Below are 51129 nucleotides of genomic sequence, written 5' to 3'. Positions count from 1 at the left end.
CCCCACGCCTGCGGCCACGGCCTGTGCGGCACCTGCAAGGTCGAGGTGCTGGAAGGCGAGGTCGATCACGGCGGCGCCTCCCCCTTCGCCCTGATGGATTTCGAGCGCGACGACGGCAAGACCCTGGCCTGCAGCGCCATGCTGTTGGCCGACACGGTCATCGAGGCCGACGTCGACGAAGACGAAGACGCCCGCCGCATCACCGTCGACGACTATGTCGGTCAGGTCGAGCATCGCGAGATGATCACCCCGGACATCATGGCCCTGTGGCTGCGTCTCGACGGCGCGGGGCTGGACTTTCAGGCGGGGCAGTACGTCAACCTGCGCCTGCCGGGCATAGAGGGCGCCCGCGCCTTCTCCATCGCCAGCAGCCCGGCCGAGCCGAACCTGATCGAACTGCACATCCGCCGCGTGCCCGGCGGCGCCGGCACCGCCTGGCTGCACGACGAGTTGAAGGCCGGCGACCAGCTGGAGTTCACCGGGCCGATGGGTCGCTTCTACGTCCGTCGCTCGGCCGAGAAGCCGCTGATCTTTCTGGCGGGCGGATCGGGTCTGTCCAGTCCCAAGGGCATGATCCTTGACCTGCTGGAACAAGGCTATTCCGAGCCGATCACCCTGCTGCACGGCGGGCGGCGCCCGTGCGACCTGCACTTCGGCGACCTGTTCCGTCGGCTGGAGGCCGAACACGACAACTTCCGCTATGTCCCCGCCGTGTCCCAGCCCGAGGCCGACGACGCCTGGGACGGCGAGACAGGATACGTCCACGAAGCGGCCGAACGGCTGTTCGAAGGACGGTTCAGCGGTTGTCAGGCCTATCTGTGCGGGCCGCCGCCGATGATCGAGGCGGGCGTCATCGCCCTGATGAAGGGCCGCCTGTTCGAGCGGGACATCTTCATGGAGCGGTTCCTGACGGCCGGCGACGCCGAGGCAACGGCGCGCTCGCCCCTGTTCCGCAAGATCTGACGCCGAAACGCCGCGTCTGAGGGGGCGCGGCGCAATCCAAACCGGGCGGGTTCCGACCGGCGCACCCGCGCCGGACGGCGGCCTGCACCCAAAAACCAAGGGAGGGAAACGACAATGAAGACACTGAAAAACACGACCGCCTTGATGGCCGCCGCTCTGGCCATCGGCATCACGGGCGCCGCCCATGCTGGCGAAACGCGCGGCACGGCCTATGCCGACGGCGCGGAATCCATCGGCGTGGCGCAACTGCCGCCGCCGGGAACCTATCTGCTGACCTACACCAACTACTACACCGCCGACCGCCTGAACGACGGCGACGGCGACAATCTTGTCCCCGACTTCTCGCTCAACGCCTTCGCCAACATCGCCCGCGTGGTCCACGTCAGCGACAAGACCTTCCTGGGCGCCACGGTCGCCGCCCACGCCCTGATCCCGGTCGTCAATCTGGACGTGAAGGCGGGCGGTCAGAGCCAGGGCAATTTCGGCCTCGGCGACATCATCGTCAGCCCCCTGGTGCTGGGCTGGAAGAAGGGCGACTGGAACCTGGTCGCCACCGTCGACACCTTCATCCCCACCGGCGACTACAAGGCGGGCGACCTGGCCAACATCGGGCGCAACTACTGGACGTTCGAGCCGGTCTTCGCCGCCACCTACGCTCAGCCGGGCGGCGGCTGGGAGGTTTCGGCCAAGGTGATGTACGACTTCAACACCACCAACGACGACACCGACTACAAGTCGGGCCAGAGCCTGCACACCGACGCGGCGGTGGCCTACACCACGGGCAAGCTGACGCTGGGCCTGATCGGCTACTATTACCGCCAGACGACCGACGACAAGATCGCCGGCGCCCGCGTCGGCCCCGACGGGATGCGCGGCGAGGCCTTCGCCCTCGGCCCCCTGGTCCGCTACGTCGTCGGCAACGTCCCCATCACGGCCCAATGGCAGCACGAGTTTCACGCCGAGAACCGCCCGCAGGGCGACAAGCTCTGGGTAAAGGCGGCATTCCGCTTCTGATAGGCGCGTCAGCGCTCCAGGCAGGCAACAGCCCCCCCCTGGACCGTCCACAACCCGCTGAAATGCAAGGAAGATGGTAGGCGGCGACGGGTTCGAACCGCCGACCCTCTCGGTGTAAACGAAAGCGCTTGTTACCTAAAGACCTGTATTTAAACGGTTTGTGGTTCTAAACTTTCCGGGTTTGTTCACGGTGTTCCGAGGGGTTTCTGGCAAGTAACTGGAAAGCATCCTCGCGCCTTAAACGAAGAAAGGCCCGCCCGGCGAACCGGAGCGGGCCTCGATAGCGGAGCCTGAGGCTCGACGCTTGTTCGGGATTTTCATTCCCCCGGATTATTCGGGGGATTAGCCTGGCCTGAGGCGAGCCCACCACGGCCGCCCTATTCGCTCGACGGCCTGAGCATCCCGCGCCTCACAAGCGCGCACGATCCCGATTACATCCGCCGTCCGGCCGTTGGCAGTCCTAAGGGCGCCGGTCTGCGCCACGCCGAACGCCATCCAGTCCCGCTCGTCGGAGGGCTCCAGCGGAAGGGCTGCGGACGGGACAGGCTCAGTCCACCCGGCCGGGATCAGCGCGGAACACGGCGCACTGTGGGTCACGGTAATCGGAGAGCTGGCACACCCTGCGGCGAGCAGCATCAGCGGCAGCATTGCGATCAGGCGCATGGCGGATTTCCTTTTCAGCCTGGGTGACGATGGAGGCGGTGGACTGGTCGCGGGCGTCGGCGCGGTCGCGAATGGCGCTGGCGTCCTGCGCAGCGGCCGTGCGGCCCTCGGCTAGGGTCTTGCCCACATCGGCCTGACGAAGCCGGTCAGCGGCCTTCTGGCGGCCATCGACGGAGCACATGGTCAGCAGGATCAGGGCGAGGGCGAGACAGGCGACGGCGAGCCAGCCGGTGGCGGTCAAAGTGCGGATCACAGGATCAGTTCCTTGGCCTGCGCCGTGCGGCGGCGGCGATCCTCCAGCCCGTTCGTCCCGCCATTTATCGCCTTGGTCAGGCCCAGCAGGTCGTCAGCATCAGCCTTGGCGTTCAGCTTCCGGTCGTTCCAGTAGACGCAGCCGACCAGCAGTCCGATCGACGGATGCGAGACGATGTCCGGGTGGCGCTCAAGATCGATCCCGATCTGCCGGCCGACGCGACGATAATTGCCTCGGCCCGTTAGCTGGATCGGACCGCGGCCTTTGAACCGACGCCCGTCGCCCGGCTGAGTGTTGCCGAGATCCGCGCGGCCCTCATAGGCGGCCCCGCTGGCGATCTCCTCCATGTAGCGGAAGCCGCCGCTCTCATGGCTGCACTGGCCCATGAAGTGCGCCAGGCGCAGGCCGCTATCGAGAATGCCGTAGGTGCGGAAGTGGACGTTGGCCGCGAGGCCCAGCTCCTCCGCTATCGGCTTCTGCGCTCCCATCCGCGCGAACAGCGCCGTCAGGGTTCCCGCGCCGATGATGCCGTCAACGGGCACGCCGAGGCGCCCTTGCAATCGACGTGCGTCGAGCATGGTGTCTCCAGTTCAAAATGTGGGGGGAGATGGCGCGGGCTCACGCTGCCGTAAGCAGCACGGCCACGATGATGAGGATGACGAGACCAGCCCCGGCCATCATGCACAGGCGCACGCAGCGGCACGGCTCCCGCTCGCTTGCTGACCGCCCGTGGGGTTCGGGCGGCAGGGCGAAGGCCATTTCTGCAACCACCTGATCGGAGACGCCCCGACGGACAGCAAAGCCCAGTAGGCGTTCCGTCCACGGCGGCGGCGCCCGGTCCCGCATCACCCATTCCAGCAGGACCAGCGACAGGCCGAGCACGACGAAGGCCGATGCGGGCACCAGGGCGCTCATGTGCTGGACCGCAAAGGCCCGGCCGGGGAAGACGAACGACAGGCCCCGCGCCACCAGAATGAGCGTCGAGGCGAAGAAGAAGCCCCGCACCGCCCAATGGGCCGTGATCTTGGTGTGATAGGTCGGCCCGAGCAGGCGGAATACCTGGCTCAGCACCGCCCCGGCCGACAGGAAAACTAGCCCCGTCGCCAGAACCATCCAGTCGTGAGCGGTCATCGCTGTGTCTCCTTCAGAACCGCGTGAAGCGCCGCGTAGACCAGGCGCTTGGTGAAGCCGAAGAAGCCGCGAGGGTCGTTCGCCGCGATCCAGCCCAAGGTCATCGCCACCCCGCGCATATCGAGCGCGGGAACGACGGCGATCAGGCTGGGCGTGAACGCTTCGGCCAGAATGGGACCGGCGACGACGCCGAGCCCCAGATGCAGCCACGCCTTGCGCTGAGCCAGCGGATTGCCGGCCTTGGCGGAATAGGCGGTGACCAGACCGACGGCGCCGAAAAGCACGCCGCCGCACAGGCCCCAGAACGCGGGGAAGTCCCTCGGGTCGAGCATCCGCCCCTCCAAGAATGTCGGCCATAGGTGAGAGGCAGCCGACGCTCAGGGCGCGGGCTTGGGGGGACGAACCGGGTTCGTCAGGCTTCCGGCTCGGCCGGAGCTTCGGGCTCGGGCGTTGGGGCGTTGGCCGTCACCAGCGACCGCAGTTTGTGATCCAGCCGCTCGACCACAGGCAGGATCGTGAAGGCATAGGTGGGAAAGCCCGGATCGACCGCCGCCAGGCTGGTCGCGTTCGCGCGGATCGCCGCGACCATATCCCCGAGCGAACAGGTCAGCGGTTCGGTCCCGCCCAGACCGATGGAGGTCAGCGGGGCCAGGAGCGCCCGGTTTGCGGCCTTGGCGGCTTCCTGCTGGGCGGCGTCATAGGCGGCCAGTTGCTCGCGCATGGCGCGGGCCTCTTCTTCCGTCAACGGTGTTGTCATCTTTGGTCTCCGCAGAGGTGGGAACGTATTGCCGCCACGCCATTGAGGTCGCTGGCGGCCGAGATGGTTTGACGGCTATTCACGCTGATCGCTCTCGATGGGCGCACCGCCGCCGCCCGATCCGGGCTGACCGCTGCCGCCGCGAGTTCTGGACCTCGTCAGAAAAACGAAGATGACGGCTGCCACGATCAGAGCGGCCACGATGGTGATTTCCATTTTAATCTCCTGATTTCAGAGCGGCGGGGTGATGGTGACGGACGCATTGATGACCGCGCCCTGCACGTAGGATGAGCCGCTGGAGCGGCTGTATTCGGCGCGATAGGTCACGTTCCCGGAGAACTGCCCCATTACGGTCCCGAAGGCGGCGGGCTCCTCCTGGATGCCCCAGGACCCGTTCGGGTTCTGAAGCCCGTTCGGCACCGTGACCACGCCTTGGGTGAACAGCAGACGGCTATTCCCGCCGCTGACCTCGTAGAGCCTGACGCTCCCGTTCGAGTTCGAGTTGGTGGAAAGCGACCCGCCGTTGACGCCGATATGGACGCTGATCTGAGAGCCCGCCTGGACGCCGTTGATCGTCGTCTCGACCGATGATCCTCCGGCTCCAGAAGAAAAGACTCTGACGCCCGAGGTCTTTCCGCCACCGGCCAACTCAGCATTGCCGTAGTAGACTTTTCCATCCGTCCCGAGGGCGAAGTAGCCGTTCGTGCGGCTCATGGAGACGGTGGCCGTCGTGCTGGGGCCGAACCACATCACCAAGCCGTTGGAGACGCCGAAGCCGGGGCCGATGGTCAGGCGGCGGCCGCTGATGGTGGTGCTGACCGGAGCGCCGAAATAGGCTTCTCCGTCAATCAGCTTCAGCGCCTCGACGGCGGATCCACCAAGGATGTTGCGCAGAACGATCGCGGTCGCGGACAACATCGCGACAGAGCCGTCCGGCCCAGCCCGCAGCATAAGTTCAAATGGATCACCGCCCGCGCCGCCGGTGACGCTGAGCCGCGCGGAACCCAATCGGTCTGCCGCATCGGCCGCGACGGCTGCTGTGATGTTCAGCTGCCCTTGAATCACGGTCGCCGAATAGTCGTCCGAGAAATCCGCTGCGACCGACCCGAAGTTGACCTTGATGGCCCAGACTGGAAGCACGCCGCCCGTCGGTGCGACCACGATCACGCGGAAGCCCGTCGTCCCCGCAGGCGCCGTCGATGGCGCCGATGATCGACGACGCAAATCGTAACCTTCGGGACCAATCGGAACGACCAGGGCGTCCACCGGACCACCCGGAGTCATGTACTGGATTTTCAGGTGACCACCGTCGCCCAAAGGAGACGCCATGAAGCCTAGGCTGTGCTGATCGCCGGGCGCCGCAGGATAGACCTGCGAGACCATGTAGCCGTAGACCACGAAAATCCGGCCAGCGAGGCGGTCGTCATCGACGTAGGACGCCGGGCTGCCCTCCTTGATCCAGCTCCGGAAGTCGGCCGCGCCACTTGGATTGTCGATCAGGTTGGCCCGCTCACCTCGCCTGACCTGGGTCGCCAAATCCGCGCTGATCTTCGCCGCCGCAGCGCTGGCGCTGGCGCTGGCGGTCTGTTCGACCGAAGTGGCCGCCGCCGTGCGCGCATCATCGCGCGCCTCCTCGGCCAGTTGACGGTCTGATGCGGCCTGCCCCGCAGAAGTCCCCGACGAAATGCTCGCCGCGACAGCCCCATCGCGCGCATCGACCGTCTGGTTGAGATAGGTCAGACCCTGCGCCGCCTGCGCCTCCGCCCGCACGGCTGACCCTTCGGACGCCCGCGCCCAATAGCCCGCATCGCCCGCGAACGCCTCGGCCTGAGCCGCTGCCAGCACCGAAGCCTGGGCCTTTTGGTCTGCCGCGTCGCGCGCCGCCTCGGCCGCCAGCTTCTGGGCGTTCGCTGCCTGTGCGTTGGCGCCCGCCTCGTCGGCCTTGGTGCTGGCGATCCCGGCCGCGATGTTGGAGGCTTGAGCTGCGGCCTGGGACTGGTCCCGATACTGAGACGACAGGTTGGACGCCGCCGACGCCGTGGCCGCATATCCTTCCGCGCCGTCACGCGCAGCGACCGCGCCGGTCTCGGCCGCCTGAGCGCCCCCGCGCGCCGCCTGGGCGAGCAACATCGCCTCATTGGCCGCCGCCGCCTTCTGCTCGGAGGCAGTTTGGCTGGCCGCTGCGCTGGAGGCCGAGACCGCCGAGGCGGTGGCGCTGCTTTCGGCGGCCAGTTGCGCCGTCACGTTGCGGATCGACAGGAACTTGAGACGCGACTGACGATCCGCCGCCGCGCCGTAGTTGAACAGGGCGCCGAAACGGACGAAGGCCGCGTCCGCGCTGGCCGTGATCCCGATCGTCGCCGCGCCGCTGGACGCAGGTGGCGACACGTCCAGGCCGAAACGGATCACCCGTCGCGTGGTCTGGCCGACAGCGGTGCTGGCGAAGCTCATGAACTCATACGGCGTTGCCGCAGAGTCGACGCCGTAGTCGCTCTTGAGCCGCACGGCATAGGGCGTAGCGGTGGGGGCCGTCGAACCAGCAAGACCCTCTACATCAATCGTGATCTCGTAGATTTCGCCGGACTTCCACGGCACCACCGCCTTGAAGAGGGCGACCGTATTGGCGCCGACCAGCGAGGTGAAGACGCCGCCTGAGACCTGCGCGGAGGGGAGGTCAGGGCTGGTAGCAGGCGCTCCCCCCGGCGAGACGGTCAGCAGGTTAGCCGCGATCACGTCCGGCATGGCGGCTACAGCCGCCGCCACCGCTGCTTCCTTCGCCGTCGTCGCCGTGACGGAAGAATCAGCCGAAGCAGCCGCGCTGACCCCCGCAGCATCGGCAAAGGACGCGGACTGGTTTCTCGCATCCACAGATGCCGAGGAAGCCGCTTCGGCGCCGCTGCGGGCCTGCGTCGCCAGTTGACGCTCCTGCTTCGATATCGCAGCGGCCGCGTTGGAATCTGTCGCGGCCTCAACGCTTTCATTCCGAGCCGATACAGCGCCAGCCCGCGCCGCCTGGGCTTCCAGCTTCGCGGCGTCCGCAGCCGATGCGCGCTGATCAGACGCCGCCGCCGCAAGAACAGCCTCAGCCTTGGCCTGGATGGTCGCCGCTTCGCTGGCCGCCGCCGCCGCCGCGCTCTCCGCCGCCGAAACCGTGTCGCCATAGACCTCCTCAAGCTCTTCCACGGCACGACGGTTCTGATCGGTCAGCGCCGCCGTGTCCCTCAGCCTGTCGAGGATGTCCTGAACCGGCTCGCCCTTCAGGTGGGTGGTGTCGCCCGCGATCAGGTCGCCGACCACGATCCCGCATTTGATGTCCGGATCGCTCTTGGCGCCGTTTTTCGCGACGTACTGGAGCGAGACGCAATAGGTCTGCCCTGGCGTCAGCCCTGCGACCTCATACCGGCCATCAGCGCGCGGCGAGCCCTCATAGCCGTCGGTCCAGGGACCTGAGGCGCTGGGGCCATGCTTGATGATGACGGCCACGATGTCCGTCGTTTCGACCGGCGCCTCGATCACGAAGATCGGCTGCGACACGCCGCCGTCGCCCGGCGGCTTCGGCAGGACGGTCCAGTCTTCCGCAGCGGGCGGCGGCACGTACTTGGGATCGACAGCCGACAGGCTGGGCGACGGCGCCGGTTGCGCAGCCTGGCCCAGCGCCCATGCGTGCTTGCCGTCACTCTCCGAGCGCAGCTCCAGCGTCACGCTCGCCGCCTGATGGTTCGTCGTGGCGCGGCGGACGATGAACTTCTGTCCGGCCAGCGCCAGCTCCGGCACGTCCACGGTGATGCAGGCGCCCGGATGGACGTGCATCAGGTGGACCTTGGACGGCAGGGTCGCCGTCAGGCCCTCGCGCAGGTTCGCCAAGTCATAGGCGGCCAGTTGCCCGGCCTGCTTGGCGTTGCGGACGTGCGTGTACTCGATCTCCAGCGACCGCGGCTCGCCCCGGTCTTCGTCGCGGTAGACGGAAGACGTGACCTCGCCGGCAGGGACGTACTGCCAGCCGTTCGCCTCCGACTTGTAACGCGGGATGATGGTGTTCTTGCGCTCGCGGCGCGGCGTCAGCGGCCGGATCTCGGCCTGCCCGATGAGGTCGTCGCGGGTGTAGGTGTAGGTCGAGACGCGCGGGGTGTTGACCAGGACACTGATCTGCGCGCCCCGGCTGATCGGCTCCCCGCCGCCCGCCTGCAGCATGGCCAGCAGCGTCTGGAACTTGCCGTCGCCAGTCGACCACTCGCCCGAGATCATCCAGCCGTTCGCGTCGGCAATGTTGGCGCCTTCCACGAAGGCGGGAATGTCGATGGCGCTGTCCGGCGCCCCGATGCCCGCGATCCGCTTGGTGCGGTCGATCGTTCCGTCGACGTTCAGCTTGTAGTGACCGCGCACCCAAGCGAGGGCGTGGTCGTAGGGGTTCTCCGACCAGCCCCAGGTGCGCCAATCGTCCCGACGCTGGGGACCGCTGCCGCCCGGATAGGTGCTGTCGTAGCGAGGCTGCCAGACCTTCATCCAGCGACCGATCCAGCGCGGATCGGGGACGCCGTTGGTGAAGACGTCCCTGTCCTCCGGGTTCTTCGCCAGCACCATCGTCCAGAAGCTGAACGCGGTCTGAGGAGCCGCGTGCTGCGTGCCCCAACCCGTCAGGCCGGGGTTGCCGTACTTCAGGCCGGTCGGCGGCAACAGCGCCGCATCGCCGGGCAGGCCCAGCGTCGTCCTCTGCCACATGTCGGCCGCGTAGAAGCCGGTCGCCTCGTTCTGCTGGCCGGTGAAGCTGACGGTCGCGCCGTCCGCCTCGAAGCGCGGAACCTGATCGATCGGGCCGAGCGACAGCGCCACGCCCAGCGACATGGCCACCTTCTTGTAACCCCAAGTCGCCTGAAAGACCTTGTTGCCGCCCAGCGCCGTGTAGCCCATCGCGCCGCGGACTGGTGCCTTGGGGTCGGGCTTGAAGTCTAGCGACGTGCCGGACGACGGGATGTTCGGGCGCATCAGGGCGGCCGAGGCCGCGGCCAGCCCGCCGAACACGACAGCCTTGGTCGCGAAGTTGGCGACAGCCAGTTGGGCGCTGAACGACAGACCCGGCAGTGCTGCGCCAGCGGCCGCCACCATAGCCGTGTTCACGACCGTGACTGCCGAGGTCCAGGCGGTAACGGCCCATGCAGCAGCAGCGCCAGCCAGTTGAGGCATTACACGACCCTCCAGGCGGCCACGTACTCAGAAATGACGACTTCGCCGCAGACGCCATTCAGGAAGGCCAAGGCGTTCTCGCGATGCAGACGGATCGCCATGGCGTCGCCCATGCCGTCATCGGATGGCCCGCAGAGCACATCGCCCGTCCGCGCTTCGGCCGGTGCGATGCGCGGGAAATGCTGGTCCATGATCTCGGAGAGCGAGGAAACGCCCATCGCCTTCAGCGCGCGGCGGGCGCCCACTGGCGTAGAATACGACCCCGCTTTCAGCAGCGAAGCCTTGAAACCCAGCTGCTTCAGGTGGAAGGCCACCATGCGGGCGCAGTCCGTCTTCCCCAGGACCAAAAGCTGCCCATGGAACCGGCCGAAGGTGGCTTCAGTCGCAGCCACGCGCACTTCCAGTTCTGTCATTTGACAGCCTGCTCGAAACCAGAGCCCGGCCCGCCGCCGATAGAGCCGTTGCCGCCGCCGTATGACCCGCCCGAACCCGAGGACGGGCCGTTGTAGCCCCAGAACAGCTTCTCGCCGGCATTGGTGACGTGCTGGAAGGCGCGGGCGTTCGACCCGTAAAGGTAGGTCCAGAAGGCGTCGTTCCAGCGGTGGCCCTCGTTGTCATCGAACAGTCGCTCCCAGATCGTCGCCAGCTCCAGTTCCAACAGCGACGAGTTCTGGGCGTGGTTGAACCCAGCGTCGTCCAGCTCACCGACGAAGCGCACGTCAGGCTCGCCGATGACCTGCCCGGTCTGCCGATCGATGGCGGCGGCGTAGATGGTGACGGGCGAGCCCTGGGCGCTGGGCGCAGTCAGGGCGGCGATGGCCGCGTTGCCGGTCGGCAGCAGTTGCACCGTCTGGCGAGGAGCCTCGGTGCCCTCAGCCTCGGTGAACTCGCCAAAGCCCGCGATCTTACCGAAGTCGGCATCCTCGGCCGTGTACGACTCCCCGCCCCACAGCACGAAGCCGGAGCCGTCCACCAGCCGGATCGTCTTGCCGGGCAGTTCAATCTTCAGCAGGTGGACCAGCAGGGGATTACGGGCCTGGAGCGCGGCCAGCATGGCCGGAGACATGGACATCATGCGCGCTCCTTGATGGTGAAGCGGAACGGCAGGTACTTGGACCGGCTGGTGTTCCAGCCTTGCTCATTGCCCTGCACGAAGCCCTCGATCTTGGGCGCGAAATCCAGGGCGGTTCCGGCCGGGGGCTGGCGCCGCAGCATCGGCTCTATCTGCAGGGTCGCCGTGCCGCCGCTGCCGACGACCACATCCGCGACCGCGACCTGATAGAGGTAGGACTGGCCGCCGATGACGAGGCTGAAGAACTTGCCCTCACGGATCACGTCGCCGGGGATCAGGCCGCTGACAGGCAGCGACGTACCCGCCGAACCAGCCGAGGCGACGACCGGCGCCCCATAGGACCGGGGCTTCACCCCCGGCTCTGGAAAAGCCAGCCGAACAGTCTCCTTCAGGCCGCGCACCAGCCGAGACAGGTACTTCATCCCGTGCTCGCCGTACTCGGCCGGATAGGTCTCGACATCGATGGCCCAGCGGTCGCCCATGCGCAGCACCTTCGACTGAGGGCCGCCGAGGATCGGGTCCTGGTCGACGCCGAAGCTGACGTAGCGAGGGACCGCCTCCTTGATCGGAGGGCAGGCAGGAAGTTCGATCATCCGACAAGGCTCTGTCTGCGGCGCATATTGGCCGTACGCTGTTGGTCCTGAACGGTGGCGACGCCCTGCACGGTCGTCTGGACGCTGATCGGGCCAGACACCTCGGCGACGCGGGCGGAGAACATCGCGCCCTCGTCCACCACCAGTTTCACGACGGCAGGCTGGGCCGCCGGCATCGCGCGCAACTGCGCCTGGCTTGTCAGCGCGCCCATCGCGCGGACGGCGTGCGCCGGGATGACCGATGTGCCTTTTGGCAGGTTGGCCAGCACCTCGCCCTTGTGGACGTAGGACAAGCCGCCGGGCGCGCTGCGGGTACCCGCCGAGAAGCCGGGGATCAGGTTCCTGAGCGCCGAACCGATCATCGACCCGATCGAGTTTCCGCCGCCCTGGCCGCCGGTGATACCGGAAAACAGGGTGGTCAACAGGTCTTCAAGGTTGTCGAAAGCGGCGTCGCGGAACTTGCGGCCGGCAGCCTCGGCCCAGTTATCGGACGCCAGAACGTCCACGAAGTCCCGCGCCATGTTGCGGGCCTGATAGTTGCGTTCGCCGTCGCGGGTGGCGGCGTCCAATCCACCGCGCTCTTGCTCAGCAATCCCGCGCGCTGCATCGCGGGTGAGGCCTGGACGGAGAGACAGAAGTGCGTTGATCCGCTCTTCAATCCAAAGCTCACGTTCTTTGGCCTGAATGGCGACGGGATCGCCCCGAAGACGGGCTAATTCGGCCTCATAGCCGAGGCGATCGAGGAGTTGATCGTTCGAGCGCTGGTTAGCAGCCTCAAGGTCATCCAGGGCCTTCTGGTTGCCTTCCCAAAGGATTGCCAAGCCCCTCGCCGCGTCCTCTGCGGCTGCAACCGCTCCGACGTGCGCCTTTGCAGCCTCCTGGGCGTTTGAGACGCCTGCATCGGTCAGCTGCTTCGTCAGGTTGAGAACATCGAGCTCGCGCTGTTTGGCTCGCGCAGCGTCCTCATTCCCCTGCGCTCGGAGCAATTCGATCTGGCCCTGGAGCGATAGCAGTTCGCGTTGGCGGGCAAGATCTTCAGGTGAAGGTCCGGATGCCTTCGAGCCCTTCTTCCCTTTGCCGTCCGAAACGCCTCCGCCCCCGCCAGCGGGCACAAATTGCTCCAAGGGCGTTTTGAGCATCCTGTTCAGGTTCTCAGTCAACGCACGCACGGTCGCCGTCTGGCCGGTTAGGTTTCTGAACTCATCAGAACTCACTGTCCGTTGGGCGGCCGTAAGCGCTGCCTCGCCCGTGGGCCGGCCATAAGCGTCGACATAGGCGCTAGCAGGAGCGGCAGCCCGCCCCTGATCGTTGCGCCGGCGCCGCGTGTAGGCTTCCTGCGTTTTGCTGAGGGTTTGATTGGCCTCCTCCAAACGCAGGCGGGCAGTTTCAATGGCCTGAGCTTTCGCGCCAGCCGCGGCACGGAAGTGGGCGTCTGCCAGCTTGTGAACCTCTCCGGTAAGACTGGCGGCCCATGATTGGGTTGCTGTTATCTCGCCCTTGAGGCTCGCCGTCTGTTCGGCGGCCAGTCCGGCTTCCCGTGCTTGGCGAGCAACCTCGTCCGCCAGCTCCTTAGCTTCGCGGGCGGCCCGGCCTGAGTTGACGGCAAGCAGAGCGACGCCTGCAGCGAGACCGGTGATCGCGAGGCCAATGGGGCCGCCGAAAAAGGCCATCGCGGCGGAAAGCCCCCGCATCGAGGCGGATCCGGCAGCGCCAGCGACCGAGAGCCGCGTGATGCCGCCAGCCGCCACTCCAGATTGCAGCGCCGTCGCCATCAACTGGACGTTCGTCAAGGCAATCTGCGCTCGCAAAGCTGTAAAGCTGACGATCCCGGCTCCGATGGCCCGTGACGCGAGCGTTGTGCCAATGACTGTTGCCGCGACAGTCACGGCGTCCCGCACCGTGTCCAGATTGCGGGCCAGGACGAGGATCGCCTGCGCCATCCTCTCGGTGATAGAGAGACTCGCATCGGTCTGTCCCACGAACCGGCCAAGCTCGTTGTTCAGGGTCTGCAGGGCCGCGCTGACCGTGACCGTCGCGGAACCCGCTTGCGTCTCGACGGCTTTCAGGCCGACCAATGCTGCGTTGAAGAACTCACGCGAGCTGACCTTCCCGTCCTTCACGGCCTTGGTCAGGTTGTTGATCGAACCCCCGAAGCGGTCAGAGCCGTTCGCCACCGCCTGAAGCAGCACCGGCATCTGATCGATCAAGGAGTTGTATTCCTGGGCCTGGACATTGGTGCCGCCCAGAAGCTGGCCTAGCTGCAGCAGAGCGCCGCTCGCTTCGGTGGCCGACGTTCCCTGGACCTTCAGGGCCGCGGAGGTGCCGGATACTAGGTCGAGAAGCTGCTGCTCGCTTGCGCCCAGATTGTCCCTCGCCATAGTAGCGCGCTGATACAGCTCTGCAGTCGCGGCCACGGCGATGCCGTTGCGGTTGGCCGTTTCGTACAGGCTATCCTCGACCCGCTTGAGCGCCTCGCCTGCGAGGCCTGTGGCTTTCAGGCGGTTCTGGAGAGAGGTGTAGGCGTCGGCATACTTGATGACCTGCTGGGTGGTGAAGGCCGCAGCCAGACCAGAAGCAAGCCCCGCCATCTCGCGCTTGAAGCTGTCGCCGATGGGTTTGAACATCTGCGGCGCGGCGGCTGCCGTTTCACTTTTGATCTTTTTCAGCGCCTGCTGAGTCGCGTACTGCGAACCGTACAGCGCCTTGTTGATCTTCTTCATCTGCGCTTCGAACTGAGCCGCATTGGCTTCAACTCGGACAAGCAGGCGGTCAATTTCTTCGGCCACTGGCGCCTCCGATAAACGCTGCTACTTTGCGCGGCCTTGGCAGGAGGATGCGCTGTGGAATTTATTTGGATCGGGATCGGGGCGGTTGTGCTTGCAGGAGTGATCGGCGCGATGGTCGCCGGCTCCCAGATCGGAAGCCTTCAGCAAAAGTTCGCGGCGCTGGGCGATCTTTCCGGACGGTCCCGTGCTGACATCATCAGCGCCGTGGGCGCGCCTCAATCGGTCAGCGCTGTAGGGGACGGAAAGACGCTACTGCAATGGCAGATGGTCAACCAGGCGGGCGGTTATCACATCGCCCTCCTGTTTGACGAAAATGACCGGTGCGAGGGCGTCACACATGAGTCTGCCCAGTAGCGCCACGGCCTATACCCCAGCCTTTACCGCAGCCTCGAACTCAGCGTCAGACGGTGCAGCACCTTTGTCATCGCTGCCGTTGGCCTTCCGCCAGCCGCGATAGGCGGCCATCAGCTGCCAGATGGAGCAGCGGCCGACTTCCTGCGGCGTGAAGCCGAGGGCGCCCCCGATTTCGTAGAAGTTTGCGAACCGGAGCTTTCGTCGGGGGAGCGGTCGCTCTCCCCCTCCGTCTCCCCCGACGCATCGTCCTCGTCCGGCGCACCAAGCATAGCCGCCGCCAGGATCGCGGAGACCAGCGTCTTGTGTGAGGCCAGCGCACCGGCGGCGGCATAGCGATCAATCATCGCGCGAGCGCGCAAAGGCTCCATACCGCCGCCCTTCAGGCCAAGTCGGAGCGTCTCGCGGATATCGGCCACCCGCCACCGGCCCTCGGTGACGCGCAGAAAGACCTCTTCCGGACCGGCGTCGGTCAGTTCCTGCAGCTCTTCCAGCTCCGCGATATTGAGTTGGAAGTCATGTTTGCCGTCGCCGAAGGCGCCGGTGAAGCGGGCGGCCCGGCTCATTACGGAACGTCCGCGCTGATGGTCGGGGCATCGGCCTGAACCAGCGTCACCGAGGCCGTGGCGTATTCACGCGCCTGGCCGGTGATGTTGAATTCGGTCAGGATGTACTCGCCCGCAACCCTCCAGACACCCGCCTGACGCACGCGGATATTCAGCACCGTCCCGATACGGTTCAGCCAGGTCAGCGTGGACGACGAATGCAGCTTGCCCTCGCCTGAAATGGTGCTGTCGGTGTTGTCGACGCGACGAACCGTTTTGTCCGGCTTCGACGGATCCGTGCAGTTCGGCACGGTCTGTTCCGTCACGTTCGCCGTCATGTTCAGAGCGCGCGATCCATTGATCAGGCAGTCATGGGCGAAGACTTCGGGATCGGCGCCATCGCCGATCTGCACGAGGATCGACTCGCCGGAGACGACCTCGACGTAGTTGTCCGGCATGGCGGACCCTCCTTGTCGTGAAGCCCGCTAGGGGCGGTTGGCCGGCGGATGCCGGGTTTGTGTCAGGCCGTGGCCTGAAGGTCGTAGCGCAGGCGAATGATCGCCCGGCTGGTCAGCCCGTCTGCTTCGCGCTGATAGATCACGCGCTCGACGCGGCGCATGACGATGCGGAAGCCTGTGACGGTAAGGTCGGCGTCCAGCGCCTTCGCAGCCGCAGCGCCTAGTCGCTTCACCTCGGGATAGCCGACGGCCACAGACCAGCAGTCTACGTCCATGAAGCAGGTGACGAGGCTGTGGCAGGCGTCGCTATCGTCGACAGACTGCGAGGCGCCCAGAGTGATGTAGCTTGGCCCCGGTTCCGCCGGTGCGCGATCAAAGACTCGACCGGCGATGATGGCCGAAACAGAGGGATCAGATTTCAGGACGGCCACGGTCGCGGCCTGGAGGGGAAGCTGGGCGTCGATCATAGGCCCGCCTCCTTCTTGATCGCACGGCGCATCGCTGCGGTGATCCGGCGCTTCACTCGTTTCTGGCTGGACCGAACGACAGGATAGAACGAAGGCGAGGGAGGCACATGGCGACCGTTGCTGGCCTTGTGCCCAAGTTCGACGCGGGGAGCCTTCGGACGGCCCTTGCTGTCTTTCGCGTCGCTGATGACGACATAACTGACGTCACCCAGGCGGCCTTCTTCCACGTGGATATGATCGCGCACCTTCTCGCCGTCGTTCGGTTCATCCGCGCGCGGGGCGATCGATCTCATCTGCGCGGCCATCTCTTCGGCCTGCATGAATACTTCCTGCCCTGCCGCCTTGCGAACGGCCGGCGTCATGCGGGCCAGCTTGCGAGCCAGACGCTCGACGCCTTCAAGGCCACCTTTAGCCATCGACCACCCCGGACCTCATCTGGATCAGAAGCCAGGCGCGGTCCCCGTCCATGTCGCCGATAAAGACGATGTTGAAGGTCCGACCGGCATCACGTGTATCGACCGCGCGGTCGCCAGTTCGCAGAGAGCGCGTACCGCTGTCATTGCGGACCCAGCAATCCCATGAAGCCGTGCCGGAGACGCGCCCGGCCTGAACGGTTTCGCCGCCCCGTGTCGGGGTCAGGCTGCAGGCGCGCGAAATGTCCAGATCGACCCAGCCCTGAATCGGATTGCCGTACCCGTCATCCCCCTCAGAGCGCCGCTGGAACTTGACCCGATGGCGAAGGTCGCCGGCACCCTTAGGCTTCGGCACTGGTCTTCTTCACCTTCGGCAGCGACCCGCCCTTGCGGCCGTCGCGGTCGTGGTCGAGCGGGTCGGGGGCGGCCTCTACAGCCTTGCCGGCAGCGATAGCCGCTTCACCGCACTCGCAGCGGACCGTGTACGCCCCGTCCTTTTCAGGACCACCGGTCGGAGAGAACGCGATCAGAACGCGGGGCTCTTCGGTCGGGACGTAGTCGAAGGGGGCGGTAAAGCGAACGCGCATGGCGATCTCCTCAGAGACGGACGCCGAGGCCGCCCATCAGCGACTCTTGGGCTGACGTGGCGGCTTCGCGGTTGTGGTAAAGGTCGCTGACCCGCAGCAGGATCCTGGCTTTGAATCTGGCGTCGACGTCTGCCGGTGCGGAGCCGCAGACGAATGTCACGGTGACGCGGCGCGCCGAGGGCCAGACCGTATCGGACGCGGGCGTCAGGTAGGTGCCGAGGTGGTCGCGCTCCAGCGCGTATTGGTCGGCTGGCAGGGTCTGGACTGCTTCGCTCGCGATCGCATAGGTCACAGAGGCGACCGAGGCGGCGGCCAGCGGCAGGCGGAGACGGGTCGCGAAGCCATCAAAGGCTTGTGCCCAGGTCTGCGTCACCAGGGCCTTGCCGAGCAGGCCGCTGTAGCCATCCAACTCGGCCACGGCCGCGTCGATCAGGCCGAGGATCAGCGTGTCGTCATCGTTGTGGTCAACGCTGAGATGCTTCTTGGCTTCGATCAAGCTGACCGGGGTACCGGTTGGTGCGACCGTGCGGATGGGAGCGTGCATGAAGCCCTCCAGAAAGGCGGGGACGACGCCGAAACGCCGCCCCCAGGTCTTCACGTAAGGCTTACGAAGCGGCGTTCTTGAACGACTTCACTGCGCCGCCGACATCGATCAGGTTGCCGCCCGAGCGCATCCAGGCCAGGAAGCCGACCTGACCCTTCTTGGCGTAGGCGCTGTCGGTGTAGCGTTGCAGCTCGACCGACATCACATCGCGGATCTTGTAGTAGCTGAAGTCGCCATACAGGATCGACAGGGCGCCGGCCGCCATGGCGGCCACGTCCTGGTTGATGGTGATGGGGTCGCCCAGCAGGCGATCCGGCGCGCCGCCGGGGACGCCCGTTTCATAGCCCGGAACGAAGATCGGACGGCCGGTCGTGTCCTTCATCTTGCGCAGTTCGCGCAGGGTGGAGTCGTTGAACATGAACCGGCAGTTGCCGCCCTGACGATAGGCCGGATCGACCGAGTGCTGGAGGTTGATCAGGCTGTCGTAGGTGACGGCCGTGACCTGCGAGGATGCGTTGGCGGCGGTGACGCCGATGGCGACACCGGGAACCACGCCCTGCGGCTGGCCAGAGCCGGTGCCGATGGTGAAGTGCTTGTTGGTGATGCGCCCCAAGCGGGTGGCGAGGCGGGCGCGAACGAACGCCTCGATGTCCACGTTGGAATCCTGAAGCAGTTCGACCGGGACAGTGATGACCTTGGACGAATACTTGTAGACCGGCAGCGCCTTGACGCCGAACGACGCATCGGCGTCCGTGGCGGCGGTGTTTTCGCCGACCAGTTCGCCTTCTTCCGCCGTGCCGTCCGAGGTCGGCCAGTTCAGCGGATTGCCTTGAGCGGTGGCGATCACGTCCGCAACCGAACGCATCCCGCCGAAGGCTTTCAGGGCCTCCAGAACCGAACCGGCCACCTCCGTCTGGATGGTGTAGCCGCCTTCGGCCGGGGTGGTCGTGGACATGGTGGCCCGCACCACGTCCCAGTCGGCCTGGTTCAGCGCCTTGTCGCCACCGCGCAGCCACTTGGCGAAGACGCGCGAGGCTTCCGAGGCGTCATCGCGGGCGTGACGGTCGGCCGCTTCGAACACGCGCTCGTTCAGGGCGGTGTCCGCGATGCGCTCGTTCAGGGCGGTGATCGCCTTGATCTGGCTGTCGATGGCGTCCAGTTCGGACATGCCGGCGTCATAGACGGGCTGGTCGTTGGCGGCGTTCCAGTCGGCCTTGTTGACCAGTTCGTTCAGCGTCTTGGCCTTCGCCGCGCGCTGTTCACGCAGAGCTTGGATGCTCATGGTGGGGTAGCTCCTATAAAAAAGGCCCCGCGATGGGGCCGGTGGCTGCTTCGCGCGGCGTGGCGCTTAGGCAGGGGTGAGGAGCATCCGCGCGGCGTGTTGGCGCTGGCGTTGCTCGATGGGGTCGGCCTCGGCCGCGGCCACGATCTCTGGCTCCGGCTCAGGCTCTTGTTCGATTTTCGGGGCAGCGTCGTAGGCGCTCAGATCCCAGCGCGCGGACGACTTCGGCGCCTTGGCGGCGACTTCGTCGGCCAGACCCGCGTCGACGGCCTCTTGCGCCGTGAACCACGTCTCGGCCCGCATCTGCTCCGCGAAGCCCTCGGCGTCCGTGCCGGCCTTGGCGGCGTAGGTATCCGCCAGCGAGCCGTCGATCTTCTCCAGCAGTTCAGCCGAGGCCAGGAACTCGTCAGCGTTCCCCATGGCGATGGTCCACGCCTTGTGGATCATCATGAAGGCGCCTGAGGCCATGACGCAGCGATCCGCCGCGACTGCGATCAGCGACGCCGCCGAGGCCGCGTAGCCATCCACATAGGCGGTGATCTCGCCCTCATAGGCGTCCATCGCCGCCTGGATGGCGCGGGCCGCGAACACGTCGCCGCCGGGCGAGTTGATGCGCAGGGTGACGGGGCCGGTCATGGCCTTCAGCGCCTTGACGACAGCCTCGGCGCTGACGCCGCCCATCCACTCCGCGTCGGCGTCGGTAGCGACGATGACATCGTAAATGTAGAGCGCGTCTCCCTCGGCCTTGAACGACCCCCTGCGGGCGTTAGTCGCCAGCAGGCGGAATAGCTTGTTCATTCGTCACTCCAGGGTTCAGGGCGCCGTCCGGGGTCTTCTTCAGGTTTAGGAAGGTGCGGATTTCCTCGGTCGTCATGAAACCCGGCTCTCCGGCGCGGCCCATGGCGATGCGGAAGGACTCAAACAGGGTCTTGGTGTCGGCCCGCTCCAGCTCAGTCGTATCGAACTCAGCCACCCGCGACGCGGTGCGGAAGAACTTCCGATTGATCTCGTTCTGGAACTTGTTGAGGTGACGCCGCAGCGTGTAGCGGACGAAGGCCGTCCCCATGGACTCGACGCCAGAGCCCCATGACGTGGTCTTTTCGGTGTGGCCGATCATGTGCGGCGGCACGCCGTAGATGCGGGCGATTTCCTCGATCTGGAACTGACGCACCTGGAGAAGCTGAAGCTCCTCCAGCGGCATGGTGACGACTGTCGGCTTCATGCCGCCCGTCAGCAGCATCGGCTTGTGCGCGTTGGCGGGGCCGCCGTGGCGGTCCTGAAGCTGCGCCCGCAGGTTGTCGATGACTTCCGGCGTCAAAGCCTGGTCGGTCGCCAGCACCAGATCGGGGCGAGCCGAGTTGGCGAAGAACCGGGCCGAATATTCCTGCGTCGCGAGGGCCACGGACCCGGCCATGCGCAGCTCATTGCGAAGGGGCGAGAGGCCGCGCACGCCGTCGAAGTTCATGGAGACGTGCAGCACGTCGTCTTGGTCGAGAACTTCCCGGCCGGCGCTGCCGCCGATCACCGCCGGATCGGCCTCGACGGCATAGACCAGGCGCATCCCGTCAGGGGTGACAGCGACCTTGACCCGCCACGAATGCAGCGGAACCAGACCGACGATCTCGCCCATGCGGTTCCTGACGATCTTGGCGAACGCGTCGCCGTGGATCAGGAGCGAGCCGACCAGGAATTCCCAGCCGTCCGCCGCCGACCAGCGCGGCGTCATCTGTTCGTTCAGAACCCACCACAGGCCCTCGTTCGGCAGTCGGTCGCGCTCTCCGGTCGCGTCCTGCCGGTAGATGTGCATCGGCATGGCCGAGATCGCGCCTGCGATCAGGTTGACGCAGGCCGTGATGGCCGAGAGCTGACGCGCCGTCTGTTCGGTCGGGACGACTAGGCCGCCCGAGTTGGCGACGACATCGTTCCAGAAGTCGCTGTCGCGCGTGATCGTGGACAGCGGGGCGTTGTTCTGGACGGGCGCCACAGCATCGCCGAACCCGAATGCCTTCGCTACATCCTGCCAGATGGTCATAGGAATATGATCTCCGGCACGATAGGCGCGTTCGCTGCTGGATTGCGCGCCATCAGCATGATCGCGTTGAAGCTGGCGACGAGCGGGTCAATCTTGGCCCGGCCGGCACTCTGCTTGGTGATGACGACGGCGCCGCCCTTGACCTCGGCCTTGGCGTTGCCGACGCACCACGCCATGAGCGGCTGCGCGGCGTGCTTCAGGCTTCCGTTCTTAAGCTTGATCTCAGAGCCCCAAGACGCAGGCGACAGAGCGTAGCCCTGACGAACCGCGACCTGCAGCCCGATCCCGATGCCGCGCGCCTCAAGCTCATCCACCAGGGCGGTGACGCCAGCAGGATCGACGCCGACGCCGTCCTCTTCCGGCAGCAAGCCCGAGTCCTTCACGCGCTCGACCAGATCGGCGGCCTGCATGATCGGCTCCATCGCGTCGGAGCAGATGGTCAGGTCGCCCTGGCCTTGAAAATCCGTCAGACGGCTGGCGATGTCAGTTCGCCGCTTGAGCACGTCGTCGTGCGCCCATGCCTTGTTCCAGAGCAGCCATTGCCGCGTGACGCGGTCGCGACCCAGAACAGCCAGGCCGAACAGGTCATCCAGTCCGCCGCCGTCGATCCCGATGGTCACGACCTCCGACCGCGCCAGCAGCGTGTCCAGCGTCAGTGTCGGATCGCCTGCGGCTTCCCAGTAGTCGGCGCCGGCCCATCGGTTGTTCGAAAGCGAGAGGCCGATCTCGACGTTCAGGTGCTTGGCGAGGAAGACCTGCTTCTCGCCGCCGGTCGCGTTTAGGACCTTCCGAAGCTCGTCTTCCAGCCACTCCTGGCTGACCGAGCGCCCCAGGTTGGGGTTGGTGATGTAGAAGTTGGCGGGCTGGAGGTAGGCCTCAGCCTCGACCATGGTCTCGGGGTATTCGTAGATGACCGGCAGGCTGCGCTTATCGTCGATCTTGCCGTCCCGCACGTCGCGGAAATAGTCGAGCTTCGTCTTGAAGACCCCCGCCGGTTCCTCGTCGGCCTGGGTGCTGGCCCAGATCACGAAGCCCTCAGGTCGTGAGACCGTGCCGCCCGTCGCCTCGCGGAGCATGGCGTCGGCCTTGGCCCGTTTGCCGAAGGCCCAGAGCTCATCGACGAAGATGTGCCCGGCCTTCTTGCCCGAGACGGTGTCGGTGTCGGCGGCGACCACCTTCAGCATGGCGCCGTTGTCGCGGTGCGTGATCGTCCGAATGTGGTCCTGGACGTGCAGCAGCTCGTCCAGTTCCTCGTCGGCCTTCACCATGTCCCGCGCGGGCTTGTAGGCGTTCTGCGCAACCTCGATGGTCGGTGCCAGGATCAGCAGCTCAGCCGAATGGCGCCAGTTGCGGATCAGCGCCGTGAGCATGATGCCCGCGGCGATGGTGGACTTTGAGTTCTTCTTGGAGATCAGCAGGAAAAACTCACGGATCAGGCGCTGTCCGCTGTCCGCGTCATAGGCGCCGAAGATCGCGGCGACGAAGTCGAACACCCACTGTTCGCAGGCCTCCCCGAAGGTTGGTTGGCCGGGGGCGTCTACAATCCGCAGCGCCTTGAAAACCTCCAGCGCCTCGCGGGCCTCATCGGCAAACAGCGGAGAGGGTATGAGCGAGCGCCTGGCGACGATCCGTTCGCGCCAGTCGGTGCAAGCCGTTGACCACTCCATCGCCCTAGCGGACCAGCCTCAGGGGCGGGGCTGGCGCTGCAAACCTGCCGCCGCCCTTGGCGACACGCTCGCCGGCTTCCTGCCGCTGCTTCTTCACTCCGGCAGGCGCTGCGGACTCAGCAAAGGTCTTCGCCGCCGTCGCCAGCGACTTCAGGACATCGGAACGGCTCTTCAGCGAGACCGCCGCGAGCGCTGCTTGCCGTTGCTGGCCGTTGTCGCCGTCGTCGAACGCCGCACCGATCAGTGCTTCCAGTTCACCGATGTTGCAGGTCGAGGCGTCCAGCTCGTCGAGCATCCTCATGACCAGATTCCGGCCGCGCCCGATGATGGCTTCCGGCGTGGTGTTCTCAGGCGTCAGGACCGTCCCGACATAGACCTTCTCAGGCTCCGGTTCGCGGGGTGGTTCGCGGTGCGAACCGGTCTTGGGGTTCGCGCGCTCCCAGCCATCCTTCTTCGCACGCTTGCGGATAGCGGTGTCGCTGATGCCGTACCAAGCGGCCAATTCCCTGATGGACATTGACCCTGCGCGGTAGTCGCGCTCGATCTCGGCCCAGTCGACGGGCTTCTTTTCATCCGTCATGAGGGCTCCGTCCGGCCAAGGTTCGCACCCGCAAACCTCCCAGCCGGGATTAAATCTCTACGTGCCGGGGCCGCCGGTCTCTGAGGCAAAGGCCTTCCAGACATTCGATGCCCCCCCCGGGGTCTCGTCGGGGCCGTCAAGGCTTAACGATGTGGATGTCAGCCCTGACCGTCGTCTCGATCCTTCGTCCAAACAGGCCGCGCCGCGCCACAGTGTAGCTTGGCCCAAGCAAGGCGGACGTCTGCGCCCTGATGACGCCGGGGATCGGTTCTCCAGTTTGGTTGTCGATCACCTGGCGGTCGTCGCCTTCGTGCTTGAACGATTGCGGCACGGCTTCTCCTCAGTCCCAGACCCCGCGCTGATGCAGGCTGTCTTGCTCCTCGCGCTGGATCTCGCTGTCATGAACAGACTTGGCCACAACTTCCAGGTTGTCGATGTCCCAGAACAGACGCTCATCGCCTCGGTGCGGACGCTTGTGGTTCACGACCGGGCTGTCCGGTGCTGGGTGCTTGCCGCCGAGGACAGCGCCGGTGCGCTGACAGGTGTAGGCGTCGCGGATCAGGACTGTCTGGCGTAGGGCGCGCCAGCGGGCCGTCTTGTACCATGCCTTCCACGGCGCGCTGTGCTGGACCGGTGCTAGTCCCTTGGCCTGGTCCGAGGCAAACGCTCGCCGGTCAGATGCGTACGAGAGGCGAGAAGCCGGCAGGCTCAGCCTACCCATGTTGCTCTACGCCTCTGCGGCCTCTTAGGCGTTGGGCGCCTTGGGAGGCGATGTGGTCAGGACGACGGGCCATCGCTCCGCCTCCAATCTCTTCGGACGTGACCGACCTTCCCCGCATTCACCGGCCCGGAGACCGCCGCGTCACGGGTGCTTTCTCAGCCTAAGGTCAGCCGTGGTTACGCTGCCCCGTCCGAACGAGGCCCAGCGGAGGAAGACGCGGTTGAAAGGGGGAAAAGAAAAAGGCCCGGCGGTTTCCCGCTGGGCCTATCTTGTGGACGCGCGAAGCGACCTTAGGGATTCATACCACATCTGGTGGCGTTGAAAAGCCCCTATGCTGCCAGGTCTCGCCGCTCCTTGTAATGCCGCCGCAGGGTCGGCAACCGGTCCCACACCCAGGCAAGGTGAGCACAGGCCGCCCGCACCCTTGCCGCCTGGGCGCGCGGGTCCGTCTCATGAGTGTGTCGCTCGACCACTGCGCGCCAGCGCGTCATCAGATCGGCGTCCGGCTGCAGGAGGGCGAACAGCATGCGCATCTCGTCCGGCCGGAAATTCTGCTCGATGACCTCAAGGTCGCGGCTTGCTGCGATCATGGCGTCGCTGATATTCTGCCCTGGCGCCCCGCGAGCGGAGCCGCGGATGAAGTCCGGGCGCCGCTCTTCGCCGTTCTCGCCGCTGGCAGCGCGGATGGTCTCCTCCAACCAGTCGACAGCTGCGCGCTCCTGACCACCGGCGGGCAGCAAGGTGTTGAAGCAGTTGAGCCGCCAGGCGCCAGTCAGGCGACCCGTCCGCTTGTCCACGTTCACCGCCGTGCTGGGCTGCCCGCGCAGACGCGCGATCTCGGCGGCGTTCTGCTCTCGCTCTACGCGGTGACGCGCAGCCTCGGCGGGGTCGTAGGGCTTCTTCTTCCCCTTCTTGCTCATGCTGCTTCTCCTTGGCTGCGGTTGACGGGGGCGACAAGGCCCAGCTTGGCGCGCATCTCTGCGCTCATGTAGCTGCCGGGCGGCAGGGGGGCCGACGGGGTGCGCGGCATGGCGGCCTTGCGAGCGGCCATCATCTTGGCCGTCGGCGTCTCCGACAGAGCTGCCAGCGTCTCGGCGACGAGCGCCCTTACCTCTTCCGGGCTGTGCTTGGGCCCCGCCAACGCGGGCGCTTCATGCTTCTGGCTCGCTACCACCGCCGCCTGTGCGCGGTTGTAGGCTCGGGTCCAGCGCCCAACCTGCGTGCTCTGCCGGGCGAGCTCGGCCAGCTTCCCCGGCTTCGGCAGGAACTCTGCCTTGGGGTCCGAGACCCACGCCTTCATCCCGCCCTCGATCTGCGCCGGCGTCAGTCCCGCCAGGGCGTCGAGGTAATCCGCCCAGAACGCCATCGCCTCGCCCTCGTCCCTCTGCGGCTGCGGGAAGGTGCCGAACCGGCTGCCGATGATGTCCCGGATTTCCTTCTCGCTGGCCGGACGCAGGGCGGCGTGACGCATGGCGGGCATCATCATCGTCGCCTCTGACCGCAGCAGGTCGCTCTTCGCGATCACCGCCACCGCCTTGGCGTCAGTAGGCTCGTCGAGCAGCCACGAGGCCAGCGGCTTGCTCAAAGCCGGATAGGTGACGCTCGTGGTTTGCGCGCTTTGCGTCGAGCTTAGCGCTCGGGCTTCGGTCATGGGGTGGGCTTGCATGGCGGGCCTCAGGGATGCTCAGGGCTTGGCGGTTGTCCGCGATGGATTGGGCGATGGCGGCGTCGAAGAACTTCCACGACGTGATGGCTTGGCCGCGCTTCCGGGCGAGGGTCGTGACCACCGGCGTCACGTCGTGGTCCCAGCTGGCGCCATCGCGCCGCCAGGCGGCCAGTCGGCCAGCGGTCAGGGTGAGGCCCGGTTGGCGGGCAAGGTCGAGGCGCACGGTCGCCGCCATCTCGGCCAGCAGCTCGGCGTGTCGGCGGGCGTCGCCTTCCGGCCAGTCGTTCGCGGGCTGAGGCTGGGGGGCCTCGACCACCGTCTCGACCAGCTGGACCACCGGCTGGGAAATCGTCTCGGGCGCCTGCGCAACAGCAGCAGTATCCTCTAACGGTTCCTCTAACGGTTCAAACGAAGTGAGCCCCGACACTGTGTCTGGTAGGTTTGGACAGGATGTCTGTTTGGTTTGGACAGGCTGTCTGTTAGGTGAGCGCCTACCCGACTTATTGTCGGCTTGGTCGTTCTCCCTACGTTCAGGGTGTTTCGGGCCATGGGAAACGATCAGATCCGACGTGCGCGACCCGTCCTTCCGGTGGCGCCGCTCGCGGGTGATCCAGCCTGCCTTCTCGAACGCCGAAAGCGCCCTTTCCACGGTCTTCACCGAGCAACAGGCCTGCTCCGAAATGGTCTCCTGGCCCACGAACGTCGTGCCGTCCGGCCCCACGTAGTTGGCCACGACCAGCAGAACGGCCTTCTCGGTCGCCGTGGCGCAGGTCTGTTCCAGCGCCCAGGTGATGGCCTGAACGCTCATGCCGCCACCTCGACCAGACGGGCAAGAATGGCAGCCCGGCCGGGCTCGGGGATGGCATAGCCGCCCTTGTCATTGCCGCCGGCCGTAACCACCTGACCGCCGAGGCCTACGTCTTCCAGCGCCTCGCGCAGGACGCAGATGCGCGTCTTGATCACGTTGCGCGTGTCGGTCAGGTCACGGTCCATCCACGGACGAGCCGCGGCCAGCCGTTCAGCCGTCACCACTCGACCACCGGCATCCAGCAGAGCGCACAGCGTGGCCGCCTTCATGCGGCTCCCAAGAAGCTGGAAGGCAGCGACCTCCAGTCCCAAGCGCTCAAGCGGGGTCATGCCGCCACCTGCTGAACAGTCTCGCGCATGGCCTTTAGGGCCGCCAAGCGCTGCTCAGCCTCTTCAATCCGCGCTTCGATGTAGCTTTGATCGAACCACGCTTCGAGGCGGGCAACGTCCTCGACCAACTCTCCCTCGGCGAGACGGGCCTCAACCTTGCGGATGCCGTGCAGGATGGTCGTGTGATCGCGGCCGCCCAGGGCGCGGCCTATCATCCCCAGGCTGAGATGCGGGCAGAGCAGTCGAATGGCGTACATGGCGAACTGACGCGGGTGTGCGACGACGTTCCTGCGACAGACGCCGGTCAGCGCCGATACGGGCAGCCCATGGCTTTGGGCGACGAACTCTATCACCGTACGCGCTGGAATCCTGATCTGGCTCACTTGCCGCGCCTCCCGACCACCTGGCGGATGTGCCGCTGCGCTTCTGCGACCGAACACCCGAAGCACGCCGCCAGCGTCTCGGCGCTCGTGCCCTTCTCGATGAGTTGGGCAGCCAGCTTCTGGTCTTGGTCGCTCCAGACAAAAGGGCGCAGCTGCGGCGACCCCACGGCTTGGGCGGCGGCGTTCACCGGTTCGATCGACATGACGTCTTCGCGGCAGCGGCCGAGGATGTTGGCGATGGTCTGCCATCCCCGGTTCAACCTGCGCAGACGCCGGATCTCCGTAATCTCGGCAGGCGTCAGCCCGCCGCGCGGCGCGGTCGCAAAAAGGCCGGCGGCGCCGCTCGCCCCTCGGTTCGTCGCAACTGTCATTGCCACGCTCTTTCGACAGCCTGTCGGCGGGTCTGTGCAAGCCCGCGTTCGGCGCGCAGCTGCTCGTTTCGTGCTGAGCGAAGCCTCGCAGCGGCCAGCCCCAGACGGCGGCAGTCCTGGCGCTCTTCGGCCGCGTTCCACTCGGCCTTGCACCGGTGGAACTCGGCATTGGCGCGAGCAAGGCGCCAACGCGCCCTGAGATTTCGAAAGCCGATCATGGCCGGCCTCCTTCGGCGAGCGCGTAGGTGCGGTAGGTCTGCGGGCCCAAGGCGTGCAGGCGACCGTCCGAGACCAGCTCGCGAAGGCGCTTCTGCACGGTGCGCAGGTGCCATCCGAGGCGTGATGCCAGCGTCACCGCCGAGGTGGGTTCGTGCCGCACGGCCCTTATGACCGCGAGGCGCTGGGCCTCGATGTAGGTCACGACTTCGGGCACGGGCTCGACTTCATCTGGCGCCAGATCGGCCAGAATGGCCCACGCCAGACGACGGGCCTCTGCGTCCGAAAGAACGGGCCCCTCCGGCAGGACCAGCCGTACCCCGTCGGCCGTGATTTCATGACGGGCGCGCTGGGCGCGGTGCAGCGAGGCCCCGACACGGAAACACCCGCCGCCCTGCGTTAGTTGAACGGAGCCGTACATTAGGCCACCACCCGGAGCGTGGGGCGCAGGCGCATGCTCTCGTCATACTGCCGCTGGGCGGCCTCGAGGTTCTCGCGGGCGGCGTCGCGGACGCTCTCGACCTCATGGGGCTCCAGCATGCCGTCGGCCTTGGCCGCGTGGACGGTTTGCAGGGCACGGGTCGCAGCGGCCGTGCTTTCGACCGCCGCCGTCAGCGCGCCGGTGCTGGCCTCTTCGCCGGCCGTCATCCGACCGAAGGCGGCGAAAACCAGCGACTGGTTCGTGACATTCTCCAGCTTCCAAACCTGCGCCCAGGTGGGCAGGTCGTTGTTGGCCGTACTGATCAACTGACCGACACGCTGGCGGCTCACGCCCAGAAACGCGGCGGCGGCCTCCTGCGTGCCTACGGCGTCGACCAACTGGCCGAAGTGCGCTTTCAGGAGAGTGGGGTCGAAATCGGACATTGCGAAGTTCCGGGTTGGGGCAAGGTGACGGCCGGTCAACGCGGCCATAGGTTGGGCTAGATCAGGCCGCCTCGGGCGGCGGGTCTTCGGGAGGTTCGGGATGTTCTGCGGCGGCGAGGCGAGCGATCTGGGCGCGAACCGAACCGACCGCGCGGGCATGCAGCTTCTCGGACTGGTCGGCCGTCTCGGTTGCAAGGCGGGCGGCGTCGACCAGATTGCGACGGGCGCGGGCCTGGCTGAACTCGTCCGCCCCGGCTTGGCGCAGCCGCTCACAACTCTCGACGTGTTGGACCACCGACCGCACGGCCGAGATCAGACCTTCGACGACGGAGCGGCCCATCAGGCGGCCTCGCCTTGGTCGCTGAGGCGAGAGGCGATGCCGCGCACCATCGCCACCTCAGGACAGACGGTGTGAGCGGGAACTCGCCCCTCGCTCCACGCCTCAATCCGAAGGGCGAGGCGCAGGGAGGCGTGGCGTTTGCCGTTCTCAATCTCCGAGAGCCACCCCTTGCTTGTGGGGCTCAGCCCGAGCGCTCGGGCGCACTCTTCGAGCGAGAGGCCGAGAGAGGTTCTGTGCCGTGCGAGTTCCATGCTTCATATTCACCTGAAGTGAACATTCGGTCAAGGCGAGATATTCACTTTCGGCTTACAGACGCCGGTCAGCCGTTTTCAGATAATCTGAACATGGCTGCTCCCGAAAAACCCCTCTGGTATCTCCAGGAATGGTTCGCCACGCAGGACAAGATCCAGCGGACCCTGGTCACTGAGCTGGGCTGGCTTCCGGCCAAGGCCAACAAGATTTGGCACGGCATCCAAGAGCCAAAGCCGTCTGAGATGCATGAGATCGCCGCTCTACTGAACATCCGGCCGCACGAGCTGATGATGCCGCCGGAAGAGGCCTTCCGCATTCGCAGGCTGGAAGCCGCTGTCCGTGAGGTCGCCCAGGAGTCTGCGCCGCCGGCGCCGGTCGCCGATGCGCCTTCTAAGAAGGGCTCTTCGCGCGCGGCATAAACATTCACGGGTGAATGTCAGGTGACACCAGCTGCTGTCGGCGACTGACGGATAACCTCGGGGGAGGGATATGCAAGAACTGCGCTTTCAGCATGGGATCTACTATCCCGACAATCACGACGTACCGCTAAGCGATATCGCCGCTACCCTCCTGGCGCACGAGCGGCTGCTACCTGTAGTCGCTGACGTGCTCGAAAAATTAGTGCCCGGGCTGGCGATTGATGATAGGAGAATTTTCCTAAATCGCATTGAGCGATCGTCACTCAATGAGGCGTTTTTCGTTGCGTTATTCGTAGCTTATCAGGAAGATTTGGAGAGGCAGGTGCCGGCCCTTATTGAAACAGCGACCGGCATCCAAGTAAGCGAGCAGTACGACTCGATCATAACGGTTCTATTCCTCATCGCCCTATACTACGGCGCGCAGGCAATCTTCCGGCGCGGTAAGAAGGCAGCCAAAGGTGATCCCGTGCCGGTCACCATCACGGGGGATTACGCGACCTACGTGAACATCGCAGCCGAGCAACTCGCTACCGACGCCGCTAGCGTCCAAGCCGCCTTCGACAAAGCTGTTGGCACGAAGCGGGCTGCGACCGTTCAACGTGCTGCCGTCGACTTGTTCAGACCGGCGAAGCGGGGCGGCAACGGGCGCATTCTACCTCGCAACACGCCCCCTATCTCAGTCCAGACTGTTGCTGATTTTCCGGATGGAATCGCTCTTGCTGAACTGGAGGACGACATCGTTCCCGTTCATTTGCCTCGCGCCACCCTTCACATACGCGCTACCGATCGCGATAAGACAGATACGGGATGGGCGGGCCGGATCGAGTGCGACGATATCCGGACTAAGCGACTGCCTATTCGTCTGGCGCCAGGCATAGATCCCGACCGCCTAGCGGGCCTTCATGAACCAGAAGTGGAAGCGTTCCTGGAGAGCCGCTTCAAAGACGACGGCACAACCAAGCCGGTGCGGATCCACGTATTCAAAGTGCTCTAGGCGGCTTCCTCAGCCTCCGTCGGCACGTCCCCTACCGTCGCCAGCGTCTCGACCTCAGTCCAGACATCGCCGTCCTCACGGCACTCGATCTTGAAGAAGACTAGGCCGTCCATGCGGTGCATCATGGCCTTGCCGCGCTTGAAGGCCGCGTCTTCCGTCGCACAGGCGATCACCTCCTGGCTCAGGAGCTGACCGTTCATTCTCTTGAACGGCGCGACACAGAACGAGCGGGCCTTCTTCACTTCCATCCCCCAAAAGTTAACGCGGATCACTGATTCCCGAGCGACGCCTAGGTGTCGAGTCGCGATGTGCCAGCTTCGGACGTATATTCATTCAGTGTGAACATTTCGCTTGACCTCATGTTCACCCCACATGAATATCTCCTCACACCCGAGGAGAACCATCATGGCGTTCCACGACCCCCACCTTGACGCGCCGCCCCATCCGCTGGGGATCGGCTTTCATCCGAACTGGCAGGCCGTGCGCGACCGCAGGGCCGAGCGTGAATGCAACCTGATCCAGCGTCAGGCCGCTGCTGAGCGGGAAGAGGCCCGCCGCAAGGCCGTAGCCGCTCGCCGTGTCGACTGGAGCGGCGCCGTCATCGCGCTGCAGGCCGTCGTCTGCGGCGGCTTCGTCGCCTGCTTCTGGTGGATCCTGCTGTGACCCATCAGTTCTACGCCATTGTCGAGCGCGACACGCCCAAGCGGGATATCGACCTGTTCGGCAAGACCACCGTCCGCATCGACGGATCGCGTGAGCTGGGCGCCCCCGGCGTGCCGCTGATCTATCTCTCGCCCTACGTCGAGGACCGCGATCGCTTCGCCCAGCGACTGGCCGCCGCCCTGTCACAGATGGCGCCGCTCAACGCACCGGGCGCCGCGGCCAAGCCGGCTGCCGCCGAGGAAGTCAGCCCGTACAGCCTGCCGGAATACGTCGAGGACGTGGACTGGACCGAGCGCCTCTTCGTGCCCGAAGACATCACCACCACCGATTGGAAGGGCTGGGCCGAGGCCTTCGAGCGGCGCGTGGATCTCGCCACCTCTTCGGTGCAACTGATCCAGCTGGAAGAGACCAACAGCGCCGCCTTGCGCCTGTGCCCTGGTCGCTTCCGGGCGCCGCTGGGCCGCAAACTCCACGCTCGCTACATCGAGACCGGCGATCAGGTGGCCGCATGATCGTCCAGCACCCCCGCCGCGTAGCTGAGGACGAGGCCCAGCTGCTGCGTGCTATCCGCCCTCTCCAGCAGCTCAACCGCGCCGCGTTCGCCGGCCAGCCCTTCCGCCTGCTGCCCCTCGTCATGGGCGGCCACGACGACGGCCTGACCTTCCCCGAAGAGCTGGTCCTGCGCCTCATCGCCAAAGGCTATCTCGTCACCGGTCAGGTGGCCGCCGCATGGCCTGAGCGCAACATCCCGGCCCGTCCGTTCACCGTACTCCTGACCAAGGAGGGCGAACGGGCCCGCGTCAGCCTGCTGAAGCACAGCCGCACGATCATCACCGAGCCGAGGGCGGCCGCATGAGCCGTTCCCTCGCCCAGATCAACGCCGACCTGGCGCGCCTGCGTCAGGAGAAGCGCGACATCAAACGCAAGCACTACGCGCCTGGCCATGTGCGGTCCCGCTCGTTCCGCCCCGAAGGGCCCGGCCAGCGCCAGCCGCGCGAACGTGACAATAAGCACCTGGCGTTCATCCGCCGACTGCCCTGCGCAGCCTGCCTGACCACCGCCCCCTGCGATGCGGCCCACCTGCGCGCCGGCGACCTGTCGATCGGCAAGCGCCACACCGGCAAGGCTGAGAAGCCGTCGGACCGCTGGACCACGCCCCTCTGCCGCGACTGCCACACCCGGCAGCACAGCGGCTCCGAACTCGCCTTCTGGCAAGCCATCGGCATCGACCCCTTCGACCTCTGCCAGGCCCTCTACGCCGTCTCCGGCGACACCACCGCCGCCGAGCAGATCATCCGAAACCACCGCCCTCAGAAGGCCCACGACCATGGCTGAATCAACCAAGAGCCCGGCAGAGGTGCTGGGGGGTGCTGAGATCGGCGCTGAATACGACGCCGCCGCCCATTGCGTGACGCTGGCCGAGTGCCCTCCTGGACTGTTTCTGTGGAACGGGACGCTGGGGTTCAAATCCGAATACGGGGCGATGGAGCCCGACGACGCCACGAACGGCAAGCACTGGAAGGTCGGCAATCGGGCCGACGCATACTGCGCGGACAGCGGCGAGTATTTCTGGGGCGGAACCTCGAACCACGACGACCGTGCCAAGCTGCTCGTCTATCCCATCTCCGCCGAGGCGGTTGCGATGGTCGCATCGCACGGTCCAGCTATCATCCGCCAAGCCTCCATCCGTGGGGGGGAGGCATGAGCGGGCTCTACCTGGACGACTGCTTGAACGTGTTGCCGACACTAGCGAGCAAGAGCGTAGATCTGGTGCTGGCCGACATGCCCTACGGCACGACCCGGTGCGCATGGGATAGCCAGGTCGACCTGCAGCGGCTCTGGCCTGAACTTCGCCGTGTCTCGCGCGGCGCCATCCTGCTGTTCGCGCAGACGCCCTTCGACAAGGTGTTGGGCGCGTCGAACCTGCGGATGCTGCGTTACGAGTGGATCTGGGAAAAGACCCATGCAACCGGCCATCTGAACGCCAAGCGGGCGCCTCTCAAAGCCCATGAGAACGTGCTGGTCTTCTACGAGCGCCAGCCGACCTACAATCCGCAAAAGACAACGGGGCATGTCCGCAAGTCTGCAATCAAGCGCGGCGATGAGACTCCCGTCTATGGCGCGCAGACTTTCGACCCAATCAGCTACGACAGCACGGAGCGATACCCTCGCTCGGTCCAAGTCTTCGCCAGCGACAAGCAGCGCTCCGGCCTGCATCGGACGCAGAAGCCGGAAGGCCTCTGCCGGTATCTGATCCGCACCTACAGCAACCCCGGAGAGGTCGTCCTCGACTTCTGCATGGGCAGCGGGACTACGGGCGCGGCGGCGTTGGCTGAGAGCCGGTCGTTCATCGGCATCGAGAGCGATCCTGAAATCTACGAGGTCGCCTGCAAGCGCCTCAGCAGCATCCACCAAGAAAGGATCGCGGCATGAGCGGGGTGAAGCACACGCCGGGGCCGCTTGTCCCCATCGACGGCCAGTCCTTCGCGAGCGAGCAAGACTGGATCAACCGTGCGTCTCGCGTCCTGACCGCGCACCCGTCCTACAACAACACCGAGCATGGCGACGACAGCGGCTGGCGCGGTCCGCACTTCACGGCCCTCTGCTTCGACCAGGCTGGAAACCGGATGCGATGCGGCGGTGACTTCATGCGCGCCACCAAGGAAGCGACCTATCCCGTCTGGTGGATTTGGCCGGACCAGATCGTGGACGCCATCACTGCTCAATCCGACCTCCTGCATGCCCTGACCGAGGCCCTGCAAGCCCGCATCGTCCAATGCGACGCCGCCATCGCCCGCGCCCGTGGTGAGCAGGACGGGGGTGGGGAATGATCTATGGATCTGTCTGTTCCGGGATCGAAGCCGCGTCCGTCGCCTGGCATCCGCTTGGCTGGCGAGCCTCCTTTCTGTCCGAGATCGAGGCGTTCCCACGCGCGGTCCTCTCCCACCACTATCCAGAGGTGCCGTTGCATGGCGACTTCACGACGATCCGCGCCGGCGAATACGACCCAATCGACCTTTTGGTCGGAGGAACACCTTGCCAGTCTTTCAGCGTCGCCGGCCTGCGAGGCGGATTGGATGACGACCGCGGCAACCTGGCCCTCGAATATCTTAGGCTGGCTGACCGACTGCGGCCCCGATGGCTGGTTTGGGAGAACGTCCCCGGCGTCCTGTCATCGAACGGAGGACGGGACTTTGGAGCCATTCTCGGGGGCATGGTCGAACTCGGGTATGGGTTCGCCTACCGAGTGCTTGACGCTCAGTTCTTCGGAGTGGCCCAGCGACGCCGCCGTGTGTTCGTTGTCGGATACCTTGGAGACTGGCGACGTGCCGCAGCGGTTCTATTTGAGCGCCACAGCCTGTCGGGGCATCCTGCGCCGCGCCGAGAAGCGGGGCCGAGCGTTGCCGCCCTCACTGCTCAAGGCGTTGGAACATGTGGCGCTGACGACAACCAAGGACAGGCCGGACACCTCATTCCAGAAGGACACTGCCGGGAAACCGCCCCGACCCTGCGCGCTGGCGGCAACCAGACCGGCGGAGACCGACCCTACGGCACGGATGTCGATACCTGCGACAGCCTGATCGCCTTCAGCGCGAAGGACCACGGCGCAGATGCGATGTCGGACCTGTCGCCAACCCTGCGAGCTGGCGGCCACAGCAAGGGCCACGCTAACGCGGGCGTGATGCCGGCTATCGCTTACGGCATCACCCGAGACGCACTGGACAGGACTGGGGAAGGCGCGGGCCAGACGGCGGGAGAGCGCGCGGGCCTCGGCATCATTGAGGAACAGGCTCAATGCCTCAAGGCCAAGGGGCCCGGCGCCGTAGCCTTCGCCCTCCGCGGTCGGGACGGCGGCGCAATACCTGAGATCGAGGGCGATGGCTCTCGCGCCGGGGCGTTGCGCGCGGCTAGCGGCGGGTCGAGCCGGGATTACGTCGCGGGCTCCGCAGTCCGCCGCCTGACGCCCCGCGAGTGCGAGCGGCTCCAAGGGTTCCCCGACGACTACACCCTCATTCCCTACCGCAAGGGCATCGCCGCTGACGGTCCTCGCTACAAGGCCCTCGGCAACTCGATGGCCGTTCCTGTCATGCGCTGGATCGGAGAGCGCATCGTCCAGGCGGACGCCATTCCCCTCACTCAAATCGAAAGGTCCGCAGCATGAGCATGACCACCCCTCGCGTTACCGTGCCGGTTGTAAGCGCCGCGCACCGATCAGAAGCCGAAGCGTTGGCCGAGGTGTTGCGCTCACGCGGACGAGCCAACAGCAAGCACGACATAAACCGCGCCGCCAATCTGCTAGACCTGCTCTCCGCAGCCCCCGCGCCGGAAGGCGGGGCGGTGGATGGCTGGCGGGCCATCGACAGCGCCCCGATTGGCGAGCTTGTGCAGGTCTATTGGCCTTGCATGGCCCTCAACGACGATGGCGAACTCACCGGCGAGATGCTTGACCGCGAGGGCCACGTCAGCCTGTCGTTCCGGCATTCTGAAAAGCACGGCTGGGAACCTGACAGTGTGATCGAGGCCAACGGCGATTGGTTTGGTGACGACTTCGAGTTCGGTCAGCCGACCCATTGGAAGCCGCGCCCCTCTCGTCCTTGCACCGCCCTCGCCACCCGCGAGGAAGCCCCGGCAGAGGCGGGGGAGCTGTCGATCTGGACCGACGCGCGAAATGTGTTCGTTCGCTACGCCGAGCTGTTCGCCATGACGGAGCGATACGAGGAAGCCAGCGCGATTGCCGACAAGGCAGCGCGCGAGATCGAAGCCATCGCCCTCCGCGCCCAGCCGCCAGCCCGCTCGGGAGAAAGTCAATGACCAGCATCGTTCACGTCGAAGTCTCGGGCCTGACCGGCTCAGGCAAGTCCGCCGTCATGGGCGAGATCGAAATCGCACTGAAGGCCCTCGGGCTGAAGGTCGAGCACGGCGCTGACTTCCAGGCCGAGAAGAACGGCACCCATGCCGACTGGCAGCAGGCGCTGGACCTCTACCAGCCGACCGTCGTTCTGGCTGAACGCAACATATCCCGCCAGCCGCCAGCCCGCGAGGACGCGCAGCCGGTGGGGTGGATTTCAGAAGCTGTTCTGCGCCGCATGGGTCGTATGGATCATGAGATGATCTACGGGGATAAAAAATCTGCTGATTACCAGGGTGACGCGGTAGCTATCTACACCACCCCACCCGCGCCAGAGGCTGAGAAGCTGCGCGTGGCGGTCGAGGCGATCCGCGCCGAAATCCACGCCCCTCTCAGCGGACCTACGCACGGGGCATGGGATCGCGGCCGCATTGCCGGACTGAAGGAAGCCCTCGCCGCCCTGCAACAGGAGGGGCGGTGATGGCTCGACTGACCCTGATACGTCTCATCGCTATGGATAATGCGCTGTCCGCCATGCTGGCGGGCGAAGATGGCGATGGAGACTGGGACCCGGCCGTAACGAGGGGCGACTTGGAGGGAGCGTCCGCATGGGTGACGGCGCAGATCATCAAACGTGAGAGCGCCCTCTCCGCAGCACCAGCGGAGGCGGGGGAATGAGCGGTCCGAACTTTGACCGTCAGGCTGACATTGCAACCGAGGCGTCAATCGCTGCGCTGGAAGCCGCCATTAAGTCCGTCACCGACGCCGAACGGCTTGGTGAAGAGGAGGCTGTCGGCATCCTGACCGGACTTCTTCGGGCTGCTGGGCGCTGGGCCAGCTTCACGATCACCGAGGAGATGGACGAAGGCATCCACATGATGCTGGCGAAGGTTCTTCAGCAGGAGCGCGCCGCCCGTCTCGCCAATCCGAGAGAGACCATCCAATGACCGCCCCGATGCCTAAGACCTTTCGAGCCGTTGCCCGACTGATTTGGCGTTGGAAGCTGGTCCGTCACATGGAGCGCCAGGGCTTCGGCTGGGGCCTACGCTCCCGTTGGGAATACAGCGCCGCCCTTCGCGAGATGGCCGAGGACCGCGATTGCTTCGACACCGTTCCACCGCCTGCTGACGTGCTGGCCGTCGACATGCAGCATTGGGAGGATTGAATGACCCACCCCCTCACCCCGCGCGATAAGGTGGCGAGGATTGTCGATCCTTGGGCCTTCAGCATCATCGCGAATATCACGCAGACCGAACGTGCGGCCGATAACCGAGCCAAAGCGCTGACCAAAGCCGACGCCATCATCGAGGCCATCGCCCCATCCGGCGATCAGTTATCCGGTAATCCCGGAATACTGAAATCTGACGATCATGCGGAACTGGCGAGGCTGGCCGGGCGATGCACGACCGGCGACCCTTGGTATAAGGAGGGTGATCTACGCGGACGACAGACGTTCGAGCAGTTCCTGCCTCAGGATCGCGCCTTCATCGCCGCCGCCAACCCCGCCACCGTCCTAGCCCTCCTCGCAGAGAACGCGGCGCTGCGGGCTGAGAACACCGAAGCAGAGCGCAAGCTGGCTGAGGCGGTGGGGTTGCTGGAAGAAATCCTGCCGCCCGTGCTGTGTGGAGAAAGCTGGGGCCTGCCCGATGACGACGTAAGCCATCAACGCATGTCGTTCGGATGGATCAAGAAGGTCCGCACCTTCCTCAGCAAGGAGGCCGAACGTGGGTGAGATCCGATGGGTCTGCGCGTGCGGGAACAGCCCGTGCGACGGCCTCGATTGCGGCGTGTCGCTGAAGAATGAGCGGAATAAGCCATCCCCGAAGTCGAAAGCAGAACTGGCTGCGATCCGTGCGGCTGCATGGAAAACTCGACGCGAGAAATATGGAAGCAGGGGCCATCAATGACAGACCCTATCGAACTGGTGAATAAGCTGGAAGAGCGGATCGCCTACGATAAGAAGCACCATCCTCCGGTCGACCCTCTATTCACCGAAGCCGCCGCCTGCATCCGCGAGATGGTGGAGTGGCGGCCTATTGAGACGTTCGAACTGTCAGGTCAGGCGCATCCGGTGATTGTCGCCGTGCCAGATCGCGATGGCGGGTGGCTCGTCGGTGAGGCATGGCTCCGCGCCGAGGAGGGCGACACCCTCTGGGAAAATGGCTGGTGGTGGGCTGGAACGTCGCCGGGCGAATACCACGACAGCCCGATCATCGAGATTAACTATGGACCGCCGAAATGGTGGAAGCCGCTCCCCCTCCCTCCAGCACCAGGAGCAGAAGCATGACCGCCCTGCGCCCGAACTATCGCCGCGCCCGCGCCTTGGCCTTGGAGATTGAAGCGCTGCAAGACGCCCTTTCAGAGGCCATTGATAGCGGATCACCTGTCTTCGAAGTGGAGGATATGAAGGCCGAACTGAACCACCTCAAGCACGAGTTCTTCCTGACCGGCGTGTCGTCGGAGTATGAGCTATGACCGCTGACCTGTCCGCCCTCATCGCTAGGCTGGAGGCTGCCGAGGTGGGGAGCCGGGAGCTGGATATTCTGGTCGCATTGGCAACTACTCACCCATACGGGTTCGATAGTGCGGAGGAGATTCAGGGCTACCCTGCCCCCACCACCTCCCCCGACGCCGCCCTCGCGCTGGTGGAGCGTGTTCTGGGGAACGGACCGTGCGTCCTGCACAGGAATGGGCCGAACGAATGGGGGTTCACATATGTGGACGACGACACCGCATATGCCGCCACGTCCGCCCTATCGGTGTGCGCCGCCATACTGAAAGCCAAACAGGGAGAGGGGTGATGAGCGATCTATCTGCCGTTCGCGCCCGCGCATGGGAGACCCGCCGCGCCCGCTACGGCCAGCGAGGCCATGCCGGGTCGTATTCGCGCAACACCGCCGAGCGCGGCGCTCTCGGGCTGGTCATTCGCCTGATGACCGAGGGCGTCCTGTCCGAGGGTCAAGTCGCCCGCGCCACGAAGCTTGATCGCGTGACTATTCGCGCAATGGCCGATGCAGCAGGTGAAGCATGACCCCCATCGTCCTGATCTGCGCTGCCCTGGCGTTCTCAGACGGCGATAGCGGATGGTGCCACCGCGAGGACGGCTCACGCGTGAAGGTCCGGCTCGGCGGCATGGATGCGGGCGAACTGCCGCCCTACACCCGCTGCCGTCGCCAGCCTCGCATCTGGGCCTGTTCTCGGGAGGCCAAGCGGTTCGCGCCGGTAGCCGCTGACCGGGCGCGCGGCCTTGGTGCCTTCGGCGCCAGATGCACCCAGACCAGCACCGACCAATACGCCCGCCCTGTCGTCACCTGCACCGTCGCTGGCGAAGACATAGGCGCCACCCTCGTCCGCGAGGGGCTGGCTATCAATGAACCGAACTACCGGCCTTCGTATGCTGAAGAGCAAGCGGAGGCCCGGAGAGAAAGAAGGGGGGTGTGGCGGTGAGCGCGCACGTCCAGCAACGAACAGAGCGGCGCCCCTCCCCGGCTGACTGGGGCGACAGCGACCCGATGACCTTGGTCGAGTTTGTCACTGTTTTTGGCGAGATCTACCCGATCACCATTTCCGCCATGCGAACGGAGATTGCCCGGGGCCGCTTGACCGCTGCCCGCGTCGGGGGCTCCTACTACGTCACACCGGCCAGCGTGAGGGCTCTCTTCCAATGTCCCGTCAATCCAAAGGCCCCCGCCTCTACCTCCGAAAAGGCAGGACCGACTCGCGCTCCGGCAAGCGCCTCCCCGACCGCTGGTTCATCCGTGACGGATCGGTTCAGATCAGCACGGGCTGCGGCCCTGAAAGCCTTCGAGACGCCGAAAGGCAGCTCGCCACGTATATCGCGGGCAAGTGGGACAGACCGTCAGGCGAGAGTGATCCCTCTAAGGTCCTGATCGCAGACGCCCTGGCGCTGTACGCGCGGGAAAGAGGGTCAAAGCTGAAGGCTACGCCCGCAACCATGGCGGGGTTCGTGGCCCACCTCTTGTCATGGTGGGGCGAGCGCACGCTTGCTGACGTGCGCCGGACCTCCTGCCAGGCCTACGTCGCGCACCGGACCGCGCAACCGATCGTGCACGGCAACACCGGCCGCACCGTCAGCGCCCAGACAGCCCGGCGTGAGCTGGAGGTGCTTTCCGCCGCCATCGGGTTCTGGGACAGCGAGCACCACCTGACGCGGCGCCCGGCCGTCATCTTGCCCGAGAAGCCAGAGTCGAACCGTGATGCGCTTTCTCGCAGTGATGCAGCCGCCCTCCTTCTGGCCGCGATGGGCTGGCGCCTGACGGATGGGAAGTGGGTGCCTATTCCTGGCGCTGCGAAGAGCAATCGGAAGCACATGCGCCGGTTTATTCTCATCGGCCTCTATACCGGGTCCCGCTCGGGCGTGATCAAGCGGCTGCGCTGGACCGAAAGCCTCGATGACCCGTGGGTCGATCTAGCGAGCGGCGTCATCTACAGGCGCGGTCGCAACGAAACAGAGTCCCGTACGAAGCGGCGCCCTATCGTGAAAATGCCCCGGCGACTTCTCGCGCACATGCGCCGCTGGCATGCGCTGGATCAGAAGCGCGGGATCGACACAGTGCTTCACTTCGGCGGCGAGCCGGTTTCGGCCGTGCGCACCGGGTTCACCGGCTGCGCCAAGGACGCCGGTCTGGTTGGCCCGACCCCGCACTGGCTTCGGCACACCTGCTGCACCTGGCTGATGGAGCGAGGCGTCGATATCTGGGAGGCGGCAGGCTACGCAGGGATGAGCCCGACGACGCTCCAGCAGCACTACGGCCACCATCGACCGGACCACCAGTCCGCTGCCCGGAAGGCCCTCGGATGAGGGTATAGCTGGAAAGCATTCTGGCAAGCAGACGCCAATCCAGTTTCGGATCGACCGCTAAGTCGTTGAAAATGATGGTAGGCGGCGACGGGTTCGAACCGCCGACCCTCTCGGTGTAAACGAGATGCTCTGACCAGCTGAGCTAGCCGCCCACATCATCCGACTCAGCGTCGGGACAGGCTTCATGCCCTGTGACGGTCAGCCGTTCAAGGCGCTTTTCAAGCCTTCGCCGGGGCGGAAGCGCGCGGTACGCGAGGCCGGACGGGCGATCTCCTGGCCGGTCTGGGGGTTTCGAGCCACGCCCGCCTTGCGGTCCACGGCGACAAAGCTGCCGAAGCCGACCAGGCGCACGTCGCGCCCCTGAACAAGTGAACCCGTCACCTGATCGGTGAAGGCTTCCAGCGCCAGCTTGGCCTGGTCGCGGCTAATGCCCGCCGCCTCGGCCATGCGGCCGATCAGTTCCGTCTTGGTCATGCCTGCGGCTCCCCTCGCGAACGAAGGGCGCACTTAAGCCGCTGTTGGCGGGCGGGTCAAAAAGAAGACGGTCCGGATCGCCCCGAACCGCCGTCCTTCATCGGATCAGAGACCCAGCGTCAGTGGCTGATGCTGGCCCCCTCGCCCGCCGTCGGGGCGGGCGGCGTCGGCGTCATCGGCTCGGCCGCCTCGTCCCACTCGACCGGGGTCGGCGTGCCCGTCAGGGCCCACTTAAGCGCTTCGTCGGCGGTGGAGATCGGCACGATCTCAAGGGCGGCCTTCACGTTTTCGGGCACGTCCTCCAGATCCTTCTCGTTCTCTTGCGGGATCAGCACGGTCTTCACGCCCGAACGCAGGGCCGCCAGAAGCTTCTCCTTCAGGCCGCCGATGGCCGTGACCCGGCCGCGCAGGGTGATCTCGCCGGTCATGGCGATGTCCTTGCGGATCGGGATGCCGGTCAGGACCGACACCATGGCCACCGTCATGGCCACGCCGGCCGAGGGGCCGTCCTTGGGCGTGGCGCCGTCGGGAACGTGGACGTGGATGTCGGTCTTCTCGAACACCGGCGGCTTGACGCCGATGCTGAGGGCGCGGCTGCGGACATAGGACGCCGCCGCCGAGATCGACTCCTTCATGACCTCCTTCAGGTTGCCGGTCACGGTCATGCGGCCGCGGCCCGGCATCTTCAGGGCTTCGATGGTCAGGATGTCGCCGCCGAACTCGGTCCAGGCCAGGCCGGTCACGATGCCGACCTGATCTTCCGTGTCCGTTTCGCCATAGCGGAACTTCTTCACGCCCGCGTATTCGGCCAGCTTGGCCGCATCCACGGTGATCGAGGCGGCCTTGGTCTTGGCCATCTCGCGCACCGCCTTGCGGGCCAGACCGCCCAGGGCGCGCTCCAGCGAACGCACGCCGGCTTCGCGCGTGTAGTAGCGGATCAGGTCGCGGATCGTCTCATCGGGGACGATCAGTTCCTCTTCCTTCAGGCCGTGGTCCTTGAGCTGCTTGGGCAGGACGTGGCGCTTGGCGATCTCGACCTTCTCGTCCTCGGTGTAGCCAGAGACGCGGATGATCTCCATGCGGTCCAGCAGGGGTTGAGGCATGTTCAGGCTGTTGGCCGTGGTGACGAACATCACCGGCGACAGGTCGTAGTCGACCTCCAGATAGTGGTCGCCGAAGGTCGAGTTCTGGGCCGGGTCCAGCACTTCCAGCAGGGCCGAGGACGGGTCGCCGCGCCAGTCGGCGCCCAGCTTGTCGATCTCGTCCAGCAGGACGAAGGCGTTGGTGGTCTTGGCCTTCTTCATCGACTGGATGATCTTGCCGGGCATGGAACCGATATAGGTCCGGCGGTGGCCGCGAATCTCGGCCTCATCGCGCACGCCGCCCAGCGACATGCGGACGTATTCACGCCCCGTCGCCTTGGCGATGGACTGAGCCAGCGAGGTCTTGCCGACGCCGGGAGGGCCGACCAGGCACAGGATCGGCCCCTTCAAGCTGCCGGTGCGCGCCTGAACGGCCAGATACTCGATGATCCGTTCCTTGACCTTCTCGAGGCCGTAGTGATCCTCTTCGAGGATGTCCTCGGCCTTCTGCAGGTCGATGGCCTTGGGCTTGGTCTTCGACCACGGGATCGACAGCAGCCAGTCGAGATAGTTGCGCACCACGGTCGATTCCGCCGACATCGGCGACATGTTGCGCAGCTTCTTCAGCTCCGCCTCGGCCTTGATGCGGGCCTCCTTGGACAGGCGCGTCTTCTTGATGCGCTTTTCCAGCTCCAGCAGCTCGTCGCGGGCGTCGTCGGTCTCGCCCAGCTCGCGCTGGATCGCCTTCATCTGCTCGTTCAGATAGTACTCGCGCTGGGTCTTCTCCATCTGCCGCTTCACGCGGCTGCGAATCTTCTTCTCGACCTGCAGGACGCTGATCTCGCCTTCCATCAGGCCGTAGACCTTCTCCAGCCGGGTCGGGATGACGACGGTTTCGAGCAGGGCCTGCTTGTCGGCGATCTTGACCGACAGATGGGCGGCGACCGAGTCCGCCAGCTTGGACGGGTCCGTGATCTGGGGAATGGCGCTGAGGGCTTCGGGCGGAACCTTCTTGTTCAGCTTCACATAGTTTTCGAACTGCTCGATCACGGCGCGCAGCAGGGCTTCGCTCTGCGACGGATCGCCCGCCTCGTCGTCGATCTCGACGGCTTCGGCTTCGTAATAGTCCTCACGGTCGGTGAAGCGGGTGAGGCGCGCGCGCGACTTGCCTTCGACCAACACCTTCACGGTGCCGTCCGGCAGCTTCAGCAACTGCAGCACCGTCGCCAGCACGCCGGTCGAATAGATGGCGTCCGTCGCCGGATCGTCGTCGACGGAGTTCTTCTGCGTGGCGAGCAGGATCTGCTTCTCGCCCTTCATGATCTCGTCGAGGGCGCGCACGGACTTCTCGCGCCCGACGAACAGGGGCACGACCATGTGCGGAAAGACGACGATGTCTCTCAACGGCAGGACAGGGAGGATTTTGCTCTCGGTCATGATGCGTACTTTCCGGGGCCTTCGTGAATCTCAGACCCGCCGAACCGATCCGACTTGGCGTTACTGCCGCCTCGTCTCGACTCGACCCGCTATTTTTCAGCGGCTTTCGTGTGAGTATGTGGTTCTGTCTGGACGCGGTTCAAGCGTAACGGGGCGGCGGCCCACAGAAGCGTGAAAAAGCGTGTGATTTCAGACGGCCGCCTGGGTCGCCTCTGAAACGATGAAGGGGCGGCCCGTGGCGAGCCGCCCCTTTTCGCTTGGATCGGGCCACAGCGTCAGGCGGCGCCGTCGGCCGTCTTCTTCTTGGTTTCCGAATAGATCAGCAACGGCTGGGCCTTGCCCTCGATCACCTCGGCGTTGACCACGACTTCCTCGACACCCTCATAGGTGGGCAGTTCGAACATGGTCTCCAGCAGCACGCCCTCCAGGATGGAGCGCAGGCCGCGGGCGCCGGTCTTGCGGGTGATCGCCTTCTTGGCCACCGCCGACAGGGCGTCGTCGGTGAAGGTCAGCGTCACGTTCTCCATCTCGAACAGGCGCTTGTACTGCTTGACCAGGGCGTTCTTCGGCTCGGTCAGGATCTTGATCAGAGCGACCTCGTCCAGATCTTCCAGCGTCGCCAGGACCGGCAGACGGCCGATGAATTCGGGGATCAGGCCGAAGCGCATCAGGTCGTCAGGTTCGACCTGCTTGAGGATTTCGCCGGTGCGACGCTCGTCGATCTCCTTGACCTTGGCGCCGAAGCCGATCGAGGCCCCCTCGCCGCGCGCCGAGATCACCTTCTCCAGGCCGGCGAAGGCGCCGCCGACGATGAATAGGATGTTGGCGGTGTCGACCTGCAGGAACTCCTGCTGCGGATGCTTGCGCCCGCCCTGCGGCGGCACGGAGGCGACGGTGCCTTCCATGATCTTCAGCAGGGCCTGCTGCACGCCTTCGCCCGACACGTCGCGGGTGATCGACGGGTTGTCCGACTTGCGCGAGATCTTGTCGATTTCGTCGATGTAGACGATGCCGCGCTGGGCCCGCTCGACGTTGTAGTCCGACGCCTGGAGCAGCTTCAGGATGATGTTCTCGACATCCTCACCCACATAACCGGCTTCGGTCAGGGTGGTAGCGTCGGCCATGGTGAACGGCACGTCGATGATCCGCGCCAGCGTCTGGGCCAGCAGCGTCTTGCCCGAGCCGGTCGGCCCGATCAGCATGATGTTCGACTTGGCCAGCTCGACGTCGTTGTTCTTCGTCGCGTGGTTCAGGCGCTTGTAGTGGTTGTGAACGGCGACGCTCAACACCTTCTTGGCGTGGCTCTGACCGATCACATAATCGTCGAGGACGTCGCGGATCTCCTTGGGCGTGGGCACGCCGTCCTTGGAGGTCTTGAACGCGATCTTGTGCTCTTCGCGGATGATGTCCATGCACAGTTCGACGCATTCATCGCAGATGAAAACGGTCGGTCCGGCGATCAGTTTGCGAACTTCGTGCTGGCTCTTGCCGCAGAACGAGCAGTAGAGCGTGCTTTTGGCGTCTGTGCCGGCGGCTTTGGTCATAGACCCTTCTCACTATCCGCGATCCGCCCCGACATTGGGACGAAAGGCGCTTCCTTCACGATCGATCCAGGGAATCTATCATCGAAGGTCTTCAAAAAATGACAATCACCCATCACACGTTCCGCCACAACCCCGTTGCGGCGCCGCAGCGCGCTTCGGGGAACGGACAGGACAGATAATATGGGGATCACGGCTAATGTCTGACATGGGAAGCGGAAAAGCCTTTCACCAGTCCCCTGCCCCCGGCCAACTCATCGTCGCCTTCGATTTCGACGGCACCCTGACGATTCGCGACAGCTTCACCAGCTTTTTGAAATGGCGAGCCGGGCCGGTGCGCTGGCTGACCGGACTGGTGCAGATGATCCCGGCCGTCTTCGCCTATCTGGGCGACCGGGATCGGGGCCGGATCAAGGTCGCCTCGGTGCGCGAGTTCCTGATGGACGCCGACCGCAAGGCGCTGGAAGCCGAGGCCGAGCGCTTCGCCGCCGAGATCTGGCCGCGCTTCATGCGCCCCGACGCCCTGGCGACCTGGGAGGACTGGGGCCGTCGCGGCGCCCACCGCGTCATCGTCACCGCCTCGCCCGAAACCACCGTCGCCCCCTTCGCCCGCAGGCTGGGCGCCGAGAACCTGATCGGCACCCGCCTGGCCTTCGACGGCCAGGACCGTGTGCTGGGAACCTTCGTCGGCGGCAACTGCCGGGGCGAAGAGAAGATGCATCGACTGCGCGCCGCCTATGGCGCGGACATGCAGTTGGCCGCCGCCTATGGCGACACCTCCGGCGACGCTCAGATGATCGCGGCGGCCGAGGAGAAGGGCTACCGCGTTTTCACGGGCCGCCCCTGATCCCTAGCCGACCATCCGGCCGACCGTATCGTCCTTCCAGATGAAGCGGTGGACCAGCACCATCAGAATGTGGCCCGCGATGGCCGCCAGCAGCACCCAGGCCAGCAAGCCGTGCGCGGCGTCAGCGGGGGCCGTCATCCACGGCAACTCTGCCCACCCGCCCTCAATCAGGCGCACGCCGAACACGTCCAGCGGCTTGCCCGATCCATACTGCCGCAGCAGCGCCAACGCCGGCACGATCAGCATCAGGGCGTAGAGCATCAGATGTCCGACCTTCGCAGCCAGGCCCCAGAAGCCGCCGCCGTGCGCCGGTCGCGTCTTCATGTTGTAGAGGCCCCACAAAGCGCGCAGCACGATCAGGCTCAGCAGCACGACGCCGATCCCCTTGTGCGTGCCGACCCAGAAGGCGGTGATCGGCGCCCGGCCGACAATCAGTTTGATCGCCATGCCAGCGAACTGCCACGTCAGCAGCAGGGCCATCGCCCAGTGCAGCCCCCGTGTGACGGCGCCATATCGAAACCCGTCGTCTCTCCACTGCATCGCCATGAAGCGCCCCCTTCGCTGATAACGAGTCTCAAACACGATTCGAGGCGAAATCCGTCGCCGGACTCCGCCTCGCAAATTGTCGCAGCCGAAGCGCGTTTAAGGCTTAGGGAGCCTTCACGCCGTCGTCGTCGGCCTGGGTGCGTTTGTCATAGACGTGATCGACGATGCCCCAGGCCTTGGCTTCCTCGGCGGTCATGAAGTGGTCGCGGTCCAGGGTGCGCTCGACCTCTTCATAGGTGCGGCCGGTGTGCTGGACGTAGATTTCGTTCAAACGGCGCTTGGTGGCGATGATGTCCTCGGCATGGCGTTCGATGTCCGAGGCCGTGCCGCGGAAGCCGCCCGAGGGCTGGTGCACCATGACCCGCGCGTTCGGCAGGGCGATGCGCTGGCCCGCTTCACCAGCCGTCAGGATCAGCGAACCGGCCGAGGCGGCCATGCCCATGACCACGGTCGAGACCGGCGACTTGATGTATTGCATCGTATCGTAGATCGCGAGCGCCGAGGTCACCTGACCGCCGGGGCTGTTGATGTACATGCTAATTTCCTTCTTCGGGTTTTCCGATTCCAGGAACAGCAGCTGGGCGCAGATCAGCGAGGCCATGCCGTCCTCGAACGGGCCGGTCAGGAAGATGATCCGCTCGCGCAGCAGGCGCGAAAAGATGTCGAACGACCGTTCGCCGCGGCTGGATTGCTCCACCACCATCGGCACCAGGTTGTTGGAGATGTAGTCGATCGGATCGCGCATGAAGGCCTTCTCGAATTCAGGAGGGTCGCACGACTCATAACGGCGCGCGCCTGTCTCCTACGATATCGCGTCGCTGGACCGTCGGCGCAAGACCGCCTTGCGCTCGACCTTATCGGCGCTGCGCGTCCCGCTCCGCTCGTCGGAGGTCACGCACGATCGAAGAGGCATGATTGTATCGGTCGATGCGCTCCGGAAACGCCCCGTATAGCGAAGCGAGGTAGGCCTTGTCCCAGCCCGACAGGCCCTCGTCCCTGCCCGCTTCATGGAAAAGATTCAGCACCGTATCGAACCGACTCGAGCCGCCCTCGGGATCAACCTGCGCCAGGGCCACCATCGCCAGATAGTCCCCCAGCAGCGGAAGCTCGATCCCCTCGACCTTGGCGATATCGACGATGACGATCACCTTGCTCAACACGTCCGTGATGGGGCGCCCCTTGTTCGCCAATCCCTCGCCCGGCACGTAAATCGGGCCGGTGTCGCCGGGCATCCGGATGGCCCGCCGCCCTGATATGCCGATGACCGGCATGCTGACGTGCCACCAGCGCACCGGCCAGTCAGCGTTCTGGAAAGCGTCCAGCGCCTGTTGACCTCGATCCAGTTGGCTGGTCCAGCGCACGCGGAACGCATCGGCGTCATGCTCCACCAGGCCCCGCGCCAAGCCTGAAGCGTCGTCCGTAAAGACAATGATGACATTGGGCTGGCAGCCAGGCTCCCGTATGCGCACGTCGTATCTGCTCGCCACGGTGGCGATGTGGTCGATCAGCGGGCGCGCGACGCTCTGCGACAGGTTGGCGACGCCGAGGCATATCGGCCCGCGCCATCGCGCCAGACCGCGCTTGGGCGGCGGCGCCGCCAGTTCCGCGACGAACGCCTCAGCCTCGTCCTGCAGGCGTCGGCCGGATACGACAACATCCTCGACCCGGACGGGGTCATCCTGCGCCGACGGCGAGCCCTCGGCTTGCACCGGCATGCTGGAGATCAGTGCTGACACCATCAGCGTTGCCAGGCTCAGCATAGTCGTCTCCGTGTCGAGACCCCGACCAAACGCCGATATTCTACCGCCTCCCCTCTCACATGCAAAGAGGGGCGGCCCATGCGGACCGCCCCTCATTAACGCGCGTCAGGGAAGAAGGGCTTACGCCTCGTCTTCTTCCTTCATCAGCTCTTCCTTGGTGATGGCTTCGTCCTTCACCTCGGCGACCGAGACGATCAGGTCGACGACCTTCTCTTCATAGATCGGCGCGCGCAGCTGGGCGGCGGCGTTCGGATTCTGGCGGTAGAAGTCCAGGACCATCTTTTCCTGACCCGGATAGTTGCGGGCTTCGGCCATGATGGCGTTCGACAGTTCCTGATCCGAAACGCCGACGTTGTTGGCGCGGCCGATCTCGGCCAGGACCAGACCCAGGCGCACGCGGCGCTCGGCGATCTTCTTGTACTCGGCCTTCAGTTCGTCTTCCGACTTCTTGGCGTCGTCTTCCGGCAGCTGGCCGGCGTCCTTGTCGGCCGAAACCTGGGCCCAGATGCCTTCGAACTCGGCGTCCACCATCTTCGGCGGCAGGGCGAAGTCGTGGCCTTCGTCCAGCACGTCCAGCAGGGCGCGCTTCAGCTTGAAGCGGGTGGCGCCGGCGTATTGCTGGTTCAGGTTGGACTTCAGCAGTTCCTTCAGCTGGTCCAGCGACTCCAGGCCGATGCGCTTGGCGAACTCGTCGTCGATCTTCGACTCGACCTCGGCCTTGATGGCCTTGACGGTGACGTCGAAGGTCGCGGCCTTACCGGCCAGGTGCTTGGCCTGGTACTCTTCCGGGAAGGTCACTTCGATGGTCTTTTCTTCACCGACCTTGGCGCCCTTGAGCTGCTCTTCGAAGCCGGGGATGAAGCGGCCCGAGCCGATCACCAGGTCGGCGTCGGTGGCGGCGCCGCCGTCGAAGGCCTCGCCGTCGATCTTGCCCAGGAAGTCGATGGTCAGTTGGTCGCCGTCGGCGGCCTTGACCGTCTTGCCCTTCTTGTCCTCGTAGGACTTGGCTTGCGAAGCCAGTTCCTTCAGCGCCTCGTCCAGATCCTCTTCCGAGGCCTCATAGGTCGGGCGCGTCAGCTTCAGGGTCTTGGGGTCGACCGGGGTGAATTCCGGCATGACTTCCAGCGACATTTCATAGGCCAGGTCTTCCTGACCGGCGATGACCTTGTCCATGTCGGAGGTCAGATTCATCTCGGCCGGAGCGGCCGGGCGCAGCTTCAGCTCGTCCAGAGCGCCCTGGCTGGTCTCGTTCAGCGAGGCGTTGATGATTTCGCCCATGAAGTCGCGGCCGAAGGTCTTCTTGACGTACGAGGCAGGCACCTTGCCCGGACGGAAGCCTTTAAGCTTCATCTGGGGAGCCACTTCCTTGATGCGGGCTTCGAGCTTCTCATTCAGCTCAGCGACTGGAATGGTCACCGCGATCACGCGGCTGAGGCCTTCGTTCGACTTTTCGACGACTTGCATGGTCGGGTATCTGACGCTCTGTGGCGACGCCGCAAAGGCGCGCGGTGGATAAAGCAACAGGGCCGCCCCTTTCGGGAGCGGCGCCTCGGAGCCCGCCCTTATGTCGAGAAGGGGCCGAAACGTCAACGCAACGCGGTTCCTTTGTGGGCATCGGGCCGCTATCTCATGACGCATGAGCCAGCCTTCAGCCCCCATCGGCGTCTTCGTCACGCCCGTTACGCCGCTTCAGCAGAACTGCACGACGGTCTGGTGCACGCAGACGAAGAAGGCCGCCGTCATCGATCCCGGCGGCTCGGTCGACGCCATCCTGGGCGAGGTCGCGCGGCGCGGCCTGACGCTGGACGCCATCTGGATCACCCACGGCCATCTGGACCACGCCGGCGCCGCCGCCGAGATGCAGGAGAAGACCGACCTCGACATCGTCGGCCCGCACCTGGAGGACCAGTTCTGGATCGACCTGATTCCCACGCAGGGCCAGAAGTACGGCCTGCCCGAGGCCCGCAGCTTCACCCCCACGCGGTGGCTGGACGACGGCGACTTGCTGACGCTGGGCGAGACGACGTGGGAGGTCTTCCACTGTCCCGGCCACACGCCCGGCCATGTGATCTTCTTCAACCGCGAGGCCCGCTTCGCCCAGGTCGGCGACGTGCTGTTCCAGGGCTCGGTCGGCCGCACCGACTTCCCGCGCAGCGACCATCAGGCCCTGCTGACGGCCATCACCACCAAGCTGTGGCCGCTGGGCGATGACGTGACCTTCGTGCCTGGCCACGGACCGCATTCGACGTTCGGGGCCGAGCGGCGCAGCAACCCCTTCGTCTCGGACCGGGCGATGCAGGCGGCGCCGATCGCACGCCCGGCCTCCGGTCCGGCCTGACCCCTTGGATGCCGGACAGTTGATCTGAGTTCGGATTGAATCAATCCGAACCGATAATGGCCTAGCGC

Annotated in this window: 71 protein-coding genes and 1 tRNA gene (2 of these 72 cut by a window edge); 27 read left to right on the top strand and 45 right to left on the bottom strand. The window is 65.5% G+C overall.

The genetic code is table 11. The features are described from left to right. Together AC3A3G_RS04110 and AC3A3G_RS04105 are read left to right on the top strand one after the other, a co-directional pair. A protein-coding gene (locus AC3A3G_RS04110; protein WP_487487625.1) for a 2Fe-2S iron-sulfur cluster-binding protein crosses the window boundary here: on the top strand, positions 1-963 show its 3' portion. The gene continues 96 nt to the left of window position 1, outside the view; only the last 963 of its 1059 coding nucleotides appear in the window; its start codon lies beyond the left edge, outside the window; its stop codon occupies positions 961-963. Positions 964-1077: 114 nt separating this feature from the next. Then, the gene (locus AC3A3G_RS04105) at positions 1078-1977 is read left to right on the top strand and encodes a SphA family protein (protein ID WP_487487624.1); all 900 of its coding nucleotides are present in this window, start codon (positions 1078-1080) and stop codon (positions 1975-1977) included. Positions 1978-2524: 547 nt separating this feature from the next. On the opposite strand, the gene AC3A3G_RS04100 is transcribed toward AC3A3G_RS04105, so the two are convergent. The 11 genes from AC3A3G_RS04100 to AC3A3G_RS04050 form a co-directional block, all read right to left on the bottom strand. Continuing rightward, positions 2525-2893, bottom strand: coding sequence for a hypothetical protein (locus tag AC3A3G_RS04100; protein ID WP_487487623.1), 369 nt, complete (start codon positions 2891-2893; stop codon positions 2525-2527). Beyond that, complete coding sequence (locus AC3A3G_RS04095; RefSeq protein WP_303705401.1) at positions 2890-3471, bottom strand: glycoside hydrolase family 19 protein; 582 nt, start codon at positions 3469-3471, stop codon at positions 2890-2892. Before AC3A3G_RS04095 ends, AC3A3G_RS04100 begins: the two co-directional genes overlap by 4 nt. 40 nt (positions 3472-3511) lie before the next feature. Then, the gene (locus tag AC3A3G_RS04090; RefSeq protein ID WP_003164071.1) at positions 3512-4024 is read right to left on the bottom strand and encodes a hypothetical protein; all 513 of its coding nucleotides are present in this window, start codon (positions 4022-4024) and stop codon (positions 3512-3514) included. Continuing rightward, positions 4021-4356: a hypothetical protein gene (locus tag AC3A3G_RS04085; RefSeq protein ID WP_050796573.1), complete on the bottom strand. Its 336-nt coding sequence runs from the start codon at positions 4354-4356 to the stop codon at positions 4021-4023. The genes AC3A3G_RS04090 and AC3A3G_RS04085 overlap by 4 nt, the downstream gene beginning before the upstream one ends. Positions 4357-4436: 80 nt before the next feature. Next, positions 4437-4781 carry a hypothetical protein gene (locus tag AC3A3G_RS04080; RefSeq protein WP_487487622.1) on the bottom strand — a complete coding sequence of 115 codons (345 nt, stop codon included), beginning with the start codon at positions 4779-4781 and terminating at the stop codon, positions 4437-4439. 75 nt (positions 4782-4856) lie between these two features. Then, positions 4857-4997 (bottom strand): hypothetical protein, encoded by a 141-nt coding sequence (locus AC3A3G_RS04075; RefSeq protein ID WP_303719071.1) that lies wholly within the window; start codon positions 4995-4997, stop codon positions 4857-4859. A 15-nt stretch (positions 4998-5012) separates the two neighbouring features. After that, positions 5013-9962, bottom strand: a complete 4950-nt coding sequence (locus tag AC3A3G_RS04070; protein WP_487487621.1) for a hypothetical protein — start codon at positions 9960-9962, stop codon at positions 5013-5015. Continuing rightward, the gene (locus tag AC3A3G_RS04065; RefSeq protein WP_003170420.1) at positions 9962-10375 is read right to left on the bottom strand and encodes a DUF6950 family protein; all 414 of its coding nucleotides are present in this window, start codon (positions 10373-10375) and stop codon (positions 9962-9964) included. The genes AC3A3G_RS04070 and AC3A3G_RS04065 overlap by 1 nt, the downstream gene beginning before the upstream one ends. Continuing rightward, positions 10372-11037, bottom strand: a complete 666-nt coding sequence (locus tag AC3A3G_RS04060) for a hypothetical protein (protein WP_487487620.1) — start codon at positions 11035-11037, stop codon at positions 10372-10374. Before AC3A3G_RS04060 ends, AC3A3G_RS04065 begins: the two co-directional genes overlap by 4 nt. After that, positions 11034-11627, bottom strand: a complete 594-nt coding sequence (locus AC3A3G_RS04055) for a hypothetical protein (RefSeq protein ID WP_487487619.1) — start codon at positions 11625-11627, stop codon at positions 11034-11036. The genes AC3A3G_RS04060 and AC3A3G_RS04055 overlap by 4 nt, the downstream gene beginning before the upstream one ends. Further along, a complete protein-coding gene (locus tag AC3A3G_RS04050) occupies positions 11624-14413 on the bottom strand; it encodes a tape measure protein (protein ID WP_487487618.1) in 2790 nt (929 codons plus the stop codon). The genes AC3A3G_RS04055 and AC3A3G_RS04050 overlap by 4 nt, the downstream gene beginning before the upstream one ends. Before the next feature lie 54 nt (positions 14414-14467). Between AC3A3G_RS04050 and AC3A3G_RS04045 the strand changes: the two genes are divergently transcribed. After that, positions 14468-14767 (top strand): hypothetical protein, encoded by a 300-nt coding sequence (locus AC3A3G_RS04045; protein WP_487487617.1) that lies wholly within the window; start codon positions 14468-14470, stop codon positions 14765-14767. A 110-nt stretch (positions 14768-14877) separates the two neighbouring features. Here AC3A3G_RS04045 and AC3A3G_RS04040 read toward each other — a convergent pair whose 3' ends face one another. From AC3A3G_RS04040 to AC3A3G_RS03925, 24 genes are all read right to left on the bottom strand, one after another. Beyond that, the gene (locus tag AC3A3G_RS04040; protein WP_278070465.1) at positions 14878-15330 is read right to left on the bottom strand and encodes a gene transfer agent family protein; all 453 of its coding nucleotides are present in this window, start codon (positions 15328-15330) and stop codon (positions 14878-14880) included. Further along, positions 15330-15767 carry a phage tail tube protein gene (locus AC3A3G_RS04035; RefSeq protein WP_278070466.1) on the bottom strand — a complete coding sequence of 146 codons (438 nt, stop codon included), beginning with the start codon at positions 15765-15767 and terminating at the stop codon, positions 15330-15332. Before AC3A3G_RS04035 ends, AC3A3G_RS04040 begins: the two co-directional genes overlap by 1 nt. Before the next feature lie 62 nt (positions 15768-15829). Further along, a complete protein-coding gene (locus tag AC3A3G_RS04030; protein WP_278070467.1) occupies positions 15830-16234 on the bottom strand; it encodes a DUF3168 domain-containing protein in 405 nt (134 codons plus the stop codon). Then, positions 16231-16650: an HK97 gp10 family phage protein gene (locus tag AC3A3G_RS04025; protein ID WP_487487616.1), complete on the bottom strand. Its 420-nt coding sequence runs from the start codon at positions 16648-16650 to the stop codon at positions 16231-16233. Before AC3A3G_RS04025 ends, AC3A3G_RS04030 begins: the two co-directional genes overlap by 4 nt. After that, positions 16643-17002: a head-tail adaptor protein gene (locus AC3A3G_RS04020; protein WP_487487615.1), complete on the bottom strand. Its 360-nt coding sequence runs from the start codon at positions 17000-17002 to the stop codon at positions 16643-16645. Before AC3A3G_RS04020 ends, AC3A3G_RS04025 begins: the two co-directional genes overlap by 8 nt. Further along, the gene (locus AC3A3G_RS04015; RefSeq protein ID WP_487487614.1) at positions 16989-17234 is read right to left on the bottom strand and encodes a hypothetical protein; all 246 of its coding nucleotides are present in this window, start codon (positions 17232-17234) and stop codon (positions 16989-16991) included. The genes AC3A3G_RS04020 and AC3A3G_RS04015 overlap by 14 nt, the downstream gene beginning before the upstream one ends. Positions 17235-17244: 10 nt before the next feature. Beyond that, entirely contained in the window at positions 17245-17778 is a 534-nt protein-coding gene (locus AC3A3G_RS04010; RefSeq protein WP_487487613.1) for a head-tail connector protein, read from the bottom strand. Positions 17779-17839: 61 nt separating this feature from the next. Beyond that, positions 17840-19060, bottom strand: coding sequence for a phage major capsid protein (locus tag AC3A3G_RS04005; RefSeq protein ID WP_487487612.1), 1221 nt, complete (start codon positions 19058-19060; stop codon positions 17840-17842). Between the two features lie 66 nt (positions 19061-19126). Next, the gene (locus AC3A3G_RS04000) at positions 19127-19858 is read right to left on the bottom strand and encodes a head maturation protease, ClpP-related (RefSeq protein ID WP_487487611.1); all 732 of its coding nucleotides are present in this window, start codon (positions 19856-19858) and stop codon (positions 19127-19129) included. After that, a complete protein-coding gene (locus tag AC3A3G_RS03995) occupies positions 19827-21092 on the bottom strand; it encodes a phage portal protein (RefSeq protein WP_487487610.1) in 1266 nt (421 codons plus the stop codon). Before AC3A3G_RS03995 ends, AC3A3G_RS04000 begins: the two co-directional genes overlap by 32 nt. After that, complete coding sequence (locus tag AC3A3G_RS03990) at positions 21089-22759, bottom strand: terminase large subunit (RefSeq protein ID WP_487487609.1); 1671 nt, start codon at positions 22757-22759, stop codon at positions 21089-21091. Before AC3A3G_RS03990 ends, AC3A3G_RS03995 begins: the two co-directional genes overlap by 4 nt. 4 nt (positions 22760-22763) lie before the next feature. Further along, positions 22764-23339, bottom strand: coding sequence for a hypothetical protein (locus tag AC3A3G_RS03985; RefSeq protein ID WP_487487608.1), 576 nt, complete (start codon positions 23337-23339; stop codon positions 22764-22766). Positions 23340-23475: 136 nt separating this feature from the next. Continuing rightward, positions 23476-23670 (bottom strand): hypothetical protein, encoded by a 195-nt coding sequence (locus AC3A3G_RS03980; RefSeq protein ID WP_487487607.1) that lies wholly within the window; start codon positions 23668-23670, stop codon positions 23476-23478. Between the two features lie 9 nt (positions 23671-23679). Next, positions 23680-24060: an HNH endonuclease gene (locus AC3A3G_RS03975; RefSeq protein ID WP_487487606.1), complete on the bottom strand. Its 381-nt coding sequence runs from the start codon at positions 24058-24060 to the stop codon at positions 23680-23682. Positions 24061-24389: 329 nt separating this feature from the next. After that, positions 24390-24980 carry a hypothetical protein gene (locus tag AC3A3G_RS03970; protein WP_487487605.1) on the bottom strand — a complete coding sequence of 197 codons (591 nt, stop codon included), beginning with the start codon at positions 24978-24980 and terminating at the stop codon, positions 24390-24392. Further along, the gene (locus AC3A3G_RS03965; RefSeq protein ID WP_487487604.1) at positions 24977-25645 is read right to left on the bottom strand and encodes a hypothetical protein; all 669 of its coding nucleotides are present in this window, start codon (positions 25643-25645) and stop codon (positions 24977-24979) included. The genes AC3A3G_RS03970 and AC3A3G_RS03965 overlap by 4 nt, the downstream gene beginning before the upstream one ends. Next, a complete protein-coding gene (locus AC3A3G_RS03960) occupies positions 25602-26534 on the bottom strand; it encodes a helix-turn-helix domain-containing protein (protein ID WP_487487603.1) in 933 nt (310 codons plus the stop codon). Before AC3A3G_RS03960 ends, AC3A3G_RS03965 begins: the two co-directional genes overlap by 44 nt. Further along, positions 26531-26863 (bottom strand): helix-turn-helix domain-containing protein, encoded by a 333-nt coding sequence (locus AC3A3G_RS03955; protein WP_487487602.1) that lies wholly within the window; start codon positions 26861-26863, stop codon positions 26531-26533. Before AC3A3G_RS03955 ends, AC3A3G_RS03960 begins: the two co-directional genes overlap by 4 nt. Then, positions 26860-27246 (bottom strand): helix-turn-helix domain-containing protein, encoded by a 387-nt coding sequence (locus tag AC3A3G_RS03950; protein ID WP_487487601.1) that lies wholly within the window; start codon positions 27244-27246, stop codon positions 26860-26862. Before AC3A3G_RS03950 ends, AC3A3G_RS03955 begins: the two co-directional genes overlap by 4 nt. Next, entirely contained in the window at positions 27243-27617 is a 375-nt protein-coding gene (locus tag AC3A3G_RS03945; RefSeq protein WP_487487600.1) for a hypothetical protein, read from the bottom strand. Before AC3A3G_RS03945 ends, AC3A3G_RS03950 begins: the two co-directional genes overlap by 4 nt. Before the next feature lie 214 nt (positions 27618-27831). Continuing rightward, positions 27832-28254, bottom strand: coding sequence for a hypothetical protein (locus AC3A3G_RS03940; RefSeq protein ID WP_487487599.1), 423 nt, complete (start codon positions 28252-28254; stop codon positions 27832-27834). Continuing rightward, positions 28254-28697, bottom strand: coding sequence for a hypothetical protein (locus AC3A3G_RS03935; protein WP_487487598.1), 444 nt, complete (start codon positions 28695-28697; stop codon positions 28254-28256). The genes AC3A3G_RS03940 and AC3A3G_RS03935 overlap by 1 nt, the downstream gene beginning before the upstream one ends. 61 nt (positions 28698-28758) lie before the next feature. Next, positions 28759-29037, bottom strand: a complete 279-nt coding sequence (locus AC3A3G_RS03930; protein ID WP_487487597.1) for a hypothetical protein — start codon at positions 29035-29037, stop codon at positions 28759-28761. Continuing rightward, positions 29037-29288, bottom strand: a complete 252-nt coding sequence (locus AC3A3G_RS03925; RefSeq protein WP_487487596.1) for a helix-turn-helix domain-containing protein — start codon at positions 29286-29288, stop codon at positions 29037-29039. Before AC3A3G_RS03925 ends, AC3A3G_RS03930 begins: the two co-directional genes overlap by 1 nt. 93 nt (positions 29289-29381) lie before the next feature. On the opposite strand from AC3A3G_RS03925, the gene AC3A3G_RS03920 reads away from it, so the two are divergent. Both AC3A3G_RS03920 and AC3A3G_RS03915 read left to right on the top strand, forming a co-directional pair. Then, positions 29382-29708, top strand: coding sequence for a hypothetical protein (locus AC3A3G_RS03920; protein WP_487487595.1), 327 nt, complete (start codon positions 29382-29384; stop codon positions 29706-29708). A gap of 70 nt (positions 29709-29778) precedes the next feature. Next, positions 29779-30702, top strand: coding sequence for a hypothetical protein (locus AC3A3G_RS03915; protein ID WP_487487594.1), 924 nt, complete (start codon positions 29779-29781; stop codon positions 30700-30702). On the opposite strand, the gene AC3A3G_RS03910 is transcribed toward AC3A3G_RS03915, so the two are convergent. Beyond that, positions 30699-30902, bottom strand: coding sequence for a hypothetical protein (locus tag AC3A3G_RS03910; protein ID WP_487487593.1), 204 nt, complete (start codon positions 30900-30902; stop codon positions 30699-30701). The two genes, AC3A3G_RS03915 and AC3A3G_RS03910, sit on opposite strands and share 4 nt — an antisense overlap. A 205-nt stretch (positions 30903-31107) precedes the next feature. Here AC3A3G_RS03910 and AC3A3G_RS03905 point away from each other — a divergent pair, with 205 nt between their 5' ends. The 20 genes from AC3A3G_RS03905 (at position 31108) to AC3A3G_RS03810 (ending at position 41036) form a co-directional block, all read left to right on the top strand. Beyond that, a complete protein-coding gene (locus AC3A3G_RS03905) occupies positions 31108-31365 on the top strand; it encodes a hypothetical protein (RefSeq protein WP_487487592.1) in 258 nt (85 codons plus the stop codon). Then, positions 31362-31877 carry a hypothetical protein gene (locus AC3A3G_RS03900; RefSeq protein ID WP_487487591.1) on the top strand — a complete coding sequence of 172 codons (516 nt, stop codon included), beginning with the start codon at positions 31362-31364 and terminating at the stop codon, positions 31875-31877. The genes AC3A3G_RS03905 and AC3A3G_RS03900 overlap by 4 nt, the downstream gene beginning before the upstream one ends. Next, complete coding sequence (locus AC3A3G_RS03895; RefSeq protein ID WP_487487590.1) at positions 31874-32221, top strand: hypothetical protein; 348 nt, start codon at positions 31874-31876, stop codon at positions 32219-32221. Before AC3A3G_RS03900 ends, AC3A3G_RS03895 begins: the two co-directional genes overlap by 4 nt. Then, entirely contained in the window at positions 32218-32700 is a 483-nt protein-coding gene (locus AC3A3G_RS03890; RefSeq protein WP_487487589.1) for a DUF968 domain-containing protein, read from the top strand. The genes AC3A3G_RS03895 and AC3A3G_RS03890 overlap by 4 nt, the downstream gene beginning before the upstream one ends. Then, positions 32693-33070 carry a hypothetical protein gene (locus AC3A3G_RS03885; protein ID WP_487487588.1) on the top strand — a complete coding sequence of 126 codons (378 nt, stop codon included), beginning with the start codon at positions 32693-32695 and terminating at the stop codon, positions 33068-33070. The genes AC3A3G_RS03890 and AC3A3G_RS03885 overlap by 8 nt, the downstream gene beginning before the upstream one ends. Further along, positions 33067-33798: a DNA-methyltransferase gene (locus AC3A3G_RS03880; protein WP_487487587.1), complete on the top strand. Its 732-nt coding sequence runs from the start codon at positions 33067-33069 to the stop codon at positions 33796-33798. Before AC3A3G_RS03885 ends, AC3A3G_RS03880 begins: the two co-directional genes overlap by 4 nt. Further along, entirely contained in the window at positions 33795-34196 is a 402-nt protein-coding gene (locus tag AC3A3G_RS03875) for a hypothetical protein (RefSeq protein ID WP_487487586.1), read from the top strand. Before AC3A3G_RS03880 ends, AC3A3G_RS03875 begins: the two co-directional genes overlap by 4 nt. Beyond that, on the top strand, positions 34193-35527 hold the full coding sequence (locus tag AC3A3G_RS03870) for a DNA cytosine methyltransferase (protein ID WP_487487585.1): 1335 nt from the start codon (positions 34193-34195) through the stop codon (positions 35525-35527). Before AC3A3G_RS03875 ends, AC3A3G_RS03870 begins: the two co-directional genes overlap by 4 nt. Next, positions 35524-36177 (top strand): hypothetical protein, encoded by a 654-nt coding sequence (locus tag AC3A3G_RS03865; RefSeq protein WP_487487584.1) that lies wholly within the window; start codon positions 35524-35526, stop codon positions 36175-36177. The genes AC3A3G_RS03870 and AC3A3G_RS03865 overlap by 4 nt, the downstream gene beginning before the upstream one ends. Further along, the gene (locus AC3A3G_RS03860) at positions 36174-36695 is read left to right on the top strand and encodes a hypothetical protein (protein WP_487487583.1); all 522 of its coding nucleotides are present in this window, start codon (positions 36174-36176) and stop codon (positions 36693-36695) included. Before AC3A3G_RS03865 ends, AC3A3G_RS03860 begins: the two co-directional genes overlap by 4 nt. Then, on the top strand, positions 36695-36892 hold the full coding sequence (locus AC3A3G_RS03855) for a hypothetical protein (RefSeq protein WP_487487582.1): 198 nt from the start codon (positions 36695-36697) through the stop codon (positions 36890-36892). Before AC3A3G_RS03860 ends, AC3A3G_RS03855 begins: the two co-directional genes overlap by 1 nt. Then, positions 36889-37161, top strand: coding sequence for a hypothetical protein (locus AC3A3G_RS03850; RefSeq protein ID WP_487487581.1), 273 nt, complete (start codon positions 36889-36891; stop codon positions 37159-37161). Before AC3A3G_RS03855 ends, AC3A3G_RS03850 begins: the two co-directional genes overlap by 4 nt. Before the next feature lie 8 nt (positions 37162-37169). Continuing rightward, positions 37170-37379, top strand: a complete 210-nt coding sequence (locus tag AC3A3G_RS03845; protein WP_487487580.1) for a hypothetical protein — start codon at positions 37170-37172, stop codon at positions 37377-37379. Beyond that, complete coding sequence (locus AC3A3G_RS03840; RefSeq protein WP_487487579.1) at positions 37380-37946, top strand: hypothetical protein; 567 nt, start codon at positions 37380-37382, stop codon at positions 37944-37946. A 171-nt stretch (positions 37947-38117) separates the two neighbouring features. Beyond that, positions 38118-38501, top strand: coding sequence for a hypothetical protein (locus AC3A3G_RS03835; RefSeq protein ID WP_487487578.1), 384 nt, complete (start codon positions 38118-38120; stop codon positions 38499-38501). Next, positions 38498-38689 carry a hypothetical protein gene (locus AC3A3G_RS03830; protein WP_487487577.1) on the top strand — a complete coding sequence of 64 codons (192 nt, stop codon included), beginning with the start codon at positions 38498-38500 and terminating at the stop codon, positions 38687-38689. The genes AC3A3G_RS03835 and AC3A3G_RS03830 overlap by 4 nt, the downstream gene beginning before the upstream one ends. After that, positions 38686-39015, top strand: a complete 330-nt coding sequence (locus AC3A3G_RS03825; RefSeq protein WP_487487576.1) for a hypothetical protein — start codon at positions 38686-38688, stop codon at positions 39013-39015. The genes AC3A3G_RS03830 and AC3A3G_RS03825 overlap by 4 nt, the downstream gene beginning before the upstream one ends. After that, entirely contained in the window at positions 39015-39245 is a 231-nt protein-coding gene (locus tag AC3A3G_RS03820; RefSeq protein ID WP_487487575.1) for a hypothetical protein, read from the top strand. The genes AC3A3G_RS03825 and AC3A3G_RS03820 overlap by 1 nt, the downstream gene beginning before the upstream one ends. Further along, positions 39242-39661: a thermonuclease family protein gene (locus AC3A3G_RS03815; RefSeq protein WP_487487574.1), complete on the top strand. Its 420-nt coding sequence runs from the start codon at positions 39242-39244 to the stop codon at positions 39659-39661. The genes AC3A3G_RS03820 and AC3A3G_RS03815 overlap by 4 nt, the downstream gene beginning before the upstream one ends. A 217-nt stretch (positions 39662-39878) precedes the next feature. Continuing rightward, positions 39879-41036: a tyrosine-type recombinase/integrase gene (locus tag AC3A3G_RS03810; protein WP_487487573.1), complete on the top strand. Its 1158-nt coding sequence runs from the start codon at positions 39879-39881 to the stop codon at positions 41034-41036. 75 nt (positions 41037-41111) lie between these two features. Here the strand turns inward: AC3A3G_RS03810 and AC3A3G_RS03805 are convergent. The 4 genes from AC3A3G_RS03805 to clpX form a co-directional block, all read right to left on the bottom strand. Further along, positions 41112-41188, bottom strand: a tRNA-Val gene (locus AC3A3G_RS03805). Between the two features lie 46 nt (positions 41189-41234). Continuing rightward, positions 41235-41510 carry an HU family DNA-binding protein gene (locus tag AC3A3G_RS03800; protein ID WP_291781749.1) on the bottom strand — a complete coding sequence of 92 codons (276 nt, stop codon included), beginning with the start codon at positions 41508-41510 and terminating at the stop codon, positions 41235-41237. Positions 41511-41629: 119 nt separating this feature from the next. Continuing rightward, complete coding sequence (gene lon, locus AC3A3G_RS03795) at positions 41630-44029, bottom strand: endopeptidase La (RefSeq protein WP_200215998.1); 2400 nt, start codon at positions 44027-44029, stop codon at positions 41630-41632. A 275-nt stretch (positions 44030-44304) separates the two neighbouring features. Beyond that, the gene (clpX, locus tag AC3A3G_RS03790) at positions 44305-45573 is read right to left on the bottom strand and encodes an ATP-dependent Clp protease ATP-binding subunit ClpX (protein WP_200167455.1); all 1269 of its coding nucleotides are present in this window, start codon (positions 45571-45573) and stop codon (positions 44305-44307) included. A 196-nt stretch (positions 45574-45769) separates the two neighbouring features. Between clpX and AC3A3G_RS03785 the strand changes: the two genes are divergently transcribed. Continuing rightward, a complete protein-coding gene (locus tag AC3A3G_RS03785) occupies positions 45770-46417 on the top strand; it encodes an HAD-IB family hydrolase (protein WP_200216000.1) in 648 nt (215 codons plus the stop codon). 3 nt (positions 46418-46420) lie between these two features. On the opposite strand, the gene AC3A3G_RS03780 is transcribed toward AC3A3G_RS03785, so the two are convergent. The 4 genes from AC3A3G_RS03780 to tig form a co-directional block, all read right to left on the bottom strand. Further along, positions 46421-46963 carry a cytochrome b gene (locus AC3A3G_RS03780; protein ID WP_200167451.1) on the bottom strand — a complete coding sequence of 181 codons (543 nt, stop codon included), beginning with the start codon at positions 46961-46963 and terminating at the stop codon, positions 46421-46423. Between the two features lie 103 nt (positions 46964-47066). Further along, positions 47067-47708: an ATP-dependent Clp protease proteolytic subunit gene (locus tag AC3A3G_RS03775; RefSeq protein WP_003165321.1), complete on the bottom strand. Its 642-nt coding sequence runs from the start codon at positions 47706-47708 to the stop codon at positions 47067-47069. A 109-nt stretch (positions 47709-47817) separates the two neighbouring features. Beyond that, the gene (locus tag AC3A3G_RS03770) at positions 47818-48723 is read right to left on the bottom strand and encodes a hypothetical protein (RefSeq protein WP_487487572.1); all 906 of its coding nucleotides are present in this window, start codon (positions 48721-48723) and stop codon (positions 47818-47820) included. Positions 48724-48843: 120 nt separating this feature from the next. Continuing rightward, entirely contained in the window at positions 48844-50187 is a 1344-nt protein-coding gene (gene tig / locus AC3A3G_RS03765; RefSeq protein ID WP_368924831.1) for a trigger factor, read from the bottom strand. A 172-nt stretch (positions 50188-50359) separates the two neighbouring features. Between tig and AC3A3G_RS03760 the strand changes: the two genes are divergently transcribed. Beyond that, positions 50360-51061: an MBL fold metallo-hydrolase gene (locus AC3A3G_RS03760; protein ID WP_487487571.1), complete on the top strand. Its 702-nt coding sequence runs from the start codon at positions 50360-50362 to the stop codon at positions 51059-51061. A 61-nt stretch (positions 51062-51122) separates the two neighbouring features. On the opposite strand, the gene AC3A3G_RS03755 is transcribed toward AC3A3G_RS03760, so the two are convergent. Further along, positions 51123-51129, bottom strand: the 3' end of a protein-coding gene (locus AC3A3G_RS03755) for a hypothetical protein (RefSeq protein WP_368924834.1). Its footprint extends 290 nt past the window's final position; 7 of the gene's 297 nt are visible here — the last part of the coding sequence; its start codon lies off the right edge, out of view; its stop codon occupies positions 51123-51125.

The organism is Brevundimonas sp. Soil_N_31 (assembly GCF_057655995.1).
Note: the sequence above shows the minus strand (reverse complement) of the source record. Positions and strands in the feature narration are given on the sequence as shown.

Coding starts and splice junctions, on each gene's coding strand:
- AC3A3G_RS03930 (WP_487487597.1), bottom strand. CDS start 29,037: ATGGGCCGCTCCGTCGTCGAAGGTCTGATCTCGGCCGTGCGGTCGGTG.
- AC3A3G_RS04105 (WP_487487624.1), top strand. CDS start 1,078: ATGAAGACACTGAAAAACACGACCGCCTTGATGGCCGCCGCTCTGGCC.
- AC3A3G_RS03855 (WP_487487582.1), top strand. CDS start 36,695: ATGGCTCGACTGACCCTGATACGTCTCATCGCTATGGATAATGCGCTG.
- AC3A3G_RS04030 (WP_278070467.1), bottom strand. CDS start 16,234: ATGATCGACGCCCAGCTTCCCCTCCAGGCCGCGACCGTGGCCGTCCTG.
- AC3A3G_RS03990 (WP_487487609.1), bottom strand. CDS start 22,759: ATGGAGTGGTCAACGGCTTGCACCGACTGGCGCGAACGGATCGTCGCC.
- clpX (WP_200167455.1), bottom strand. CDS start 45,573: ATGACCAAAGCCGCCGGCACAGACGCCAAAAGCACGCTCTACTGCTCG.
- AC3A3G_RS04035 (WP_278070466.1), bottom strand. CDS start 15,767: ATGCCGGACAACTACGTCGAGGTCGTCTCCGGCGAGTCGATCCTCGTG.
- AC3A3G_RS04090 (WP_003164071.1), bottom strand. CDS start 4,024: ATGACCGCTCACGACTGGATGGTTCTGGCGACGGGGCTAGTTTTCCTG.
- AC3A3G_RS03810 (WP_487487573.1), top strand. CDS start 39,879: ATGTCCCGTCAATCCAAAGGCCCCCGCCTCTACCTCCGAAAAGGCAGG.
- AC3A3G_RS04060 (WP_487487620.1), bottom strand. CDS start 11,037: ATGATGTCCATGTCTCCGGCCATGCTGGCCGCGCTCCAGGCCCGTAAT.
- AC3A3G_RS03840 (WP_487487579.1), top strand. CDS start 37,380: ATGACCCACCCCCTCACCCCGCGCGATAAGGTGGCGAGGATTGTCGAT.
- AC3A3G_RS03890 (WP_487487589.1), top strand. CDS start 32,218: ATGAGCCGTTCCCTCGCCCAGATCAACGCCGACCTGGCGCGCCTGCGT.
- AC3A3G_RS03785 (WP_200216000.1), top strand. CDS start 45,770: ATGTCTGACATGGGAAGCGGAAAAGCCTTTCACCAGTCCCCTGCCCCC.
- lon (WP_200215998.1), bottom strand. CDS start 44,029: ATGACCGAGAGCAAAATCCTCCCTGTCCTGCCGTTGAGAGACATCGTC.
- AC3A3G_RS03945 (WP_487487600.1), bottom strand. CDS start 27,617: ATGACAGTTGCGACGAACCGAGGGGCGAGCGGCGCCGCCGGCCTTTTT.
- AC3A3G_RS03955 (WP_487487602.1), bottom strand. CDS start 26,863: ATGACCCCGCTTGAGCGCTTGGGACTGGAGGTCGCTGCCTTCCAGCTT.
- AC3A3G_RS03825 (WP_487487576.1), top strand. CDS start 38,686: ATGACCGCTGACCTGTCCGCCCTCATCGCTAGGCTGGAGGCTGCCGAG.
- AC3A3G_RS03885 (WP_487487588.1), top strand. CDS start 32,693: ATGGCTGAATCAACCAAGAGCCCGGCAGAGGTGCTGGGGGGTGCTGAG.
- AC3A3G_RS04015 (WP_487487614.1), bottom strand. CDS start 17,234: ATGCGCGTTCGCTTTACCGCCCCCTTCGACTACGTCCCGACCGAAGAG.
- AC3A3G_RS03770 (WP_487487572.1), bottom strand. CDS start 48,723: ATGCTGAGCCTGGCAACGCTGATGGTGTCAGCACTGATCTCCAGCATG.
- AC3A3G_RS03905 (WP_487487592.1), top strand. CDS start 31,108: ATGGCGTTCCACGACCCCCACCTTGACGCGCCGCCCCATCCGCTGGGG.
- AC3A3G_RS03830 (WP_487487577.1), top strand. CDS start 38,498: ATGACCGCCCTGCGCCCGAACTATCGCCGCGCCCGCGCCTTGGCCTTG.
- AC3A3G_RS03985 (WP_487487608.1), bottom strand. CDS start 23,339: ATGACGGATGAAAAGAAGCCCGTCGACTGGGCCGAGATCGAGCGCGAC.
- AC3A3G_RS04010 (WP_487487613.1), bottom strand. CDS start 17,778: ATGCACGCTCCCATCCGCACGGTCGCACCAACCGGTACCCCGGTCAGC.
- AC3A3G_RS03910 (WP_487487593.1), bottom strand. CDS start 30,902: ATGAACGGTCAGCTCCTGAGCCAGGAGGTGATCGCCTGTGCGACGGAA.
- AC3A3G_RS03875 (WP_487487586.1), top strand. CDS start 33,795: ATGAGCGGGGTGAAGCACACGCCGGGGCCGCTTGTCCCCATCGACGGC.
- AC3A3G_RS04040 (WP_278070465.1), bottom strand. CDS start 15,330: ATGAGCCGGGCCGCCCGCTTCACCGGCGCCTTCGGCGACGGCAAACAT.
- AC3A3G_RS04075 (WP_303719071.1), bottom strand. CDS start 4,997: ATGGAAATCACCATCGTGGCCGCTCTGATCGTGGCAGCCGTCATCTTC.
- AC3A3G_RS03775 (WP_003165321.1), bottom strand. CDS start 47,708: ATGCGCGATCCGATCGACTACATCTCCAACAACCTGGTGCCGATGGTG.
- AC3A3G_RS03815 (WP_487487574.1), top strand. CDS start 39,242: ATGACCCCCATCGTCCTGATCTGCGCTGCCCTGGCGTTCTCAGACGGC.
- AC3A3G_RS03975 (WP_487487606.1), bottom strand. CDS start 24,060: ATGGGTAGGCTGAGCCTGCCGGCTTCTCGCCTCTCGTACGCATCTGAC.
- AC3A3G_RS03960 (WP_487487603.1), bottom strand. CDS start 26,534: ATGAGCGTTCAGGCCATCACCTGGGCGCTGGAACAGACCTGCGCCACG.
- AC3A3G_RS04005 (WP_487487612.1), bottom strand. CDS start 19,060: ATGAGCATCCAAGCTCTGCGTGAACAGCGCGCGGCGAAGGCCAAGACG.
- AC3A3G_RS04080 (WP_487487622.1), bottom strand. CDS start 4,781: ATGACAACACCGTTGACGGAAGAAGAGGCCCGCGCCATGCGCGAGCAA.
- AC3A3G_RS03860 (WP_487487583.1), top strand. CDS start 36,174: ATGACCAGCATCGTTCACGTCGAAGTCTCGGGCCTGACCGGCTCAGGC.
- AC3A3G_RS03845 (WP_487487580.1), top strand. CDS start 37,170: ATGCCTAAGACCTTTCGAGCCGTTGCCCGACTGATTTGGCGTTGGAAG.
- AC3A3G_RS03835 (WP_487487578.1), top strand. CDS start 38,118: ATGACAGACCCTATCGAACTGGTGAATAAGCTGGAAGAGCGGATCGCC.
- AC3A3G_RS04065 (WP_003170420.1), bottom strand. CDS start 10,375: ATGACAGAACTGGAAGTGCGCGTGGCTGCGACTGAAGCCACCTTCGGC.
- AC3A3G_RS03865 (WP_487487584.1), top strand. CDS start 35,524: ATGAGCATGACCACCCCTCGCGTTACCGTGCCGGTTGTAAGCGCCGCG.
- AC3A3G_RS03850 (WP_487487581.1), top strand. CDS start 36,889: ATGAGCGGTCCGAACTTTGACCGTCAGGCTGACATTGCAACCGAGGCG.
- AC3A3G_RS03935 (WP_487487598.1), bottom strand. CDS start 28,697: ATGTCCGATTTCGACCCCACTCTCCTGAAAGCGCACTTCGGCCAGTTG.
- AC3A3G_RS03895 (WP_487487590.1), top strand. CDS start 31,874: ATGATCGTCCAGCACCCCCGCCGCGTAGCTGAGGACGAGGCCCAGCTG.
- AC3A3G_RS04085 (WP_050796573.1), bottom strand. CDS start 4,356: ATGCTCGACCCGAGGGACTTCCCCGCGTTCTGGGGCCTGTGCGGCGGC.
- AC3A3G_RS03940 (WP_487487599.1), bottom strand. CDS start 28,254: ATGTACGGCTCCGTTCAACTAACGCAGGGCGGCGGGTGTTTCCGTGTC.
- AC3A3G_RS03820 (WP_487487575.1), top strand. CDS start 39,015: ATGAGCGATCTATCTGCCGTTCGCGCCCGCGCATGGGAGACCCGCCGC.
- AC3A3G_RS03920 (WP_487487595.1), top strand. CDS start 29,382: ATGGCTGCTCCCGAAAAACCCCTCTGGTATCTCCAGGAATGGTTCGCC.
- AC3A3G_RS03995 (WP_487487610.1), bottom strand. CDS start 21,092: ATGACCATCTGGCAGGATGTAGCGAAGGCATTCGGGTTCGGCGATGCT.
- AC3A3G_RS04025 (WP_487487616.1), bottom strand. CDS start 16,650: ATGGCTAAAGGTGGCCTTGAAGGCGTCGAGCGTCTGGCTCGCAAGCTG.
- AC3A3G_RS03970 (WP_487487605.1), bottom strand. CDS start 24,980: ATGAGCAAGAAGGGGAAGAAGAAGCCCTACGACCCCGCCGAGGCTGCG.
- AC3A3G_RS03760 (WP_487487571.1), top strand. CDS start 50,360: ATGAGCCAGCCTTCAGCCCCCATCGGCGTCTTCGTCACGCCCGTTACG.
- AC3A3G_RS04055 (WP_487487619.1), bottom strand. CDS start 11,627: ATGATCGAACTTCCTGCCTGCCCTCCGATCAAGGAGGCGGTCCCTCGC.
- AC3A3G_RS03925 (WP_487487596.1), bottom strand. CDS start 29,288: ATGGAACTCGCACGGCACAGAACCTCTCTCGGCCTCTCGCTCGAAGAG.
- AC3A3G_RS03915 (WP_487487594.1), top strand. CDS start 29,779: ATGCAAGAACTGCGCTTTCAGCATGGGATCTACTATCCCGACAATCAC.
- AC3A3G_RS03800 (WP_291781749.1), bottom strand. CDS start 41,510: ATGACCAAGACGGAACTGATCGGCCGCATGGCCGAGGCGGCGGGCATT.
- AC3A3G_RS04070 (WP_487487621.1), bottom strand. CDS start 9,962: ATGCCTCAACTGGCTGGCGCTGCTGCTGCATGGGCCGTTACCGCCTGG.
- AC3A3G_RS04000 (WP_487487611.1), bottom strand. CDS start 19,858: ATGAACAAGCTATTCCGCCTGCTGGCGACTAACGCCCGCAGGGGGTCG.
- tig (WP_368924831.1), bottom strand. CDS start 50,187: ATGCAAGTCGTCGAAAAGTCGAACGAAGGCCTCAGCCGCGTGATCGCG.
- AC3A3G_RS03880 (WP_487487587.1), top strand. CDS start 33,067: ATGAGCGGGCTCTACCTGGACGACTGCTTGAACGTGTTGCCGACACTA.
- AC3A3G_RS03780 (WP_200167451.1), bottom strand. CDS start 46,963: ATGGCGATGCAGTGGAGAGACGACGGGTTTCGATATGGCGCCGTCACA.
- AC3A3G_RS04095 (WP_303705401.1), bottom strand. CDS start 3,471: ATGCTCGACGCACGTCGATTGCAAGGGCGCCTCGGCGTGCCCGTTGAC.
- AC3A3G_RS03870 (WP_487487585.1), top strand. CDS start 34,193: ATGATCTATGGATCTGTCTGTTCCGGGATCGAAGCCGCGTCCGTCGCC.